37 protein-coding genes (1 of these 37 only partly in view) are annotated in these 41,005 nt (G+C 63.3%); 12 read left to right on the top strand and 25 right to left on the bottom strand.

Annotated features, from left to right (window positions below):
- The 7 genes from HV770_RS17500 to HV770_RS17530 all read right to left on the bottom strand — a co-directional run.
- Nucleotides 1–860 carry the beginning of a VRR-NUC domain-containing protein gene (locus HV770_RS17500; protein ID WP_175161548.1) on the bottom strand. It extends 928 nt beyond the left edge of the window, so only the first 860 of its 1,788 coding nucleotides appear in the window; the start codon lies at nt 858–860; its stop codon lies beyond the left edge, outside the window.
- A gap of 176 nt (nt 861–1,036) precedes the next feature.
- On the bottom strand, nt 1,037–1,621 hold the full coding sequence (locus tag HV770_RS17505; RefSeq protein ID WP_175161550.1) for a LutC/YkgG family protein: 585 nt from the start codon (nt 1,619–1,621) through the stop codon (nt 1,037–1,039).
- A complete protein-coding gene (locus tag HV770_RS17510; protein WP_121322593.1) occupies nt 1,608–2,999 on the bottom strand; it encodes a lactate utilization protein B in 1,392 nt (463 codons plus the stop codon). Before HV770_RS17510 ends, HV770_RS17505 begins: the two co-directional genes overlap by 14 nt.
- The gene (locus HV770_RS17515) at nt 2,996–3,739 is read right to left on the bottom strand and encodes a (Fe-S)-binding protein (RefSeq protein ID WP_175161552.1); all 744 of its coding nucleotides are present in this window, start codon (nt 3,737–3,739) and stop codon (nt 2,996–2,998) included. Before HV770_RS17515 ends, HV770_RS17510 begins: the two co-directional genes overlap by 4 nt.
- A gap of 251 nt (nt 3,740–3,990) precedes the next feature.
- Complete coding sequence (locus HV770_RS17520) at nt 3,991–4,737, bottom strand: FadR/GntR family transcriptional regulator (protein ID WP_175161553.1); 747 nt, start codon at nt 4,735–4,737, stop codon at nt 3,991–3,993.
- Between the two features lie 210 nt (nt 4,738–4,947).
- Nucleotides 4,948–6,126, bottom strand: a complete 1,179-nt coding sequence (locus HV770_RS17525) for a pyridoxal phosphate-dependent aminotransferase (protein WP_175161555.1) — start codon at nt 6,124–6,126, stop codon at nt 4,948–4,950.
- A gap of 141 nt (nt 6,127–6,267) precedes the next feature.
- The gene (locus tag HV770_RS17530; RefSeq protein WP_175161556.1) at nt 6,268–7,749 is read right to left on the bottom strand and encodes an RNA polymerase factor sigma-54; all 1,482 of its coding nucleotides are present in this window, start codon (nt 7,747–7,749) and stop codon (nt 6,268–6,270) included.
- Between the two features lie 493 nt (nt 7,750–8,242).
- Between HV770_RS17530 and HV770_RS17535 the strand changes: the two genes are divergently transcribed.
- A complete protein-coding gene (locus HV770_RS17535) occupies nt 8,243–8,581 on the top strand; it encodes a BON domain-containing protein (RefSeq protein ID WP_175161557.1) in 339 nt (112 codons plus the stop codon).
- A gap of 216 nt (nt 8,582–8,797) precedes the next feature.
- Here HV770_RS17535 and HV770_RS17540 read toward each other — a convergent pair whose 3' ends face one another.
- A complete protein-coding gene (locus HV770_RS17540; RefSeq protein ID WP_175161558.1) occupies nt 8,798–9,247 on the bottom strand; it encodes a PA2169 family four-helix-bundle protein in 450 nt (149 codons plus the stop codon).
- Between the two features lie 392 nt (nt 9,248–9,639).
- Between HV770_RS17540 and HV770_RS17545 the strand changes: the two genes are divergently transcribed.
- Nucleotides 9,640–9,888: a hypothetical protein gene (locus HV770_RS17545; RefSeq protein ID WP_121322607.1), complete on the top strand. Its 249-nt coding sequence runs from the start codon at nt 9,640–9,642 to the stop codon at nt 9,886–9,888.
- Between the two features lie 162 nt (nt 9,889–10,050).
- Here HV770_RS17545 and HV770_RS17550 read toward each other — a convergent pair whose 3' ends face one another.
- The 5 genes from HV770_RS17550 to HV770_RS17570 all read right to left on the bottom strand — a co-directional run bounded on the left by HV770_RS17550 (nt 10,051) and on the right by HV770_RS17570 (nt 12,751).
- Nucleotides 10,051–10,632, bottom strand: coding sequence for a phage tail tape measure protein (locus tag HV770_RS17550; protein ID WP_175161559.1), 582 nt, complete (start codon nt 10,630–10,632; stop codon nt 10,051–10,053).
- 47 nt (nt 10,633–10,679) lie between these two features.
- A complete protein-coding gene (locus HV770_RS17555) occupies nt 10,680–11,024 on the bottom strand; it encodes a DUF1488 family protein (RefSeq protein ID WP_175161560.1) in 345 nt (114 codons plus the stop codon).
- On the bottom strand, nt 11,021–11,587 hold the full coding sequence (locus HV770_RS17560) for a DUF4142 domain-containing protein (RefSeq protein WP_175161561.1): 567 nt from the start codon (nt 11,585–11,587) through the stop codon (nt 11,021–11,023). Before HV770_RS17560 ends, HV770_RS17555 begins: the two co-directional genes overlap by 4 nt.
- A 110-nt stretch (nt 11,588–11,697) precedes the next feature.
- Entirely contained in the window at nt 11,698–12,249 is a 552-nt protein-coding gene (locus HV770_RS17565) for a type 1 glutamine amidotransferase domain-containing protein (protein WP_175161562.1), read from the bottom strand.
- A gap of 160 nt (nt 12,250–12,409) precedes the next feature.
- Nucleotides 12,410–12,751, bottom strand: coding sequence for a chemotaxis protein (locus HV770_RS17570; RefSeq protein WP_175161617.1), 342 nt, complete (start codon nt 12,749–12,751; stop codon nt 12,410–12,412).
- A gap of 170 nt (nt 12,752–12,921) precedes the next feature.
- On the opposite strand from HV770_RS17570, the gene HV770_RS17575 reads away from it, so the two are divergent.
- From HV770_RS17575 to HV770_RS17595, 5 genes are all read left to right on the top strand, one after another.
- On the top strand, nt 12,922–14,226 hold the full coding sequence (locus tag HV770_RS17575; protein ID WP_175161563.1) for a DNA topoisomerase IB: 1,305 nt from the start codon (nt 12,922–12,924) through the stop codon (nt 14,224–14,226).
- A gap of 233 nt (nt 14,227–14,459) precedes the next feature.
- Nucleotides 14,460–14,966 (top strand): PRC-barrel domain-containing protein, encoded by a 507-nt coding sequence (locus HV770_RS17580; protein WP_175161564.1) that lies wholly within the window; start codon nt 14,460–14,462, stop codon nt 14,964–14,966.
- 199 nt (nt 14,967–15,165) lie between these two features.
- Complete coding sequence (locus HV770_RS17585) at nt 15,166–15,573, top strand: DUF3175 domain-containing protein (RefSeq protein ID WP_175161565.1); 408 nt, start codon at nt 15,166–15,168, stop codon at nt 15,571–15,573.
- Between the two features lie 109 nt (nt 15,574–15,682).
- Nucleotides 15,683–17,002: a cation:proton antiporter gene (locus tag HV770_RS17590; RefSeq protein WP_175161566.1), complete on the top strand. Its 1,320-nt coding sequence runs from the start codon at nt 15,683–15,685 to the stop codon at nt 17,000–17,002.
- Between the two features lie 103 nt (nt 17,003–17,105).
- The gene (locus HV770_RS17595; protein ID WP_175161567.1) at nt 17,106–17,678 is read left to right on the top strand and encodes an FUSC family protein; all 573 of its coding nucleotides are present in this window, start codon (nt 17,106–17,108) and stop codon (nt 17,676–17,678) included.
- Here HV770_RS17595 and HV770_RS17600 read toward each other — a convergent pair.
- The gene (locus HV770_RS17600) at nt 17,675–18,751 is read right to left on the bottom strand and encodes an AraC family transcriptional regulator (protein ID WP_175161568.1); all 1,077 of its coding nucleotides are present in this window, start codon (nt 18,749–18,751) and stop codon (nt 17,675–17,677) included. The genes HV770_RS17595 and HV770_RS17600 overlap by 4 nt on opposite strands.
- A 116-nt stretch (nt 18,752–18,867) precedes the next feature.
- Here HV770_RS17600 and HV770_RS17605 point away from each other — a divergent pair, with 116 nt between their 5' ends.
- Nucleotides 18,868–19,236: a carboxymuconolactone decarboxylase family protein gene (locus HV770_RS17605; protein WP_175161569.1), complete on the top strand. Its 369-nt coding sequence runs from the start codon at nt 18,868–18,870 to the stop codon at nt 19,234–19,236.
- Nucleotides 19,237–19,403: 167 nt separating this feature from the next.
- On the opposite strand, the gene HV770_RS17610 is transcribed toward HV770_RS17605, so the two are convergent.
- On the bottom strand, nt 19,404–20,453 hold the full coding sequence (locus HV770_RS17610; protein ID WP_175161570.1) for an aldo/keto reductase: 1,050 nt from the start codon (nt 20,451–20,453) through the stop codon (nt 19,404–19,406).
- A gap of 425 nt (nt 20,454–20,878) precedes the next feature.
- Here HV770_RS17610 and HV770_RS17615 point away from each other — a divergent pair, with 425 nt between their 5' ends.
- Nucleotides 20,879–25,528 (top strand): DEAD/DEAH box helicase, encoded by a 4,650-nt coding sequence (locus HV770_RS17615; protein WP_175161571.1) that lies wholly within the window; start codon nt 20,879–20,881, stop codon nt 25,526–25,528.
- Between the two features lie 243 nt (nt 25,529–25,771).
- Nucleotides 25,772–27,775 (top strand): cyclic di-GMP phosphodiesterase, encoded by a 2,004-nt coding sequence (gene pdeR / locus HV770_RS17620; RefSeq protein ID WP_175161573.1) that lies wholly within the window; start codon nt 25,772–25,774, stop codon nt 27,773–27,775.
- 14 nt (nt 27,776–27,789) lie between these two features.
- Here pdeR and HV770_RS17625 read toward each other — a convergent pair whose 3' ends face one another.
- The 3 genes from HV770_RS17625 to HV770_RS17635 form a co-directional block, all read right to left on the bottom strand.
- On the bottom strand, nt 27,790–28,677 hold the full coding sequence (locus tag HV770_RS17625) for a crotonase/enoyl-CoA hydratase family protein (RefSeq protein WP_175161575.1): 888 nt from the start codon (nt 28,675–28,677) through the stop codon (nt 27,790–27,792).
- Nucleotides 28,678–29,105: 428 nt separating this feature from the next.
- Nucleotides 29,106–30,209, bottom strand: a complete 1,104-nt coding sequence (locus tag HV770_RS17630) for a malate/lactate/ureidoglycolate dehydrogenase (RefSeq protein ID WP_175161577.1) — start codon at nt 30,207–30,209, stop codon at nt 29,106–29,108.
- A 97-nt stretch (nt 30,210–30,306) separates the two neighbouring features.
- Nucleotides 30,307–31,770 (bottom strand): M20 family metallopeptidase, encoded by a 1,464-nt coding sequence (locus HV770_RS17635; RefSeq protein ID WP_175161578.1) that lies wholly within the window; start codon nt 31,768–31,770, stop codon nt 30,307–30,309.
- A gap of 176 nt (nt 31,771–31,946) precedes the next feature.
- Between HV770_RS17635 and HV770_RS17640 the strand changes: the two genes are divergently transcribed.
- Complete coding sequence (locus tag HV770_RS17640) at nt 31,947–32,258, top strand: superinfection immunity protein (RefSeq protein ID WP_175161580.1); 312 nt, start codon at nt 31,947–31,949, stop codon at nt 32,256–32,258.
- An 80-nt stretch (nt 32,259–32,338) separates the two neighbouring features.
- Here the strand turns inward: HV770_RS17640 and HV770_RS17645 are convergent, their stop codons facing one another.
- From HV770_RS17645 to HV770_RS17665, 5 genes are all read right to left on the bottom strand, one after another.
- The gene (locus HV770_RS17645) at nt 32,339–32,611 is read right to left on the bottom strand and encodes a YodC family protein (protein ID WP_175161582.1); all 273 of its coding nucleotides are present in this window, start codon (nt 32,609–32,611) and stop codon (nt 32,339–32,341) included.
- Between the two features lie 471 nt (nt 32,612–33,082).
- Complete coding sequence (locus HV770_RS17650; RefSeq protein ID WP_175161584.1) at nt 33,083–34,669, bottom strand: MFS transporter; 1,587 nt, start codon at nt 34,667–34,669, stop codon at nt 33,083–33,085.
- Between the two features lie 30 nt (nt 34,670–34,699).
- Nucleotides 34,700–35,335 (bottom strand): TetR/AcrR family transcriptional regulator, encoded by a 636-nt coding sequence (locus HV770_RS17655; RefSeq protein WP_175161586.1) that lies wholly within the window; start codon nt 35,333–35,335, stop codon nt 34,700–34,702.
- A 956-nt stretch (nt 35,336–36,291) separates the two neighbouring features.
- Nucleotides 36,292–36,561 (bottom strand): hypothetical protein, encoded by a 270-nt coding sequence (locus HV770_RS17660; protein WP_175161588.1) that lies wholly within the window; start codon nt 36,559–36,561, stop codon nt 36,292–36,294.
- Nucleotides 36,562–36,978: 417 nt separating this feature from the next.
- Nucleotides 36,979–37,263 carry a hypothetical protein gene (locus HV770_RS17665; RefSeq protein ID WP_246290966.1) on the bottom strand — a complete coding sequence of 95 codons (285 nt, stop codon included), beginning with the start codon at nt 37,261–37,263 and terminating at the stop codon, nt 36,979–36,981.
- A 664-nt stretch (nt 37,264–37,927) separates the two neighbouring features.
- Between HV770_RS17665 and HV770_RS17670 the strand changes: the two genes are divergently transcribed.
- Nucleotides 37,928–39,784, top strand: a complete 1,857-nt coding sequence (locus tag HV770_RS17670) for a hybrid sensor histidine kinase/response regulator (RefSeq protein ID WP_175161590.1) — start codon at nt 37,928–37,930, stop codon at nt 39,782–39,784.
- Here HV770_RS17670 and HV770_RS17675 read toward each other — a convergent pair.
- Together HV770_RS17675 and HV770_RS38205 are read right to left on the bottom strand one after the other, a co-directional pair.
- On the bottom strand, nt 39,726–40,526 hold the full coding sequence (locus HV770_RS17675) for a response regulator (RefSeq protein WP_217468611.1): 801 nt from the start codon (nt 40,524–40,526) through the stop codon (nt 39,726–39,728). The genes HV770_RS17670 and HV770_RS17675 overlap by 59 nt on opposite strands.
- Nucleotides 40,527–40,716: 190 nt before the next feature.
- Nucleotides 40,717–41,005 (bottom strand): hypothetical protein (locus HV770_RS38205; protein WP_217468612.1); only part of this gene is annotated, 289 nt, incomplete at its 5' end.

The following is a 41,005-nucleotide window of genomic DNA, read 5'->3' on the forward strand; positions in this document are numbered from 1 at the left end:
CAGTTCTGCCGCCGCTCGCACTCGTAGCCGATACGGAACAGCAGTTTCGCGCGACGCATGTCGAGCCACGGGTTTCCCGTTTCGATCGAGACGACCGTAGCAACGAGTTCGTCGATCGCGCTCGCGCCATCGACGATGGGCAGCCACTCCAGCGCTTCACGGCATGCATGCAGCGCCAGATAAACATCGACGTCCGCACGTTGCCGGAATGCACGCGATGAGGGGGCGAACGCCACCTTTTCGTACTGGAACACGCCGAGATCGGCCAGCACGAACTCTGACCAGTCCTGCTGCAAATTGCCGAAGAACATCAGACGCAGCCGCTCGCAGAGCGGCGCAATCGCGACGTGAAAAACGCGGTCCGTGGCGCCGCTGTGCCACGCGGCAAGCGGGCGACGTGCGGGATTGTCCGCGTCGCTGCCGGTTTCATGAAACGGCCGCAGCGTGGCCAGCAGATCGGATTTGCGCAAGCTCTTCGCGCCGGGAATCAGGGCGATGGCTTCGGCGAATACCTGCAGCAACTGAGGGCGCGTGCTGAGCGCGAACAGATCGTCGAGTGAAAGGTGTGGTTCGGTGTCGACCCAGCCGAGCGCCGCCATCGGCGCGGCAGCCTGCAGCGGGCAGCCAATCTCGTCATACGCCAGACGGCTCGCGCGAAACAGCGCGCCTTTGCGCATCAGCATACGCACCAGCAGCGCGCGCGACGCTTGCGGCAAACCGGCGAAAGCGTCGAGGAACGCGAGTTCGTGCGCGTCCATCAGATCGTCGTAACGCGTGGCGAGCCACGCCAGCGCGCGCTCGAAGTTCAGCAGGTAGTAAGGGACGTCAGAGCGGAGTTCTGATCGAGCATCGGTTGCCACGGCTTTTTGCATAACCTGTATGTTTATACAGTGATGATAGCAAAGTCCGTGGCGGCTTCGGCGCGCAGGCGCGCCTGATCAATGAAACACGCGCGCCGCCCCGCTTGGGGCTGCACGTCGCTTGGCCAACGAGTATTCGACGCAGCCGATTCGATCGCGTCGAGTGAATCACCGCGTCATGGCGCGACCCACACCACCGTCAGCGAGCGCACGCCCTGCGCGCCGCGAATCAGTACGCCTTCGATATCGGCCGTCGCCGACGGTCCCGTGACGAGTGCCGCATAACGCGCGGCACGGAAGTCGTCGCGCCGGTAGACGTCCTGCAGACCGTCGATCAATTGCGCCGGATCGAGCAGCACGACCAGATGCTGGACGATATAGCCCAGCGCGTTGACGACATACTCGCGTTCGCTGAACCACACCGAGCCGGTTTCGGCGACCCCGAAGCGTGCCCGCACCACACCGACGTCGATGTCCTGCAACGAAGCGGGCTCCGTGTCCGCCGTGAGCACGCGCGTACCCGGCACTTCGGGCGTTGCCGATGCAATCGACGCCTCGGCGCCGAAGCGCTCGCGAATCAGCATGCTCACGTCGCTGGCAGCTGCCGCGTCGACACAGGTGCCGCCCATCATCTGCAACGCCGCCGTAAAACGCGCGCGCAGATCGCCGCCCGCTGCGTCGAACAGCGGCACGTCGGGACGAGGCCGCGCCGCTGGTTGCGCCTGCCGCACCTTCGCCAGAAAAGCCTCACGGGTTGCCATCGCCGCCTCCACGATTCTTTTTGTACCAGGCATGGAAGGTCAGCTTCGGCGCCTCCGGCAACTCACGCTGCTTGCCCCAGATATTGAGCGGGTTGTACAGCATGAAATTCGGCAGATGCCGCAATGCGCCGCCCATCGACGACACCGTCGCGCGATACAGAGTCGGACTCGCGAGCAGACGCCCTGCCATCTTCAATACTTCCTGCTTCACGAACGGCACTTCATGACGCTCGGCGATCACCGTGCGCCATTTGTAAATCTGCTCGTGAATGTTGATCTTCACGGGACACACGTTCGTGCAACTGCCGTTGAGCGTCGACGCGAACGGCAGCGCGCTGTAGCGCTTCAGATCGAACGTCGGATTGATGATCGCGCCGATCGGCCCGGAATAGGTGCCGCCATACGACAGCCCCCCACTGCGCCGATATACCGGACAGGTGTTCATGCAAGCGCCGCAGCGGATGCATTTGAGCGAATACCAGAAGTCCTCCATCGCGAGGCGCTCGGAGCGGCCGTGATCGACGAGGATGTAATGCATCTCGGTACCCGGTCGCGGTGCACGGAAATGCGACGTGTATTGCGTGATCGGCGAACCGAGCGCACTGCGCGACAGCATGCGCACAAACACGCCGAGGTCCGATACCCTGGGAATAATCTTCTCGATACCGATCGACGCGATGTGCAGCGGCGGCACATTCGCCGACAGATCCGCATTGCCTTCGTTAGTACACACGACGACCGTGCCTGTCTCCGCCACCGCGAAATTGCAGCCGGTCATGCCGGCGGTTTTCTCGCGCACGAAGTAAGGTCGCGTATTCATCCGCTGGCTTTCCGCGAGGTAGTGAATGTCGCTGTTCTGCGGATCGGTGCCGATGGTACGGCCGAACAGTTCGGCGACGTCGGCGCGCAATTTGTGAACCGCGGGCACCACCATATGACTCGGGTCCTGATGATCGAGCTGCTGGATGCGTTCGCCGAGATCCGTCTCCATCACCGTGATGCCGCGCGGTTCGAGATACTCGCGCATCTTGCATTCGTCGGTGAGCATCGACTTGCTTTTGACGAGCGTGGTCATGCCGCGCTCCGACATGATCTTGTGCACCAGCGCGTTGTGCTCTTCGGCAGTGGCGGCCCAATGCACCACCACGCCATTGGCCTCGGCCGCCGCCGCAAACTGTTCGAGATAGTCGGACAGATGCGACAACGTGTGTTCCTTGATGCCCGATGCCAGTTCGCGCAACGTCTCCCACTCGGCGATGCCGTGCGCCTGCGCGTCGCGCTTCTCACGTAAATCCCACAGACGCTTGTCATGAAACGCGACGTGCTCGGTCTTCTTGATGAAGGCACCTGCCGCTTTCGCGTGATCGATCCTGCTCATGCGCGTGCTCCATTAAGAACCTGCGCGATATGGATGAAGCGCGCATCGGCTTTCATGCGTTCCGCGCAGCCTTGCTGGTGCATCAGACACGACATGTCGCCGGACACGATGTATTCGGCGCCCGCCTGCAGATGGTCGCGCACCTTGTCCTGCCCCATGCGCACCGACACCGGCTCCTCGGTAACGGAGAACGTGCCGCCGAACCCGCAACATTCGTCGGGCCTTGCCGGCTTGACGAACTCGATGCCCTTCACGCGTTCGAGCAACGCGCGCGGCTTTGAAAACGGCGCGGCAGCGATTTCCGACACCGACGCTTCCTTGAGATGGCGCAGCGCGCTGCAACTGTTGTGCAAGCCGACGCGATGCGGAAACTCGGCCCACGGAAATTCGCGCGCGCCGACCACGTCATGCAGAAACTCCACAAGTTCATACGCATTCGCGCGGACCTTCTTCACGTCGCCGGTCTGCTCGATCGCGCTCAGATGCTCGCGCACATGATGAATGCAGCTCGCCGACGGCCCGACGATGTACTCGTAGCCCGCGAAGTTGCGCGCGAACACACGCTCGGCGCCGGCTGCCTCGGCGTGCGCGCCGCTGTTGGCCATCGGCTGGCCACAGCAGGTTTGCTCCTGCGGATAGTCGACCTCGATGCCGAAGCGTTCGAGCAGTTCGAGCGTGGCGATCCCCACTTCGGGATAGAACGCGTCGATAAAGCACGGGATAAACAGGGCGACTTTCATAAGCTCTTTGGAATGACGAAGCGACGGCGGTGACTCGCCTACTCTACTGCGGAATCGGGCTGGGAAGCCATGGCGGCCCGGTTTGCGTCCGGCGGAGCGGTATTGGGGTGATTTGTAAGACTGGTCATGTTGGTCTGACCAAGAATATAAGGAAGACGCCGAAGGGTGTCAATCGGGGATAAGCGGGGAACAGGACCGGGAAAAGCGGGAGTGAGCCGACTGCGCATGCCGCGCGCTCACTGAACCGGCACTCACGAGATCGCGCTGGCCGAAGGTTTCGCCGCATCGTCCTTATACATCTCGCGCACGTATGTGAGGTGACGTTCGGCCGCCTTGCGCGCCTTCTGCGCGTCGCGCGCCATCACGGCGTCGTAGATAGCCTGATGCTGATTCATCAACTGCTTTTCCATCGCGTCATCGTAGTCGATCAACCGATGATACTGACGCATCCCCTCACGAATCAGCGTATGGATGCCGTGCATCACGTGCGCGAGCGCGACGTTGTGCGTGGAGTCGGCAATCGCGAGGTGAAACGCAGCGTCCAGTTCAGCGAGATTCACGCGATCTCCTGACAAGGAGCCCGCTTTCAATGCGTCGAACGCTGCGCTGATCTTCTTGATGTCCGCGGCGGTGGCGCGTTGCGCGGCATACACCGTCGAAATCGATTCGAGTCCCTGGCGCAACTCGAGAATATCGGCACTGGTGCGCGGATTTTGCAGCAACAGCTCGGCGAGCGGCCTGGAGATGATCGGCGCGGTGACGTCGACCACGGTAAAACCGCCGCGCCCCGAGGTTTCGATATACCCGTCCGCTTCGAGCCGAATCAGCGCTTCCCGCAGCGACGGGCGCGACACGCCGAGCTGCGTTGCCAGATCACGCTCGGCCGGCAGCCGGTCGCCCGGCATCAAGGTGCCCTCGGAGATCAGTTGCTTGATCTGGTCGGACACCACGTCGGAGAGTCGTTTGCGCGTGAAAGACTGGATCGGGAGGAATGGCATGGGCAGCGATGAAGGAAGCCGGTTCGAAAGACAGCCTGGCAGGCAGCAGACCCACAACGTTCTACACAACGTCGAACCGCCGCCTCGCGGTGTGTGAATTATACCGTTCAACGGTTTGCGCCGAATGTGCGCGGCGAGTACGCCGCGCGGCACTGCGGGCCGCGAGCGTTAGTCTCCCCGCGCGGCACATGTGGCGACCTCAACGCACTCTCACCGCGCCCGCAACCCGTCCACGAACGCGGCGATCCGCTCGCACGCATCGGTCAGCCGCGCTTCGTCCACCACGAAACCGAGGCGCACGAACCCGTTCGCGGTCTCCCCGAAAGCGCTCGCGTCGAGCACGGACACGCCCTTCGCGCGAAACAGCTGCCAGGTGAAATTCACCGTGTCGAGCCCCGTGCCACTGACGTCGACCATCATGAACATGCCCGCCTCGGGCAACAGGCAGCGCAAGCCCGGCACGCGATGTAGCCGCTCGAATACGACGTTGCGGCGGCGCCGGTAGATTTCGCGCATTTCGGCGACGATCGCCGCTTTGTTCTGCACGGCCGTCAACGCAGCCTGCTGGATGAAACCCGGCAGACCGTAGAGCATCGCCAGCGCGAGGCGCCCCATATGCTCGATCAGCTCCGTAGGCCCGACCGCCCAGCCGACGCGCCAACCCGCCATCGCATGCGACTTCGACAGACTGCCGAGCGTCACCGTGCGCTCCGCCATGCCGGGCAGCGACACGATGCTCACGTGCTCGCGCTCGAATGTGAGCTCCGCATAGACCTCGTCGGACACCACCCACAAATCGTGCTGACAGGCGAGCCGCGCAATGCGCTCGAGATCGGCACGCGGCATCACCACGCCGGTCGGATTGCATGGCGTGGCGAAGAAAATCGCCTTGGTGCGCGGCGTGAGCGCCGCTTCGAGCGCATCGCAGTCGACGTGAAACGCCCGCGCCGGATCGACCGGCACCGGCACGAGCGTGGCGCCCGCCGCACGCACGCAAGCCTCATAGGTGAGATACATTGGCTCGGGGACGATCACTTCGTCGCCCGCTTCGAGCAGACACAACGACACGGCAAATACGCCGTTTTGCGCGCCTGCTGTCAGAATCACGTTGGCGGCGCTCGCGGCGCTTCCGGTCGTACGCGCATGTTCGACGGCAATCGCCTCGCGCAGCGGCTCGCGGCCCGACACCGCGCTGTAGTGCGTATCGCCGCCGCGCAATGCGTCGATCGCGCGCTCGACGATCGGCGCGGGTGTCGCGAAGTCCGGGTCGCCCACGCTCAGCACGATGACGTCTTCGCCCGCGGCGGCGGCCAGTTGCGCGACACGATGGATTTCCCACGCCGACGTGCGTCTGCCTTGCAGGCGCCCGACCAGATTAGAGTACTTCATTGCGCTCACCCATTTCGATTCGACCCGCCAATGTAATGGCGCGCGCACGAAACGTCCAGATACGAAAAGGGCCACGCGCGCGGACAGCCTCGCGTGGCCCTCGTGCGCAGCCCTGTTCGACAGAAGCGGTGCGCTTAATGCCTAAATCTGGCGGCGCAATTCCGCCGGCGGCACCTTCATCAGGTGCCGGTACTTCGCGACGGTGCGCCGCGCCACGAGCACGCCCTGATCCGCGAGCATCTTCGCGAGCGTCACGTCGGAGAGCGGATCACGCGTGTTTTCGGCGGCGATCATTTCCTTGAGCAGCGCGCGCACCGCCGCGGCCGAACACGTGCCGCCGCTTTCAGTGCCAAGCTCGCGCGGGAAGAAGTGTTTGAACTCGAAGATGCCGCGCGGCGTCGCCATATATTTGTTGCCGGTCGCGCGCGAGATCGTCGATTCATGCAGGCCGAGTTCTTCGGCCACATCGCGCAGCACCATCGGCTTCAGTGCGATTTCGCCGTACTGGAAGAACGCCTTCTGATGCGCGACGATGCACTCGGCGACGCGTTGAATCGTGTCGAAGCGTTGTTGCGCGTTGCGGATCAGCCAGCGCGCTTCCTGCAACTGCTGGGCGAGCGGCGAACGGCTCGCGCCGGCCGACTGCGCGAACAGCTCCGCGTACATGCGATGAATCCGCGCGCGCGGCTGCACCGCCGGATTGATCGACACCGTCCACTTGTTGCGCACCTGACGCACGATCACGTCCGGCACGACGTAGTTGTCTTCCGTTCGGCCGTAGGAATTGCCCGGCTTCGGATCGAGCTTGCGCACGAGCGCGCAGGCGACGCGCAGTTCCTCGGCGCTGCAGCCGATCTGCTTTTGCAATTCGGCCTGCTCGCGGCGCGCGAGACGTTCCAGATGATGTTCGACGATCTGCTGAGCGACGTCGCGCCCCGGCGTATCGGCGGGCAGCGCATGCACCTGCAGCGACAGACATTCCGACAACGACCGCGCACCGAGCCCCGGACGATCGAGCGACTGCACGAGGCGCAACGCCACCAGCAGTTCTTCTTCGGTCAGTTCCGGTTCGAGATCGACACTATCCGCGAGATCGCAGAGTTCCTGGCGCAGATAGCCGTCGTCGTCGAGTGCCTCGATGATGAAGCGGGCCACCGCGCGGTCGCGATCGTCGAGACGATAAAGGCGCAGCGAGTCGTGCAACTGCTCGCGCAAGGTCGGTTGCGAACGGGCCCATTCGGCGGGATCGCTGCTGTCGGAGTCTCCGTTCTGGCGCGCCGAACTGCGGGTGCTGTAGTCGCCCGAAAAGTCGCCGGGCATATCGTCCTGGCCCGCGCTTTCCAGCGTGTCGTTGCCGGCGGTTTCCGACTGCAGCGCCTCGGGCTCGGTGGCGGCGACCGTGTCCGTCGCGGCCGGGGCGCCGGGTTCCTCGCCAGTCGATGCGGTTGCGAGTGCGACATCTTCCGTTTCCGACGAGTCATATTCGAGGAAGGGATTGGTGTCGAGCGCGGTGCGCAACTCCTGTTGAAACTCCAGAGACGACAACTGCAACAGACGCACCGATTGCTGCAGACGCGGCGTGAGTGCAAGAGACTGCCTTGTGCGTAGTTCAATTGAAGGCATTGTAGAGAGGTCCCGTAATTGAGCTGGAAAATGACTGTGGCCTGAACAGAGCAACTGCCGTACCAGTTCGCCCAACACCCTGTTTCTTATACGCTTTGTATTTTCAGGCCCGCGAATTGCGCACTCGTGGCGCGCCCTTTTTACAAATACTCGGCAAATTCCGGTTCCCCCCGCTGGCCCCGCCAAAGCACGGACTACGCCTGTCATCTTCCCTATTCGTCAGCCTAAACGCATGTGCGGCAACGACCGTCCCGCTCGGGGCGCCGTGTGCATCGCGCACCGGGCACAGCACTTGCGTAGCAGCGTGTGTGGACGGACGTTGGCTCTTGCATGCAATCACATCTCGCAACGCATGCATGGACCTTCGCCCGGTGTCGATAACGGGCCCTGACGGAACCGTAGCGGCGACCCCACGCGAGTCATCGGCGGTTCCGGCCGCGATCGACCGCAGGCAACAAGACCGCAATTTTCATCAACACCCGAAGGAGAAACCATGAAGACCATCCAATTTCTGAAGACCGCCGGCAGCATCGCTTGTGTTGCATTCGCACTGAACGCTACCGCGCAAACTGCCGCACCGGCACCGGCTGCGGCGTCCGAATCCATGGGCCAGCACATGGACGATACGGCCATCACCACCAAGGCCAAGGCGGACCTGCTGGCCGCGAAAAACGTCAAGTCGACCCATATCCATGTGAAGACCCGCAAGGGCGTGGTGTCGCTGACGGGTTCGGTGCCTTCCGCCGACGACAAGGCCGCCGCCGAAGAAGTCGTGCAAGCCGTGAAGGGCGTGTCGAGCGTGAAGAACCACCTGAAGGTCACTGCCGAATAAGATCGGTCGCGGGACGAGGAGCATGCCGGTTGCGGCCGGCATCTCTTTACAGGACTCCAGCACGCAGCATGAAAAAAAGCCGTCCGCGATCTGAATCGCGGACGGCTTAATTATTGGCCGGCTCCGGCTGCCCTGGTTCGCCAGCTTTTTGCACTGCTACCTCGGGCACGAAAACAGTGACCGGCACCCTCGCAGGCGCCGGCCAACTACTGGCTTTTAACGACGGGCCGCATACTGATCGCGCAAATCGCGCACGCGATCATGGTTCTGCAACACGCCTTGATACTGTCGTTCGACGATCGCGCGCACGTCCACCGGCAAATCCTTTTCGAGCGCGTCGTGATAACGCTTCTTCGCAACGTCCTCGCCCTTTTCGCATTCGGCCAGGATTTCGTAATCGCTGCGATGAGTGACTGCCGATTTGACATCGACCCAGCCGCGATGCAGCGCACCGCTCATGCTGCCCCCCGTCTCGGGCTTGCCGCCCAGGCTTTGCACCGCGTCCTGCAACTCGCGCGCGCCGCGCGCGCAGTCGTCGGCACGCGCCAGGAACATCGTCTTCAGTTGCGCCTCGTGCGCATCCTCGGCTGCCTTGCGAAAGCCCTTCTCGCCATCCTTCGACGTTTCGACCAGATCGTTCAGCACGGAAACAACGTTCGTAGCCATTCAATACCTCCGGGTTTCGTTAAACGCAGAATCCGCTGCCGGCCTTCCATGTGGCGCTTGTGCCATGCATCGATCACACACGGCGACACAGAAGCCCCTAGCAACGGCGTTCATCCCTCCGGTCGCATGCGCCGTGCCCGGTCGTCCGTGCACGCGACGCATGGCGCGATGCATGAACACACGCCACCAAACTTGCTAGGCGCGCGTAAATGTTGCGCGGCACACTGTCCTCGCGCGAGCCTGAAAGTCCCATACGACAGGGCTTTGCTCGATGGCATAACGGTTGCTTATTCAGGGCTGCGCCTGCGTCGCGCAATGCACGTCGACGCCGGGCTAGACTTGCCAAAGGCATTGAAAACAAGGGGCAGGCAGTAACGACAGGGAGCATCACCATGAAGAAGATCAGAAGCGCGCGATTTTTCGCGGCCGTCGCGATCGTCTCGTCGGCCACCGTCTTGCAGATTCGCGAAGGTTTGCACGCGCACGCAACGTCGCCAACGAATGCGCAGGCGACGCTGTCCTTATGCGGAGCAACGCGTGATGGCCTCATGCCCGCACGATGTGAATCGACGCGTGGGGAGCGCAAGCTGGAACGCGACATTCAACCGCAACACGATGCGCAGCGGCAACTCTGGGTTTGACGGCAACTGGCTTTAAAAGCTTCACGCCGGGCACCCCTTCTCGCATAAACCGTACGGCCGAATTCCCGAGGTTTCCACCAAAGCGCAACGGCCCGGCAAATGCCGGGCCGTTCCGTTTCCAGGCTTCGCCGCATCACAAACTACGCGGCGAATTCAGCCAACTCACGCATGCTTCTCGCTGTATTCGTTCAGCGGCTCCGGCGTCTTCAACGGATCGAAGTCAGCCCAGCGCCCTTGCTGCCAGCGCCCGCTCGCGCGCTCGATCGCCACGCCTCCCGCTTCACGCAACACCCGCGCGGCGTCGAGCTGATTGTCGGGCGACACGTGAACGGCAACCAGCACGCCTGAGTCGCGCGCCTCCTCATGAAATGCCAGATGATGGCCCGATTTGCCGGTCTCGCGCGTGCGCGCCATCGCACCGGCCAGCGATCCGACATACGCACCGACGCCGGCCGCGATCAGCGACACGATGAGCGGCGCGGAGAACGCCGCAAAAATCGCCACGCCCACCACCGCCCCGAGCACCGCGCCGATCGTGACACCCATGCCCGCGCCTTTGGGTGCGCCTTTCGCGCCGGGATCGGTGGCAGTGTCGCCGCCAATCGGATAGCGCGCATGCTGGCCGCGCGGATTGACGAAAAACAGGGTGACGTCTTCTTCGACGAAACCTGCGTTGAAAAGCTTCTGCGCCGCGTTTTCAGCGGTGGGGAAAGTCGTAAAACGCGCTGCGACGATGAGTGACATGAGGCCTCCTTGCATCGTTGAAATGGCGTTCGCGGCCTATGCCGGCACTATGCCGTGGCGCCGCGATCGGGTTCCATGCCTTCGACTCTGAACAGTCCGCTATGCAACACTACGCCTTCACCGTGGTTCTGGTCGAGCGCTTCCGCGCAGACCGAACGGATGCGATGAAGACCTTTGTCGAATGCCGTCATCAAGGTGGCTTCCAACGCCGAATCGGCGCCGAAATGATCTTCCAGTGCTTCGGCGGTGATCGCGCATACCACCGGCTCGCCGTCCACCTGCGCCATGAAGCGCACTGTCAGATTTGCGCCGTCGAAAGCCGGTTTGTCGTCCGGAAAAATGATCTGCATAAGGGAGTCCTCATAGGCCGGTCGCGGCAGGATCGCATTCATGACTGACCCTTCATTTCGCCGGCGAGTTGCTGCGCCATCGCGAGGTGATGTTTGATGATCGGCAACGCCTTCGCGGCGGCGGCTTTCAACTGAGCGTCGGTGCCGCTCTGGCTTTGCCGTTCGAACAGATCGACAGCCCGCTGATGCGCTTCCACACCGACCTGCTCGACGTAGGCCTGATCGAACGCCTTGCCCTTGAGCGACTGCAGTTTGCCGACCAGCGCGGAATCCGCGGACGGCGGCGTGTTGAAGCCCTTCTTCGACACCAGTGCGGCCATGGCGTGCGAGAGCTTCGTATGGTCGGCAATCATCTGCTGCGCGAACTTGCGCACATGCGGATCGTTCGAGTTCTTCAACGCGATCTTGCTTGCAGCAATTTCGGTGGCGTCGGCCGTCGAGGCGTCCTGCACGAACTGCGTGTCCGCTGGCGACAGCTTCGTGCCGCCGCCGACCGGCGCCTCGCTCGCCGGCGCGTCGCTAGCCTGGGCGTGAACCGCGCCGATGGACGCCACGTTCAAACCCAGCGCGACGGTCATCACTTGTACGGAATACCGGAATTTCATGCATTTTCTCCCTGTGCGCCGCGACATCGGAGCGCATTGGATCGATTAGGACTTCGCATTACGCGTCCATCCTTTCACGCGAGGCTTCGCTCCCACGCTTCACTTCCTCTTTAGGCAGCTTTGCGCTTGGAGAGTTGCGCGATCAGCGTCCTGTTGAACGCGGGAAGGTCGTCGGGTTTGCGGCTGGAAATCAGATTGCCGTCCTCGACCACTTCCTGGTCAATCCATGTACCGCCTGCATTGCGAATGTCGTCCTGCAGGCTCGGCCAGCTGGTCACCGTGCGTCCTTTGATGATCCCCGCCGACACCGGCAGCCACGTGCCATGACAAATCACCGCGATGGGCTTTCCGGCGTTGTCGGCCGCTTTGACGAATGCCTGTGCCTGAGGCAGCAGACGGATCGCATCGCCGTTCACCACGCCGCCGGGTAGCACCACCGCGTCGTAGTCGTCGGCGCGCGCCTGATCGAAAGTCGTATCGACCTCGACTGCGTCGCCCTTGTCAACGTGCTTGAAACCCTGAATCTTGCCGGGTTTCGCCGAGATGACATGCACCGTTGCGCCCGCTTGCGCGAGCGCGCGTTTCGGCTCGGCCAGTTCTGCCTGTTCGAAGCCGTCCACTGCGAGTACTGCCACCTTGCAACCATTCAGCGTGCTAGCCATACGTTTTCTCCTTCATTCGAATGCCGAGCCAGGGGCGTCGTACGACGGGGTCCTGGCACCCGCTGTTTCTGTTTCGTTAATCGTCAGCAAAAGACGTGCCCATGCGTTAGGCCCGGACGGACCACCGCGCAAACGCTCGCCGCTCGCCCGCTAGAAGCGCTTACGGCCCATTGGGATCCTCGTCGAGGCCGTCGTCGTCCACGTCCAACGGATCGATAATGCGATCGGGTTCGATGTCGCTATCCGCGTTTAGCCTCGAATCGCCATCGGCTGCGGCGCGCTCGCCAGTGCCGGCGCGATCCGTGTCGCTGCCGAGTTCGGCGTCGCCCGTTTCGAGCGCGTGATTGTCGAGTTCCGAGTCGACGTCGAACACATGACGCTTCGCACCGGCGACATCGCTGCCGCTATCGGACGAATCGCTCGGACCGAGCGCTCCGGTCGTGCCCGAGGTTTCCTTCACCACCTGTTGCGGCTCTTCATCAGGGTTCAGCGTGCTGCTCATGGCGCTCTCCTTGGTCAGGTTCGTCACGAGGATCATTCCGCAAGGACCGTTCCGCACGCCCTTCGCGCCGCGCACAGCAACGAACATCGGCTCTGCCTTGGGCATCGCCTTTGCTTGTGGCAGACCATCGGCGCCCCGCGCGCCCTCGCTTGAAACTTCTACCTGCAACGATGGCCACTCCAACCAATTCAGCCGTACGCCGTCCGGAAGCGATAAAGCCTGTGCGGGGGAGCGCGAAGCCGCCCGCCACCGCGAGCATGCCGCCGGGGCTGCGCTATGCCGACGACGCCAAACCCGGCTACACGCGCAAGCGCGAGAAAGACGGCTTCGTCTACTTCGACGCAAACGGCAAGCGCATCGACGACGAAGACGACATCAAGCGCATCAACGCCCTGGCCATCCCGCCTGCCTATGAAGACGTGTGGATCTGCCCCGATCCGCGCGGCCATATTCAGGCGACCGGACGCGACGCGCGCGGCCGCAAGCAGTACCGCTATCACCCGCGCTGGCGCGAAACGCGCGACGCCGACAAGTACGAGCGGATGGCGGAGTTCGGCCGGGCGCTGCCGAAGATTCGCGCGCGCGTCGCACGTGATCTCAAACTGCCGGGCATGCCGTGCGACAAAGTCATCGCGGCGGTCGTGCAGTTGCTCGATACGACGTTGATCCGCATCGGCAGCGTCGAATACGCGCGCGACAATCAGTCGTACGGATTGACGACGCTGCGCAAGAAGCACGTGAAGATCGAAGCCGGTCAGCTGCGGTTCAAATTTCGTGGCAAGAGCGGCATCGAACACGACGTGACGGTCGACAACCCGCGCATCAAGCGCATCGTGCGGCGCTGCGCCGAACTGCCCGGCCACGACCTGTTCCAGTATCTCGACGAGGACGGCACGCGCCGCACCGTCGGCTCGGCGGACATCAACGACTATCTGCGACGCGCGAGCGGTGCGGACTTCACCGCGAAGGACTATCGAACGTGGGCTGGCAGCGTCTACGCGCTCGCCGCGTTGCGGCGGCTGATCTGCAGTAGCGCGGCAGAAGCGCGCCGTCATCTGGTCGCGACGGTCAAGGAGGTGGCGGTGTTGCTTCGCAACACGCCGGCCGTGTGCCGGCGTTGCTACATTCACCCGAGCATCATCAGCGCGTTCGAGGCGGATGAATTGCAGAGCCTGCCGCCTGGACGCTCGCGGCGCGGATTGAAAGTAGACGAAGTGGCGTTCGCGGCGTTGCTCGCTCACGCCGAAAAACGTGCGGGCAAGCTGGCGCGTCAGGCCGGAGCGAAGGGCCGCAAGCTGCGTGAATCGGCGGTGGCCGACAGCATCGATGGCTCGCTCACGAGTCTGTTGAAAAAGTCGCGCGTGGTGCGCAAGGAAGCAGCTGAGAAGGTGAAGGCGAAGTCCGGGGCAGCGCGTCGGACTGCGAGCATGCAGCGTGCGGACGATGCGCGCGAAGCGAAGCGGGCGGCTCGCTGAGGATCGTGCGTTTTGATGCGCCACCCGTCGAAAGAGAGGCACAAGGACAGCGCGAACTGGCAGCCGCCCGATACATTCCTGCTTTTCTCTTCCGGTCTATCCACCGTCGAAATAATTTCAACGGCGCACGCAACCTTTACGTGCGGGCTGCACGCACCCGTATCGATCTTGCGCGAATCGAAGGAACGCGCGTTGCTCATCCTCAATGCATCCACCATTAGAGGAGTCATATCATGCAAAACCAAACCCAAACCCAAGGCGCCGGCATCGTCGGCAAGGGCCGCGCAAGCGCAGAAGGTCCCGGCCCGGACGTGATGGCAGCGGCCACGCTCGACGGCAACAAGGTGATCAGCAGCGACGGCGAGGATATCGGCAAGATCAAGGACATCATGCTCGACGTCGGTTCGGGGCGCGTCGCTTATGCAGTGCTCTCCAGCGGCGGCTTCCTCGGCATCGGCGACAAGCTGCTGGCCATTCCGTGGCGGGCATTGACGCTCGACACCGACCAGAAATGCTTCGTGCTGAGCATGACCGCCGAAGGCGTGCGAAACGCCCCGGGCTTCGACAAGGATCACTGGCCGTCGATGGCGGATCAGACCTGGGCCACGTCCGTGCATCAGTACTACGGCAGCGAGCCGTACTGGAGCCGCGATCGTTACGAGCTTGGCGACGATCTAGGCGCCGGCGAGATTCCTCCGGCTTCGTCGGACGCGCCCGAAGCCGGCGGCGTGAAGCTGTAAGCGCGGGCGTGCGGCGCGCGGGCAATCGGGTGCCATCCGCCCGGCGTTGCACGCGCCCGCCTCGTCTCACCGCGCCGGCATGCCGCGAACCTCGCTGCCGGCGCGATTGACTGCACACGCCCCGGATCGGGCGAAGGCGCGCACGCGTACGCCGCGCCGCGATCCAGGTACTCAAACCGTCCCCACAGAGGCAAAGCTCATGGCCGCCCGCAAAGCCACCAGTAAGACGAAACGCCCGGTCACACGCGGCAGGTCGGGACGCCCGCCCCGTCAGCGACACGCCCAGGCGCATGCCGCGCATCGCGCGAAGGCTGCGAAGTCAGGCGCACACAGTTCGCGCAAGTGGTCGCATCATGTGATGGAGACCAGCGACGCGATGGATATCGAACACGACATTTTCAAAAGCGGCAGCGCCGAGTCGATCGCGCAGTCGCTCAAGCGTTCGTCGACGCACAGCCGGCGGCGCAAGGGCACGCCATATCAATCGGCGATGTCGATGCTCAACTTCTACATCAATCGCGCCGGCAAGAATCTGCCGAAAACACGCCGCGCGACTTTAGAGCAGGCCAAGCGCAAACTGCGCGAAGCATTCGGCCGCGCGCCTTGACATAGCGCCTTGACATAGCGCATCCGCACGCACGCACGCCTCTTTCAACCGGCCGGCAGCCTGCCTCCGACATCGCGCGGAACACGCATGCCGGCGCTCACGGAAGCTCATGCGCGAAACTTCGTGGTTTCTCATCGTCGGCGCCGTACTCGTGTTCATGGGCCTGGCGGCAACGACCCTGCGGCGCCTGCCTGTCAGCGCCGCGATGTTCTACCTCGCGATCGGCTACGTGCTCGGGCTGCCCGGCATCGCGCTATTGCGCCTCGATATGGCCGCCGACGCGCATCTGCTGCGCACCGTCACCGAAGTCGCCCTGCTGGTCTCGCTGTTCGCGATCGGCTTGCGTCTGCGCCTCGGCGTACTGGAAAGGCTGTGGACCGTGCCGCTGCGCCTCGGCTTCCTTGCGATGCTGGCGACCATTCCCCTGCTCACGCTGTTCGGCGTGTACCTTCTGCGTCTCGACTGGGGCCCCGCGCTGCTGCTCGCGTCGATTCTCGCGCCCACCGATCCGGTGCTCGCGCACGACGTGCAGGTCCACAATCCCGGCGATCATGACCTTCTGCGCTTTGCGCTGTCCGGCGAAGGCGGTCTGAACGACGGCATCGCGCTGCCCTTCGCGATGCTCGGCCTCGCGCTCTGCGCGGCGCCCGCCGGTCAGGGCGCCGAGCTGCTGAACCTGAAGCTCGCGGCCGGCATGGTGTGGGGCGTAGCGGGCGCGATCGGGATCGGCGGCGCACTCGGCTGGGCGACCACGCACGCGGTGGCCTGGCTGCGCATGCGTCATGCACAGGCGCTCGGTCTCGAAGGCTTTTTCGCGCTCGGTCTGATCGAGCTGTCGTTCGGCGCCGCGCAACTCGCGCACACCTACGGCTTTCTCGCGGTATTCGCCGCGGGCGTCGCGATGCGCCGTGTCGAACATCGCGCGAGCGGTGGTCAGTCGCCGCGTCAAAGGCTCGGCACGGTCGATGCCGAAGACGTCGACGCGACCGCGGCCAATCCGAGCAAAGCGCACGCATATATGACGGAGTCGGTGCTCGGCTTCACGATCGAACTCGAAAGCATCGCCGAGGTGGCTGCGATGGCGATGGTCGGCAATGTGCTCGCCACTCTGCAGCCGGCGCTGTTCACCTGGCATACTGCGGCGTTGTGCGTCGCGCTGTTCCTGATCGTGCGGCCGGTGTCGGTGGAGCTGTCCTTGCTCGGCTCGAGCGCGACGCCCGCGCAGCGGCGTCTGATGAGCTGGTTCGGCATACGCGGCATCGGTTCGTTCTACTATCTTGCGTTCGCGCTCGAACACGGCTCGGCCGACGACGTCATGCCGCTGATGCCGCTCACGCTCGCGGTGATCACGGCGTCGGTGGTGATCCACGGCGTGTCGGCGACGCCGTTGATGAACTGGTATCGCCGGTTGCGCAGCGGCGAGAAGTGATCATGGAAGCGATGAGTTTGATGGCGCGGCGCGATCCACTCGCCGTGAAACTGGAGTCGCTAGAATACGGGACCTTCATGCCACGGCGAGACGCTCCCCTTCGATGACTCCACCCGACGACTCACGACGCACCGCACGGGCAAGCGCGGCCAACTCGCTGTTCGCTTTCCTCAAGACGCTGCCGCTCGGCGACCGGCTGATCGAAGGCGGCTTCATGGCCGTGCAGGCTGTCGCGGGCGCAAGCCTCGCTTTCGGGATTGGCCGCGCGCTGCATACCGAACAGGCGTTCTGGGCCGCGATTACCGCAATCGCGGTGAGCCAGCATAGTTATATCGACACCCGCAAGCTGTCGCGCGATCAATTTATTGGCGCGATGGTCGGCGGCATCTGCGGTCTCGCCGGCGCATTGCTCGGGCAGGGACACTTCGCGGCGTATGCAGCCACGGTGGCGGCGGCGATCGTAATCTGCTGGATCGTGAATGTAGGCAGCGCGGCGCGGCTGGGCGGCATCACCGCGACCATCATGCTGCTGGTGCCGGGCATGGGGTCCGCGTGGGACACCGCGTTGCTGCGGCTCGGCGAAGTAACGATCGGCACGATCTGCGCGCTGCTGGTCGCCTGGCTGATGGCCCGCATCGAGCAGCGCTGGCTCGGCAATCCCGACGCGCCGCGCTAGCCTTCCTGCCCGACGCCCTGCGGCTCGTGCGGCTGACGCCGGTAACGGCCCGGCGTCACGCCGACACTCTGCGCAAACGCCTTGCCGAACGCGGCCTCCGACTGATAGCCGACCGCTTCGCCGATCTCCGCCGCGCTGCGTTGGGTGCGCCGCAGCAAATCGCACGCGATGGTCATGCGAATCTGCGTGAGGAAGTCCATCACGGTCGCGCCCGCGCGCTCGTTGAAGCGGCGCGCGAAGGTCGCGCGGGACATCGCCGCGAGTTCGCCGAGTTCGGCGATCGTCCATGCCCGTTCGGGCGCGCAAAACATGCCCTGTACGGATGCCCCAAGGCGCGCGTCGGCAAGCAGCGCCAGCACGCCGGCGTTCGCTGCGTTGCGCTCGCCATACACGCGCAGCGCCATTGCGAACAGCGCCTGGCTCAGGGCGGTCACGATCGCGAGCGCGCCCGGCTGACGACGCGACGCTTCATCGCGCATCACGCCGATCACGGCCTGCAATGCACCAAGGGTCGGCGCGCCGCCCAGCGACACATGAAACGGGTCGGGCAGCGCGTTCAGCAGCAACGCGGATGAACCGGGCGCATAGACGAAGCGGCCGCAGAGCAGATCGACGCCGGGGGTTTCAATGGGCTGGTCCGCGCTGGTTCGGCGATCTTGGCGGCTGGCGTCCGGTTCGCTGACGGGGGGCTTGTTGCCATCGCGCGTCTGCCGGTCTTTATCAGGCTCGCTGCTGTTTTCGCTATCACCCGCAGTACCGCGGCCGTCGTTGCGGCGCAAAGGCAGCATGCCGTCATGACCCGTCGTCAGCGGCGCGCCGCCGTCCGAGCGCTGCATATCGCGCACGCGATGCGCGCCGCCGCGCGGGAACAGCATGAAATCACCGGCCTGCAATGGCACCTGCATGCCCTCGGCGGTTTCGATCAGACATGCGCCGCCAAGCACCAGATGAAACGGCGCGATGCCCGCTTCCATCGGCGCATGATCGACGTCGAACGCGCCCGAGAGCAGGCAGCGCAGATCGAGGCTGGCTTGCGGCCTCGCAAGGTCGATCAGTCGGCTGAGCGTGTCCATGAGACGTGCGCGCTAAAAGTTGAGCCCAGCGAGTATTCAGGATATCGCGGCGCAGCGCAATACTGTGTCCCACGACGCCGGCGCCCGCCGACGCCAGCACACAAAGGAGCACTGCCATGTTGAACTGGATCGATTACCGCAAAGCACTGTCCGGCCGCATCGGCGAGATTGCGAAACTGTCGCCGGATACCGTGAGAGCCTATCAGACGATGTCGAGCGCCGGTCAGAAAGCCGACCTGCTCGGCGCCAAAACGCGCGAGCTGATTTCGCTCGCGGTAGCGGTCAGCCTGCGTTGTGACGGTTGTATTACCGTGCACACGGCTGAAGCGTTGAAGCACGGTGCGACCCGCGAGGAAATCGCCGAAGCGCTCGGCGTGGCGGTCGCAATGAACGCGGGCGCGACGATGGTGTATTCGGCTCGGACGATGGACGCCGTGGCTGCATATACGGCTGACGCCAATAAGGGAAACGAAGCGGCGGGTTGATGAGCGGCGGTACGTGTCGCGACCCGCGCCGCGCTGGCCGCAGGGTGTTGCGGTCAGCGCGGCGCGCGTCGTGTCGCGGCGCGTCGAGGCAGGCTATGCTCGCGCGACGTCTGGCGGCGCACGGCGCGACAACAGATTCGGCGCGCGCCTTGACATTGGCGCCGCAATCACCCTGCCTGGCGCGTCTGCGCCAACTGCGTACGACGCCCTTCCCCCTGACGCGCCAGCATCCACCCCGGATACTCCGCGGGCAGCACGCTGACCTGATCGAGCTTCGCCAGTTCTTCTGCGCTGAGCGTCACCTTCGTGGCCGCGATGTTGTCATCGAGTTGCTCGACCCGCTTCGCGCCGACGATCACCGAACTCACCACGCGCTGGTGCAGCAGCCACGCGAGCGCGATCTGCGCCACCGACACCCGCTTCGCCGTCGCGATCTCGCGCATCGCGTCGATACAGTCATACGCCCGCTCGCGATTGACCGGCGGAAAATCGAAACTCGTGCGCCGGCTGCCCGCCTCGCCCTGCTGCTCGCGTCCATATTTGCCGCTCAGCAGTCCGCCCGCAAGCGGACTCCATACCATCAGCCCAAGGCCCTCGCTCTGGAGCATCGGCACGAGTTCGCGCTCGAGGTCCCGGCCCGCGAGCGTGTAATACGCCTGCAGCGTTTCGAAGCGGGCCAGCCCGAGGCGTTCCGCGATGCCGAGCGCTTTCACGATCTGCCACGCGGCCCAGTTCGACACGCCCACATACCGCACGTGACCGTGCTGCACCAGCGTATCGAGCGCGCGCACGGTCTCTTCGATCGGCGTGGCCGGGTCGAAGCCGTGGATCTGATAGAGATCCACGTGATCGAGTTGCAAACGCTTCAAGCTCGCCTTCACGCCGTCGATGATGTGGTAACGCGATGCGCCCCGCGCGTTCGGAAACTCGCCGGTCGGGCCGAAGACTTTGGTCGCCACCACGACCTTGTCGCGCGGCACCTTGAGGTTCTTCAACGCCTGGCCAGTGATCTGTTCGGACAGGCCGTCCGCGTAGACGTCGGCCGTGTCGATGAAATTGATGCCCGCGTCGAGCGCCCGTCCGACCAGCCGTTGCGCGTCGCCCTGCTGCAGATCGCCGATCTGTTTCCAGATGCCGTCGCCCCCGCCGAAGGTCATCGTGCCCAGACACAGTTCTGAAACAAACACACCGGTACGGCCTAGCTGGTTGTATCGCATCGTCGAAACTCCATCGTTGTGTTCGTGAAGGGGAGGCGTAGAGAGTACTGCAATTGACGCGATCGAGCAGAGCGCGCGGCGGACGTTTATGGGCCACACGTAGGCCTCTTTTTTCAAACGGCTTACGATTCGCACGGGGTGATGGAGAAGTGATCCCATGAGCTTCACGCATCGATGATGCGTTAAACATGACGCGCCTGAGCCTCCGCTGGGCTCGTGTCTTGCAACCGGCCCAAACGGCAAACACGCGACAACCGCGCAGCAGAATTGCCGGTACGCACGCTGGCTGACTCCGGCCCGGCTATCAGCACCCATTCCCCGGCAAAGCCCGTCAAAACCTGCGAGACTGACGACTGCGCTTCGCAACCGGTCGCCGTTTTCGACGTCCTCTGGATATGGCACGCCACGCCCCCATCTACGCAAGCATGACTTCGGCCACGACTTCCGCCGCGCTGGACGCGGCTTCCGGTTCCACGGCGGTGCATTGCGCCGCGGATCAGGCTTCGCCTCCCTCGACGCACCGCGCGCTGGACGACTTCCACCCGGCAGTCGCCGCATGGTTCCTCAAGACCTTCCCCGCCCCGACCGACGCGCAAGCCGCCGCATGGCCGCAGATTCGCCGGGGCCGCTCGACGCTCGTGGCCGCGCCGACCGGCTCGGGCAAAACGCTCACCGCGTTCCTCTCCGCACTCGACGATCTGGTCCAGCAAGGCCTCGCCAACGGCGGCGCATTGCCCGATGAAACGCTGGTGGTCTACGTATCGCCGCTGAAGGCGCTCTCCAACGACATCCGCCTGAACCTGCAGTTGCCGCTGCAAGGCATCGCCGCCGAACTCGACGCGCGCGGGCTGCCGCCCCTCGATATCCGCACGGCCGTGCGTACCGGCGACACCACGCAGCAGGAACGCAACGCGCTGAAAAAGCGCGCGCCGCATATTCTCGTGACCACGCCGGAATCGCTGTACGTGCTGCTCGGTTCGGACTCGGGCCGGCGCATGCTCGCGACGGTGCGCACGGTGATCGTCGACGAGATCCATGCACTCGCCGGCAGCAAGCGCGGCAGCCACCTCGCGCTCAGCCTCGAACGCCTGGACGCGCTGTGCCAGCGGAATTTGCCTCGCATCGGCCTGTCGGCGACGCAAAAGCCGGTGAGCGCGGTCGCGCGTTTTCTCGTGGGCGGCGCGAGCATCGATAGCGGCATCCCCGCCGACTGCGCGATCGTCGACGTGGGCCACGTTCGCGCGCGCGATCTCGCGCTCGACATTCCACCGATACCGCTCGAAGCGGTGATGCCCAACGAAGTATGGGAACGCGTCTACGACCGCCTCGCCGAACTCGTCGCGATGCACCGAACCACGCTGGTATTCGTCAACACGCGGCGCATGGCCGAGCGCGTCGCGCGTCATCTGACCGAGCGGCTCGACAAGGAAATCGTCGCCGCGCATCACGGCAGCCTCGCGAAGGAACATCGCTTCGACGCCGAGCAACGCCTGAAACGCGGTGAGTTGCGCGTGCTGATCGCCACCGCTTCGCTGGAACTCGGCATCGATATCGGCGACGTCGATCTCGTCTGCCAGATGGGTTCACCACGGGCAATCGCGCCGTTCCTGCAACGCGTCGGACGCTCGGGGCATCACGTGGGCGGCATGCCCAAAGGGCGGCTCTTTCCCACCTCGCGCGACGATCTGATCGAATGCGCGGCGCTCCTTGACTGCGTGCGGCGCGGCGAACTGGACGCGCTGCGCATTCCGCGCGCGCCGCTCGATGTGCTCGCGCAGCAGATCGTCGCCGAAGTGTCGAGCGCCGAGTGGAGCGAGGACGCGCTGTTCGCGATGCTGCGGCGCGCGGCGCCGTACGCGGACCTCGAACGTGACCAGTACGACGCGGTGCTGCGCATGCTCGCCGAGGGCTACACGAGCCGCAATGGTCCGCGCGGCGCCTACGTGCATCGCGACGTGGTGAGCGGCACGCTGCGCGGCCGGCGCGGCGGCAAGCTGGTCGCGCTCACGTCGGGCGGCACGATTCCCGAGAACGCGGACTACGCGGTGGTGCTCGAACCACAGGCAATCAACATCGGCACTGTCAACGAGGATTTCGCGGTCGAGAGTCTCGCGGGCGACGTGTTCCAGCTTGGCAATGCGTCGTACCGGATTCTGCGCATCGAGAGCGGGCGCGTGCGGGTCGAGGACGCGCACGGGCAGCCGCCGAATATTCCGTTCTGGCTCGGCGAGGCGCCGGGGCGCAGCGATGAGCTGTCGTTCGCGGTCGCGCGCTTGCGCGCGGAGATCGCGCGTCGGCTCGAGGGGGAGGATCTTGACGCGGCGGCAAGCGCAAAAGTGCGCGCGGTGCAAGCGAGCACCGGCGCGGCGACGCGAGCCAAAGCCAAAGCGAAAAGCACAGCCGAAGCACATGCAGAAGGCAACGCAGAAGCAGCCCGCGGGCGCAGCACCCTAACCGAGCGCGCGACGACAACCGCGCCTACACGCCTCGCCCCGCAAAACCCCGCGCCGAGCGCCGAGTCCATCTCCGCCCGCATCGACCACGCCATCGACTGGCTAATCGACACGCTGGATCTCGACGAACCCGCCGCGCGCCAGATCGTCGATTACCTCGCGCGAGCCCGCGCGGCGCTCGGTGTGCTGCCCACGCAGAATACGCTGGTGATGGAGCGCTTTTTCGACGAATCCGGCGGCACGCAGCTCGTCATCCACGCGCCCTTCGGCAGCCGCGTGAACCGCGCGTGGGGGCTCGCGTTGCGCAAGCGCTTCTGCCGCACCTTCAATTTCGAACTGCAAGCGGCCGCCACCGAAGATGCGATCGTGCTGTCATTGACTGGCAGCCACTCGTTCGTACTGGACGACGTCTGGCGCTATCTGCATTCGAACAACGCCGAGCATCTGCTGATCCAGGCGCTGCTCGACGCGCCGCTGTTCGGTGTCCGCTGGCGCTGGAACGCGACCACCGCGCTCGGCCTGCCGCGCTATACCGGCGGGCGCAAAACCGCGCCGCAACTGCAGCGCATGCGCAGCGAAGACCTGCTTGCGAGCGTGTTTCCCGAGCAGGCCGCGTGTCTGGAGAACGTGGTCGGCGAACGTGAGCTGCCGCGTCATCCGTTAGTCGACCAAACCGTCGACGACTGTTTGCACGACGCGATGGACAGCGAACGCTGGCTCGCGCTGCTGCGCCGGATCGAACAGGGCGAAGTGCGGCTGGTCGCGCGCGATCTGCCCGCGCCCTCGCCGCTTGCCGCCGAAATCCTCAACGCGAAGCCCTATGCCTACCTCGACGACGCGCCGATCGAGGAACGCCGCACCCAAGCCGTGCTGAATCGCCGCTGGACCGACCCGGCCAGCACGGACGATCTCGGCGCGCTCGACGCCGACGCGATCGACAGCGTGCGCGACGAAGCGTGGCCGCAGGCGCGCAACGCCGACGAGATGCACGAAGCGCTGACCGGTCTCTCCTGCATCACCGACGCCGAGGCGCGCGCCCACGACGGCTGGGCGGCATGGCTCGCATCGCTGGCCGAGTCCGGCCGCGCCACCCGCCTGCAAATCGCCGACGATGCCGCCGTGTGGCTGCCCGCCGAGCGCCTCACCGCTTTTCAGGCGCTCTACCCCGACCTGCCGCGCACGCGCTATACGCCGCCACTCACAGCGCCCAAAGGCTATACGGATAGTTGGAGTGCCGACGACGCGCTGCTCGATGTATTGCGCGCGCGCCTGACCGGCTTCGGCCCGCTGCCGGTCAGCGCGATTGCACGGCCGCTGAGCTTGCCGGCGGCGACGGTCGAACAGGCCTTGACGCGTCTCGAAGCGCAAGGCTATCTGATGCGTGGCCGCTTCACGCCGCAGACCGCCGAGGAAGAATGGTGCGAGCGCCATCTGCTCGCGCGGATTCATCGCTACACGGTGAAACGCCTGCGCCGCGAGATCGAGCCGGTGGAACGGCACGACTTCATGCGTTTTCTGTTCGAGTGGCAGCATTTGACGCCGGACACGCGCAGCGAAGGCCGCGACGCTCTGGCCGGCGTGCTCGACCAGCTCGAAGGCTTCCAGGCCGCGGCGGGTGCATGGGAGGAAGACATCCTGCCCGCACGCGTGAGAGCCTACGCGAATACTTCGCTCGACGAACTATGCCGCGCCGGCAAGATCGTCTGGACCCGGCTCACCGAACGTGCGCGCGGTGCGGCCGGCCCGATCCGCAGCACGCCGATCGTGCTGCTGCCGCGCGCCCGCGTGCGCACGTGGAGCGCGTTGCTCGATCCGGCAAGGCAAGTGGAGCTATCCGCGCTCGCACAGAGTGTCTACGACACGCTCGCGCAGCATGGCGCCATGTTCTTCGACGAGTTGCTCGCCGACGTCCGCGTGCTACGGATGGAATTGGAAAACGCGCTCGGCGAGCTGGTCGCCGCCGGCCTCGCGAACTCCGACAGCTTTGCGGGGCTGCGCGCCCTCCTCAAGCCGATCGCCAAACGCAATGCGTTTTCCAGCAACCGGCGCGCGCGCGCCAGCGCGTTGATCGGCGGGATGGACGACGCGGGGCGCTGGGCGCTGGTGAGCCCCCGCCCGCTTGCCACGGACACGGAGGCGCCCGGCCGCCGCCAGTTGCCACCCGAGGTGCTGGAACACGTCGCGATGACCTTGCTGCGCCGCTATGGCGTGGTGTTCTGGCGCCTGCTCGAACGCGAGGCCGAATGGCTGCCGCCGTGGCGCGATCTGCTGCGCGTGTTTCAACGGCTCGAAGCGCGCGGCGTGATTCGCGGCGGGCGCTTCGTCAATGGTCTCGCCGGCGAGCAGTTTGCGTTGCCCGAAGCGATTCCCGTGCTGCGCGAAGTTCGACGCCATGCGAACGACGGTGCTTTTGTGTGCGTCGCCGGCACCGATCCGTTGAATCTCGCCGGGACCCTGCTCACCGGCGAGCGCGTGCCCGCGGTGGCGGGTAATCGGCTGTTGTACCGCGACGGCGTGATAGTGGCCACACTGGTTGCCGGGAAATTCTGGTTTGACGCCTCGCTGGAAGCGCATCCCGCAGGCCGGGAGCAGGCCCGCGGACTGCTCGCGCGCCGGTTCTAGCAGGCTCGAACGGGCGTGACTGCGGGCGGGTGCGTGTAGCGGTCGTCATTCAACACAAATATCTCCACCAACACCGGCCATGACGCCAAAGCGACCCTAAAGCTCTCGACCACCCGACCGTTAATGTTTATAAGCCCGAATTCCGCCGCTTCGCTACAATGTGGCCAGTCTTCAGCACGTTAAAGACTGTCTGCCGCCTCGCGCCTTGACGGGGACCACCGGCAGACATCGCCCGGGGATCTCATGAACGACGACCAACACGACCAGGTGCTTTATGCCCAGTTCGGCACGAGCAGCCCTTGCTGGCGTCTGTCGGCCGACAGCAACGCTCTCGAACTCACGCCCGTCAACGGCGATGCGCCTGCGAACGTCGCCATTCCACTGAATCCTCAACAGGCGTCGCAAATCCGCTGCCTCACCGGCGCGACCTCACACATCGTCGTCGACGTGCGCATGTTCGGCGAACCGTTGCGTCTGCATCTCGTCGGCAAAAAACTCAGCAGCAACACGTGGGCCGGCACCGCCTCGGCCTACGACGACACCGAATCCGTCGCCCGCGACCTGGTTCACGGCCTCTCGTTCGCCGAAAAGGTGGTCTCCGAAGTCAATTCGGTCGTGGTCATCGTCGACCGGCATGGCCGGATACAGCGCTTTAACCGCCTCGCCGAAGAGCTTACCGGGGTCAAGGAAGAGAACATCATCGGCCGTAACGTGTGGGCGCTGTTCATGTCATCCGAAGACGGCGTGGCGTCCAGTCAGAACATCGCGGGCTTTTTCAATCGCGGCGTGTCGTACGAAGTCGAGCGGCGCATTAAAACGGTGCATGGCGAACGGCTCTTCCTGTTCCGCAATAAATTCGTCCAGAGCGGCAGCGGCGTCGAAGAACAGTTCCTGATCTGTTCGGGCACGGATATCACCGAGCAACGACTCGCGCAGGACCGGCTCACCGAACTCGCCAATACCGACTCGCTCACCGGGCTCGCCAATCGCAACGCAATTCAGGACAAGATCCGCGCGGCCATCGAAGAAGCCGGCCCGAACGAAGCGGTCGGCGTGCTGTTCCTCGATCTCGACAACTTCAAGAAGGTCAACGATCACTACGGCCATGTGTTCGGTGACCGCCTGATCACCGACGTATCGGCGGCCATCAGCACCTGCCTGAACGAAGGCGACGCGCTCGCGCGCCTGGGCGGCGACGAATTCATCGTGCTCGCCGCCAAAGGCACCGCGCACGGGCTCGAAGCCACCGCGCAACGCATTCTCGAACGCATGCGCACGCCCTTCGCGGTCGGGCTCGTCGAGGTGTACACCGGCTGCTCGATCGGCATCGCGCGCTATCCGGAACACGGCGACAGTCTCGAGTCGCTGATCCGTTCGGCCGACACCGCGATGTACGCCGCCAAGGACGAAGGCAAGCGCACCCATCGCGTGTTCTCGGCGGACATGAACCGCCGGGTCGCCGAGTACATGTGGCTCGACACCAACCTGCGGCGTGGACTCGACGAAGGCCAGCTGACGCTGCATTACCAGCCCAAGCTGTCGCTCGCCACCGGCACCGTGCAGGGCGCCGAGGCACTGGTGCGCTGGAATTCGCCGGAGCGCGGGCAAATCATGCCGGCCGAATTCATCCGTTATGCTGAAGAGTCCGGGTTGATCGGCGTGCTGGGCCGCTGGGTCATGGAAACCGCCGCGAAACAGGCCGCCCGCTGGAAAGCGGCTGGCTATAACCTGCGCATCGCGATCAACGTGTCGGCACGGCAACTGGTCGACACGGCCGTGGTGCGGCATTTCACCGAGGCGTTGCAGCATGCGAACCTCGACCCCTGCCTGATCGACCTCGAACTTACCGAGAGCTGCCTGATCGAGGACGAGGCGGCCGCGATCGATCTGATCAAGCAGTTCCGCCAGCTCGGCGCGCAGGTGCATCTGGACGACTTCGGCACCGGCTATTCGTCGTTGTCGCAACTGGGCCGCATTCCGCTCGACGTCATCAAGCTCGACCGCAGCTTCGTGCGCTCGATCAACGCCGACACCAAAGCACAGGCGCTGGTGCGCTCGATGGTGGCGGTCGCGCAGGAGCTGGACTTCAAGGTGGTCGCCGAAGGCATCGAGACCGAATCGGAAGAAATGTTCATGAAGGGACTCGGTGTCGATTACGTCCAGGGCTTCCTGTATGGCCAGGCCATGCCCGCCGCCGAATTCGAGCGCTGGTTGCAGGACAGGCAGAAGCTCAGACTGATCGCCTGAGCTTCCGCGTCGGCTCAAGCGAAATTGGCCGCGCTCGGCGCCGCCTGATGGAGATTCGACGTACGGCGGTTCTGCAGCATCACCAGCCGCTCCATGAAGGCGAGATCCTTCTCGTCGATCGTGAAGGCGGCGTCGACCCAATCCTCGGTAATTTCCATCAGCTCGGCACGCGAGAGTTGCAGCACGCGCTGACGCGCCCGCAGCATCGCGCGGATGCCGTTCATCTTCGGCTTCAAGGTGTCGATGAAGGTGCGCGTGGCCAGATAGGCCTCGCCCGGCTCGAATAAGTGGTCGACGAGACCCTTGCCGAAGTGCCATTCCGCCGTATGCGATTCGCCGACGCCGATCAGTTCCTCGGCGAGACGCATGCCTGCCTTGCGCGCGACCAGCGAATAACCGCCCATGCCCGGAAACAGATTGAACGCGATCTCCGGAAAGCCCATGCGCGCGTCTTTCTGCGCGAGCAGGAAATGATGCGCGAGCGCGGCCTCGAAGCCCCCGCCGAGCGCCGTGCCCTCCACCATCGCAATCGAAATCGCCCCGGTATCGAACCCTCTCGCCGCCGCGTGCACGCAATCGACGCAGGATCGCGCATAGGCCATCAGCGCCTGGCGCTTGCCGGCGCGGATTGTCTCGGCGAAGAAGTCGAGATCGCCACCGACGTTGTACATGGTCGGAATCAACGAACCGGTGACCCAGAAATCGATCGGCAAACCGGAGTCCCGCGCCGCCTGCGCGAGCCCCAGAATATCGTGCACCAGATCGAGATTGAAACAGGGTCGCGGTTGGGCGCGCAGCATCATCCACATGATGTTGCGGCCTTCTTCGTAGTAAGCGGAGATTTGCGAAAGATTGCCCGCTTCGAGGAACGGACGGCAGGCGTGGTGGTTATGAAGATTCATTTTGATCGGTCCTTTTAAGGTTAGACACTCGCATTGCAATGCGAGCCTAAAACAGACCGGAATCGGATGGGAGCGGGGTAACGAACAGATGAACGCAAACCGGCCTGGAGGCCACGCCGGCAAGCACTCGACGATGGGAGAGCGAGGTTGTGGAATACATACAGGCGCAAACGCTTGCGCACCGCAAATGGGCAAAAAAGCGCGAAGATCCGCGCGCTGGGCCTGTTAATTAGCGAGCGAACAAATCGGCATTTTTTGCTGAATCCGGCCAATAAAAAGAAATGCCGGCCAATTTGAAAATGTATTCGAAATTAGAATTCTGCAATGTTGCTTATTTTTGCATATTGGTTTTATAGCCAATACGCATATTCAAACCGGAATTGCAGATATCGACGGCCAGTGCCGGGTCGGCACATGCCGCTTCCCTTTTACCGCAGGTGCGCAGACCACCGCCGCGTCTCTTCTTCGCTCATACCGACCGCCAGCGCCGCCTCATGAATCTGCGTCCACGTGGCGGGGTCGACGGGGATGCCTTCGGCTTCGCGTTGTGCACGTGTCACGCGCTCGGGCTCGCCGGGTTCGTAGATACGATCGGTGCCCGCCGCGAGCGGCGAGGCCTTCACCCACTCGATGAACGCATCGGCTTCGGCTTGCGCGTCGGGGGCGTCGAAGGCAGCGGGATCGATGATCACCGACAGCATGCAGTTGATGATCGCGTTGGTCGTGCCAAGGGTCTGCGTGTGCGTCGTGAAGCCGCCCGACAGCGCGCCGCCGAAAATCTCGCACATCGCCGCGAGCCCAAAGCCCTTGTGACCGCCGAACGGCGTCAGCGAACCGAACGGTTCTTCGTGCATGACCTTCGGTTCGAGCGTGGGAAACCCTGCGTGATCGATCAACGCGCCGGGCGGCACGTGCTTGCCCTGGTTGTACGCGACGCGCGTCTTGCCGTAGGCAATCGTGCTCGTCGCGAAGTCGAGCACGAGCGGCGGCTTGCCGGGCCGAGGATAAGCCGCGCAGAACGGATTCGTGCCGATGCGCCGGTCCGCGCCGCCGAACGGTGCGACAAGCGGATCGCCCGCGACGTTGACGAAGTGGAACGACACGAGTCCGGCGCGCGCGCACTGTTCCGCCCAATGACCGATGCGGCCGATGTGATGCGCGCCGCGCAAGCCGACCGCGCAGATGCCGAGACGCCTGGCGCGCTCGATGCCTCGCTCCATCGCTTCGAACGCGACGACCTGGCCGAAACCCTTGCCGCCTTCGATGGTCAGCACCGCGCCCGCATCCTTTACCACATCAGCATGCAGATTCAGTTGCAGTTGCGCGTCGGCGAGCGACGCGACATAGCGCGGGATCATGCCGACGCCATGCGAGTCGTGTCCGGTCAGATTCGCCGCCACCAGATGATCCGCGACGAGCGCCGCTTCGCGCGGCGTGCTGCCCGCCTGCACCCAGATCGCGGTTACATACGCATGCAGTTGATCGGCCGGAATCCGGAGGGTGGCGGGACGGGCAGTCTGGTTATCGGTCATTCAACGAGCCGGTTCAGGAAAATCACAAGCGCTGGAGTGCCGCTCGCTCTCTTTCGACGAGCGGAGCAAGCGGCCGGACTGAGCAGTGCGACCGCGCTCAGGGCGCAGCGGCAATCACTTCCGCCACCGCGGCCGTGAGCTTCTTGCCGTACGGCACGTGCAGGAACTCGTTCGGGCCGTGCGCGTTCGACTTCGGCCCAAGCACGCCGCACACCATGAACTGCGACTTGGGGAAACCCGCCTTCAGCACGTTCATCAGCGGGATGGTGCCGCCCTGCCCCATGTAGGCGACGTCCGCGCCGTAGTGGCGGCGCGACGCGTCGTTGAGCGCCGTGGCGAGCCACGGCGCGAGGTCCGGCGCGTTCCAGCCGCTCGCCGCGCCGGCGTCGGGCTTGAATGTCACTTTCGCGTTGTACGGCGGGTCGAGTTCGAGCAGCGCCTTCAATTCGGTGACGGCCTTTTCCGCTTCGATCAGCGGCGGCAGACGCAGCGACAGTTTGAACGCGGTGCGCGGACGCAGCACATTGCCCGCGTCGGCGAGCGCGGGCAACCCGGCCGCGCCCGTCACCGACAGAGAGGGACGCCACGTCGAATTGAGCAAGGCCTCTTGCGGATCGGTGGTGGTGGGCAGCACGTGGCGGCCGTCCTGGCCGCACGCCCATGGCAATTTCTTCCAGACGTCGTCGCCGAGAATCTGCGCGGTAGCTTCCGCTTCATGCAGACGGTCCGCGGGGATCGGGCTATGGAAACCCTTCGGCAGCAGCGTGCCATTGGCGGCATCTTCTAGCCGGTCGAACAGTTGCCGCATGATGCGAAAGCTCGACGGCGCGATGCCGCCGTAACCGCCCGAGTGAATGCCTTCGTCGAGCACCTGCACTTCGAGGTCGCCGGCAACGAGGCCTCGCAGCGACGTGGTGAGCCACAGTTGATCGTAGTTGCCCGCGCCCGAGTCCAGACACACGACGAGACCGACCTTGCCGAGCCGCTCACGCAGCGCGTCGACGTACGGCAGCAGATCGTAGCTGCCCGACTCCTCGCAGGTTTCGATCAGACCGACGCAACGCGGACGCTCGATGCCTTGCGCGTCGAGGGCGGCGAGCGCCGTGATGCTTGCGTAGATCGCGTAGCCGTCGTCGGCACCGCCGCGGCCGTAGAGCTTGCCGTTCTCGAGCTTCGGCGTCCAGGGGCCGAGGTCGTTGCGCCAGCCATCGAACTCGGGCTGCTTGTCGAGGTGGCCGTACAGCACGATGGTTTCTTCGCTGCCGGAGCGGGTCGCGGCGGATTCGAAGAAGATCACCGGCGTGCGGCCGGGCAAGCGGATCACCTCGAGCTTCAGACCGCGCACCGGTTGCTGCTCGGCCCATTGCGCGGCGTCGGTGATCACGCGCTCCAGATAACCGTGTTCGGCCCAATCAGGATCGAAGGCCGGGCTCTTGGCCGGCACCGCGATGTAGTCCGTCAACGCGGGGACGATCTCGTCGTTCCACTTGCGGTCCACGAATTCGCGAAGCGTGTCGGGATTGATGCGTTGAGCCTGCTGGGTCGTATCGTCGGAGATCATGATGGCGGTCCTGGCGGTTCGGTTCGGTCGAGACGACCATGATAATCCCGATGCACGACCGGCTGAACCCCTTGGCGAACTCACGGCGTCCCCCGCAGCACTTGCCGCATCACCCGGCTGCGCAAACGAAACATTCGCGCGACAATCGCTGCATGCATCGCGCATCGGAGTTGCTCATGGCTGGCAACATGCTCGTCCAGATCATCGCCGCAGTGTTCGCGCTGGCGTTGTATTTTCTGCCGGCGGTTCTAGCGGACCGGCGCAAGCGTCATGACGCGCTGACGCTGGCGCTATTCAACGCCTGTCTCGGCTGGACCGTGCTGGGCTGGGTGCTTGCGCTTTACTGGTCGTTGCAACCGAATCCGCCGAAAAACCTCGCGGGCGAAGTGATGCAGACGCGCAAAATCACGCGGATGCGAGCGTTCTCGTCAGCGCTGATGCTGCGCGTGCACAACCGCGCCTCGGTGCGAGACGATGCAAAGAAGTGATTTGTTGGACGTGCCCAGCCGCCAGAGTGAATAGCCGACCGCAGCCGGATGACGGCCGCCGCCTGCTCATTCAGTTGGATTCAAGCCGCGCGGCTAATCTGTTGCCAGCGCACGGAGCCGGCCGGAATCGAGCGAGGTTCGGCACGGACGTTCGCGGGCGCGAACATTTCGCGACGCAGTTCGCCGTATTCGTCGAACCACTCGCAGATGAGCCAGTCGCCGGGATTCAGCGCGACCGGACCCGAATAAGTCACGGTCATGCGTGGACCCCCGTCCTTCAACGTCACGACGTCGCCAACGCTGAAACTCGCGGTGGGCGATGTCTGGAGTGCGTCAATGGTAGCGGTTAGCATTTTGTTTCCCCTACGGAGCGGATGAGCGTGATTAAGTCATTGCGCCGGGTTTCTCGACATTAGACCTACTGAGGGAAGTCTCTAAAGAGCGCCAAGATTAACAATCGAAATTAACTGCGGCAAGTTATTTTTAGAAATACCGTTTCCAGCGTCCCTGGAATGTCCCTGCCATCCTGACCTGCACGATTTGAAACCAGGAAAATCCCTGAACATCGCCGCAAAGCCAGGCCCATACGGCAGTGCACGATGGCACCATTTACTGAGAGCGAAACCGGACAAAGTAAAAGATGCCTGATGCATTCTTCATACCTGAATCACTGCAGAACATCGCACTGGTTTCAATTAAAATAAAAGTTACCTGTGAACAGGACACTCACCGGTAAATAGCGCGCTTCATATTTATGTTTTTGTTTAAACGTGCATAATAATGCCGGCAAATCACCCGCTGAAAACGATTACGGCAGCGGACTTTCAAACCGGCTGCACGGAACGGCGCAGCGCCAGTTGCTGATGGCGCACCAAAAGCACGCTTAAACCGATGCAGACAAACATCAGCAGCGCATTGATCGCGAGGCTGATCTGAAATCCGTGGGCGTATGCCGCGGGCGCCACGCGGCCGCCGACCGCGCCGAAGAACGCGCCGCTGATGGCCGCCGTGCCGAACGCCGAACCGATCTGCAGCGTCGACGACACCACGCCTGAGGCCAGCCCTGCCTTCTCCGGCACGACTTCGAGCAGGACGATGCGCATGATGGACGGCAACAGCAACCCGTGACCGACGCCAGCGCACATTAGCCCGCAGTAGAACAGCAGATCCGGCGTGGCAGATTGAGTGGCCGACCAGCCGGTGACCGTGAAACCGATCGTCATCATCGAAAAACCGAGCGTCAGCACATGGCCGCCGATGCGCTTGACCACGGCAGGCGATGTCAGCGGCCCGACCACGAAGCCGAGCGCGAACGGCATGATCGCCATGCCGGAGGCGAGCGGCGTCCAGTGCAAACCCGTTTGCAGGAAAATGCCGTAGGTGAGGAAGAACGCGCTATTGCAGTAAAACAGGAACGCGAGCACCAGACCCAGCGCGAATGCCCGATTGCGGAACAGTTGCAGATCCACCAGCGGATGGCCGCCGCCGCGCTCCACGCGGCGCTCGGTCGCCACGAACAGCGCGAACGCGGGGACCGCGAGCGCGAACATCGCGAACGTCCACGCGGGCCAACCGGCTTCTCGGCCATGGGTCATCGGGTAGATGACCAGCAGCAGCACCGCGGACAACAGCGCGACACCTTTCACGTCGATGCCGGTGCGCGTGGCCGGCTGGTTCTCCGGCACGAACTTCCACGTGCCGAGAAACGCCGCGATGCCGATCGGAATATTGATCAGGAAGATGATGCGCCAGTCCAGCCCGAACGGGTGATACGTGATCAGCGCCCCACCGCCCAGTTGCCCGACGATCGACGACAGCCCGAATACGAAGCCATACAGACTCATCACCTTGGTCTGCTGATGCAGCGGCACGACCGCGCGGATGGTTGCAAGCACTTGCGGCGCCATGACGGCTGCCGCGATGCCCTGCACGATCCGCGCGATCACCAGCATATGGCCGCTGGTCGCAAAGCCGCACAGCGCCGAAGCGACCACGAAGGCCGCCATGCCCGTCATGAACATGCGGCGGCGCCCGTACAGATCGCCGAGGCGGCCGCCGGTGATCAGCAGCACCGCGTACGCGGAGGCGTAGGCGGACACCACCAGCTGCAATTGCGCGTCGCTGGCGTTCAGGCCTGTGTGAATCGACGGCAACGCGAGGTTGACAATGAAATAGTCGAGTGGCGCAAGGAAAGCGCCGACGAACAGCACGGCCAGCGCGAGGCCCTGGCGCTCGAAGCGCGGCGCGGCTTTTTCCGCGGCCGACGCCGGCGCCGATACCGATGCAGCGGGCGCCGCCGCCGACGTCGCGATGCCGGCCGCCACGGCGCCGGGGCATGTCACGACGCCCGCACCGCCGCTCGCGCATCCAGCGAGTGCCGCCGGAGCGGACTCGATCGCATCTCTATTCATGACTGATCGTTCAAAAATTAAGCAAAAAAATTAGACGAGCGCGCGCATCGCGACGTCCACTATTCCGATGAGCGCATCTTCCTTGTGCGCGACGCGCCCTAACACGCGCAGACCTTGCATCACGCAGAGCAGAAAATCGCCGACGGCTTTTTCATCGAGCGTCGAATTGAATGCGCCGCTCGCCTGGCCGCGAATCACGGACGCCGCCAGCAGCGTCGCCATGCGGCGCTGGATCGCCGCGACGCGGATGCGCAGCTCCTCGTCGCCCGGCTGCATTTCCAAGGTGGTGTTGGTGATGAAGCAGCTGCGCTCGCCCGTCAGCGCGCACGCGACCCGCGCGTAGTGGAGCAACGCGCTGCGCAGCGCCTCTTCAGCCGGCACCGGCGCATTCAGCCGCTCGGCGAGCCGTGCGACTGACCCTTCCGCGTAGTGATCCAGCGCGGCGAGCATGATGCCGTGCTTGTCGCCGAACACGCCGTACAGACTGCCGCGCAACAGGCCCGTGGCTTTACAGAGGTCGTCGATCGACGTCGCGTGGTAGCCGTGGTTCCAGAATACCTGGCTCGCGCTCTTCAGCACGGTGTCCGTGTCGAACTCGCGCGGCCGGCCGCGCGCACACACGTCGCCCTTTTTTGCGGATTGCTTGAGATGGCCCGATTGCTTCATGGCCTCGATATTATGACTAACTGTTCAACAAATCAAGGCCGGGTTTTCGTAAGAAACAGCAAGCGGCTGTTCCTGCACAATAGACTCAGAAAAATGAGCAATAGACTTGGAAACGCCGCTGGGTGGCCGTGCAATGGACCTTGAAAAATGAAAGCTGTTTTTAATATTTCAGGTATCGGCCGCTTTCGGGTAGGGCCGACCATGGAAATTCATCATTGCAATAATTCCAGAGATCTTTGGCCCTCCCACAGGCCGCGACCAAGGCTCGACCAGCGCCGGCTTCTTTGCTCCGCAATCCTCGCTGCTCTTGCACATCACAACTAACTCGCGATGCACGAGCGTGCGCGGGCGACAACGACTCTGCGTTAGATGAACCGCAGTGATATCGCCTTCACACTTTGCACACATTAGGTCTTGGAATCGCGGCGCCTCTTGTCCCATCACATTCGATCGTCGCGTACCCAAACACGATGACGAAAACAAACACTCGAGGCCGCAAGCAGCTCCAGCTTCGATCTCCGGAATCGAACAATCAAAATGGGTGCGTGCCAATCGACAAGAGATCTTGCAAGATTGAGACTTTAAACTTTCATGGCGTTGAAGACATTCGGACTCTTTGCCGCCTTCAGCGTGTAGAGCGGATCTCGGAGCGTACCCACTACGACCGGCGGCCTGCTCGCGTGTGCTCGTAGCGTGGTCGGCTAGAGGCAAATCCCGCCGGTGAACTGGCAAACCGATTGACTCGATATCGGACATAGCCGACGTGCGAGCGGGCTCGGTTCTTCGTCAGCTATGGGCGGCGGGTTGCTGCCAGTGGCGGCGTCGAGCAGTTGGACGGCAGCTTCCTCGATCGGTGCCCTCACGCCTCGCCCCCATTCAGCATCTGTTTTACCGATCGTATCGGTCGTCTCGGTCCTTTCAGATAGCGAGTGACCTATCGCGACACAGCCGCCAGGTTAACTACCCTGATAGATATCGCACGACAGGCCCGCCACGCACGGTTGACCGTCTCGGGTTTTGCCGTAACCATTTCGTCCGCCCGACTGGGCTCCATAGTCCCACGGACTGTCGCCGTCCATCGGCATCGCCCGCTGCGATGAATTTAGTGGTTGCTGACTGGGCGAATGGCTAGCGACGTCTGACGGTTGCATTTCCTGAGAGTCGGCAGCGCCGGCCGCGGTGAGCAGGAATAGCATGATGGCTACAGCCAAGGGTTGCACTTTCATTTCTTCACCTTTTCGTCATCAACGGGTTGCGTTAGCGACGCCGAACCTGCGACCGGGGAAAGAATTCCCACAAGTGCGCGGCCGAGACGTCGTTTTAAGTGAGCGGTCCCGCGAAGGCTGAATTGACGCGAAGAAGAGTTGGCCTTGGCCCGCACCAACGTTGACGTCCTGCCAGTTGCAACCGGCGCGGCGATTTCGAACTCAAGCTTCGCGACCGCCCAGATGCTCGTTATGACGCCCCTTCCGCTCGCTTCCGAAGCCGTCGCGCCTCTCGCGTGTCGTGGCGCCTTCCCTCTCAGGAGGCGCCACCTGAAAGAGTGACGGCGAATTCGGTAAGCCGGACCAAGAATTTCGTGCCCTTCGCGACACGGGCATCGGGTACTTTTCAGCCATGGCTCGCGCGCCGTCAGTTCTTTGTTAGCTCCCTCCGAAAAAAACGTTGCATTGAGGATCCATCCGGCACGGTCTGGCATGTTTTGCACCGGCTTGCACCTGTGTGTCGGGCGTACCGCCGTATGCTTCCATCCCCGCACTCGGGTCAGAAGCTTGTGTTGCGGCGTTTTCTTGCGGGGCGGGTTCAGAGGCTTGCGGTGTGCCTTGCGAATGCGCAACACCGGCCATGACAAACAGCACGACAGCGGATGCGACTATCAGTGGTGATTTCACGTTGGTTCCTTTATCTACGTTGAGTTTTCCATTCATGCGATTCGTTATTCTGGTGCCCCGAGCTCGAAATCCACGCGCATCGAGCGTGCCGCGCACGAGCCGCAATACCGGTGGCGACCGATTGATAAGATTTCGTGAGAGGGCTCGTTTGGAGTTAAAGCGATTAGCCTGTTCATTTCATGTCGACCTACAGCAGTCTTTCGCATGAGCCAAGGCCGGTGCAGCTCATCACGATGACCAACCGCTCCGGGTACACTCGACAAATGTCCCCTCAGCGTTGCTGTCCTATTCATTCTTGGTCAGGCGCAACGCCGTCGCAACGCACATGCGTAGGCGAGGGACCCGCAACGCCGACGAAAGATGTATGCACTCCCCTTAGCCGATCCCGGTGAAGTATCAGCAAGTCGCCTTCAATGACGGCTGAGCGCCTTGCTGAGCCTTCCTGTGCAGCCAGGAACACAGCCTATTTGTTGATACATTTGTGGCTGATGGTAGAAATGGCGACCTGTTATTCTGTTCATATATGTTTTCGCACGAAGGCGTTGCGCACCGATGACCACCAGCGCCGCTTTCACCGGCATGTGCCGTCGTACCCCTTAGCCACGTTCGGCGGGGGACCTGTCTAACCCGCGATGCGCCGATACAGCCTGCCGATGTCGCGCGCTCTCCGCGTACGGCGCCTTCCTGATCAAGCGGCCTTATGAGATTCTTAGGCTTCCTGGTACGCAAGTTTGGCTCGGCGGCTGTAGAGCACGCGTTCCGTACGGACTATGCGCGTCGCTACGCGAGCCAACGCAGGCTGGCTGGCGCCAGCCTCATACTGATATGGACTGCGGTTGCTATCCGTGATTGGTTGCTGCTGAACACGCTTGATTCCAGCATCCTCTTCTACATTGGCTGTGTGCGACTTGCAGGTGCCGTGGGGATGGCCCTGCCGGTCTGGTTGATGTGGGGAGCACGCGGCTTTGACGAACGCTGGGCCGTCAGATTACTTTGCATAGTGACGCTAAGCTGCTGGTTCGCCCTATTGGGGTTGGTCAACGTTTACCCGCCACTCCGCGTCGGACAGGAGATTTTCCCCGGCTTTTTTGTTGTCCTTTTCCTGCTATTCACGTTATTCCGACTTCGTACCATCACGGCAGCATGGTTAGTCAGACTATGCGTTGCAACCTACAATCTTATAGAACTGCTCCAATACATTTGGGGTATCCCCACACCGTGGTCTCACTGGTTTACCACCGGGGCTATGGTGTTCCTGATGTACTTCGTTGGTATTGGCGTCTGCATTCAGTTTGAACTCGCTGCCCGGCGCGAATTTGTGTTCCGGCAGACTTTGCGCGCAGCCAAGGCACGCGTCGACGCCGCTTCCCGGGTGATCAAGCAACAAAATGAACGCATGAGAGAAGTCGTCAGAGAAAAGGAGCGGTTCTTTTCATCGGCCTATCACGACATCCAGCAGCCTCTCGCCGCGATCAACCTCTTTATCCGTAGCGCGCGGATAAAACTCGAAGATCGACACGCCGCAAGCCATGATCTCGACGTTATCGAGGAAACGGCACGCGACATCCTCGACATGTTCAAGGACATCCAGGACTATAGCGAACTGGGCTCATACGTTCCGCACCTGGCGCCAGTCGATACGCAGACCGTGCTTATGGAGGTCTTCGAGCAATACCTCGAGCCGGCGAGATCGCGGGGCATCGACTTGAGGCTCACCCTGCGCCAGCGCTCCCCGCCGCCTATTGAAAGTGACCACGCCTTGTTCAAACGGGCACTGTCCAATTTCATATCGAATGCGATCAAATACACCTCCGTGGGGGGCATCGTTGTCGGCTGGGTGGAGATCGGGGAACGGCTTCGCATAGACGTGTGGGACACCGGCGTCGGCATCTCGCCCGCGCATCGGGATGCGATATTCGCCGAGTACTATCAGATTGACAATCCTGGCCGCGACCGGTCGAAAGGCCTTGGTCTTGGGTTGTCTATCGTCAACCGGATAGTCGGGATTCTGCCGAAGCACAGCATGCGTTTCTCGTCGGTCCAAGGCCGCGGGTCACGTTTTTCCCTGTACGCCCCGATATCGCAATCAGCACCCGTCATTGAGACTAAAGATCAAGCGAACCCCGCATGCACGTCCATCCTTAACGGCAGATACATCCTGCTTTGCGACGACGAACCGACCGTTCTTGAGGGCCTGCGCCGGCTGTTCCTCAGTGCTGGCGCACTGGTGGATTCTGCCGGGTCAATGAAGGGATTCCAAGCGATTCTCGCCGACGATGGCCGCGTACCCGACATCATCGTCACCGATATCCGGCTAGGGGACGGGCCGAACGGCATCGAGGTCGCCGAACGGATCAGGCAGCATTTCGCCTGGGCAGGCGTGCTTCCCGTCGCGTTCATCACCGGCGAACTGGTGTCTCGGCACACACTTCGCGATTTCGCCGAGCCGTTCGTACTATTACGGAAGTCTTCCACGCCGGAAAGCACGCTCGCTGAAGTCAGTCGGCTCGTTGCCGCCCAGCGGCCGACGGGCTTCGATCATGTGCGGGATCCGTGACTGGCGGGACGCCAAGTTTGATCCCTTTATCCGCCAGCATGACGATGAGTTCAGTACGGCGCCGCAGATTGAAATGCGCGAGTAAATGACTGACGTATTTTCGTACTGTAATGTCTTCGAGCCCCATTCTCAACGCAATCGCCTTGGACGGAAGCCCGCGCACCAGCCACGCCAACGTTTCGAACTCTCTCGGAGTGAGCCCCAGCCCGGATGCGCTGCTCATTTCCGAATTACCGCTCGGCTGTGCGTTCCCAGGCCCACTTACCGGAGCCTCGTCCGTGCCCATGTCACGCCTGAGCCTCGCGATGCTGGCGGCGGGCAGGAACACGCCTCCGGCAAGCACTGCGCTTATCGCTGCATGAAGTGCTTCAGGAGGTGACGACTTGGGTACGTATCCCATGGCGCGAAGTTCGATGCACCGACTGATGGTTTCCACGCTTTCATCGGCCGATACTACGATCACCGGTAACGAAGGGCGCGACTCCTTCAGTTTGGCAAGCGCGCCGCAACCGTGGCCATCGGGAAGATCGAGATCGAGAAATACGATGTTCAGGAGCTCGCCAAGCGCATGCTTCACGCCTTGGGACAACGTACTCGCGTGCAGCAACTCGATGTTGGGGCAGAACTCTCTCAGCAGAAGTGCCAATCCGGCTCTGAACAGATCGTGATCATCGACGATCAGTACGCGCATTTCATCGTCTCCCAGGACCGCTTTCAGGCGAGCTGCAATTACACAGCTCATGCTCTACGTCCGTAGCAGTCGTCCGCTGTGTTCAACACGAATAGTACACGCAGGTCCCCTGTGCCACGGACGGCGGCGGCTGAACCATGTGCCGTTGCCACGAAGTGGCGGTTTCCGCCCCCGGCACTCGACACCCGCCGCCTGACCCGATGGGCGAACGGCAGAAGGACGCCGTTACCTGACCGACATGTTATTCGCGCAGTTCGGCCATTGCCGACGCTCGGCGATAGCCGCCGGTGCGTCGGCTGCAGGTCACTTTGCTGCCAATCGCGAACCGGCGTCGGCGAATGGCACTTCTCACTGTCAATGAACGAGTCCTCCCGACCCCTAACCGCCATTCCGCGTTGGGCCCAACGTATGACCGCACCGAGAAGGATTGTGTTGAAAAAGTCTGTCGACGCGCGGATTGTTCGGTATCCTGGAAGACATCGATCGACGGGAGTGATTCGTCATGATGGGTCAACTGGGCAGCGGACAAG

Source organism: Paraburkholderia fynbosensis, from assembly GCF_902859935.1.
Lineage (GTDB): Bacteria > Pseudomonadota > Gammaproteobacteria > Burkholderiales > Burkholderiaceae > Paraburkholderia > Paraburkholderia fynbosensis.

Excerpts from the sequence above, each read along its gene's own strand:
- HV770_RS17505 (WP_175161550.1), bottom strand. The coding sequence starts at position 1,621 with ATGGCAACCCGTGAGGCTTTTCTGGCGAAGGTGCGGCAGGCGCAACCA.
- HV770_RS17510 (WP_121322593.1), bottom strand. The coding sequence starts at position 2,999 with ATGAGCAGGATCGATCACGCGAAAGCGGCAGGTGCCTTCATCAAGAAG.
- HV770_RS17515 (WP_175161552.1), bottom strand. The coding sequence starts at position 3,739 with ATGAAAGTCGCCCTGTTTATCCCGTGCTTTATCGACGCGTTCTATCCC.
- HV770_RS17520 (WP_175161553.1), bottom strand. The coding sequence starts at position 4,737 with ATGCCATTCCTCCCGATCCAGTCTTTCACGCGCAAACGACTCTCCGAC.
- HV770_RS17525 (WP_175161555.1), bottom strand. The coding sequence starts at position 6,126 with ATGAAGTACTCTAATCTGGTCGGGCGCCTGCAAGGCAGACGCACGTCG.
- HV770_RS17530 (WP_175161556.1), bottom strand. The coding sequence starts at position 7,749 with ATGCCTTCAATTGAACTACGCACAAGGCAGTCTCTTGCACTCACGCCG.
- HV770_RS17535 (WP_175161557.1), top strand. The coding sequence starts at position 8,243 with ATGAAGACCATCCAATTTCTGAAGACCGCCGGCAGCATCGCTTGTGTT.
- HV770_RS17540 (WP_175161558.1), bottom strand. The coding sequence starts at position 9,247 with ATGGCTACGAACGTTGTTTCCGTGCTGAACGATCTGGTCGAAACGTCG.
- HV770_RS17545 (WP_121322607.1), top strand. The coding sequence starts at position 9,640 with ATGAAGAAGATCAGAAGCGCGCGATTTTTCGCGGCCGTCGCGATCGTC.
- HV770_RS17550 (WP_175161559.1), bottom strand. The coding sequence starts at position 10,632 with ATGTCACTCATCGTCGCAGCGCGTTTTACGACTTTCCCCACCGCTGAA.
- HV770_RS17555 (WP_175161560.1), bottom strand. The coding sequence starts at position 11,024 with ATGAATGCGATCCTGCCGCGACCGGCCTATGAGGACTCCCTTATGCAG.
- HV770_RS17560 (WP_175161561.1), bottom strand. The coding sequence starts at position 11,587 with ATGAAATTCCGGTATTCCGTACAAGTGATGACCGTCGCGCTGGGTTTG.
- HV770_RS17565 (WP_175161562.1), bottom strand. The coding sequence starts at position 12,249 with ATGGCTAGCACGCTGAATGGTTGCAAGGTGGCAGTACTCGCAGTGGAC.
- HV770_RS17570 (WP_175161617.1), bottom strand. The coding sequence starts at position 12,751 with ATGAGCAGCACGCTGAACCCTGATGAAGAGCCGCAACAGGTGGTGAAG.
- HV770_RS17575 (WP_175161563.1), top strand. The coding sequence starts at position 12,922 with ATGGCCACTCCAACCAATTCAGCCGTACGCCGTCCGGAAGCGATAAAG.
- HV770_RS17580 (WP_175161564.1), top strand. The coding sequence starts at position 14,460 with ATGCAAAACCAAACCCAAACCCAAGGCGCCGGCATCGTCGGCAAGGGC.
- HV770_RS17585 (WP_175161565.1), top strand. The coding sequence starts at position 15,166 with ATGGCCGCCCGCAAAGCCACCAGTAAGACGAAACGCCCGGTCACACGC.
- HV770_RS17590 (WP_175161566.1), top strand. The coding sequence starts at position 15,683 with ATGCGCGAAACTTCGTGGTTTCTCATCGTCGGCGCCGTACTCGTGTTC.
- HV770_RS17595 (WP_175161567.1), top strand. The coding sequence starts at position 17,106 with ATGACTCCACCCGACGACTCACGACGCACCGCACGGGCAAGCGCGGCC.
- HV770_RS17600 (WP_175161568.1), bottom strand. The coding sequence starts at position 18,751 with ATGGACACGCTCAGCCGACTGATCGACCTTGCGAGGCCGCAAGCCAGC.
- HV770_RS17605 (WP_175161569.1), top strand. The coding sequence starts at position 18,868 with ATGTTGAACTGGATCGATTACCGCAAAGCACTGTCCGGCCGCATCGGC.
- HV770_RS17610 (WP_175161570.1), bottom strand. The coding sequence starts at position 20,453 with ATGCGATACAACCAGCTAGGCCGTACCGGTGTGTTTGTTTCAGAACTG.
- HV770_RS17615 (WP_175161571.1), top strand. The coding sequence starts at position 20,879 with ATGACTTCGGCCACGACTTCCGCCGCGCTGGACGCGGCTTCCGGTTCC.
- pdeR (WP_175161573.1), top strand. The coding sequence starts at position 25,772 with ATGAACGACGACCAACACGACCAGGTGCTTTATGCCCAGTTCGGCACG.
- HV770_RS17625 (WP_175161575.1), bottom strand. The coding sequence starts at position 28,677 with ATGAATCTTCATAACCACCACGCCTGCCGTCCGTTCCTCGAAGCGGGC.
- HV770_RS17630 (WP_175161577.1), bottom strand. The coding sequence starts at position 30,209 with ATGACCGATAACCAGACTGCCCGTCCCGCCACCCTCCGGATTCCGGCC.
- HV770_RS17635 (WP_175161578.1), bottom strand. The coding sequence starts at position 31,770 with ATGATCTCCGACGATACGACCCAGCAGGCTCAACGCATCAATCCCGAC.
- HV770_RS17640 (WP_175161580.1), top strand. The coding sequence starts at position 31,947 with ATGGCTGGCAACATGCTCGTCCAGATCATCGCCGCAGTGTTCGCGCTG.
- HV770_RS17645 (WP_175161582.1), bottom strand. The coding sequence starts at position 32,611 with ATGCTAACCGCTACCATTGACGCACTCCAGACATCGCCCACCGCGAGT.
- HV770_RS17650 (WP_175161584.1), bottom strand. The coding sequence starts at position 34,669 with ATGAATAGAGATGCGATCGAGTCCGCTCCGGCGGCACTCGCTGGATGC.
- HV770_RS17655 (WP_175161586.1), bottom strand. The coding sequence starts at position 35,335 with ATGAAGCAATCGGGCCATCTCAAGCAATCCGCAAAAAAGGGCGACGTG.
- HV770_RS17660 (WP_175161588.1), bottom strand. The coding sequence starts at position 36,561 with ATGAAAGTGCAACCCTTGGCTGTAGCCATCATGCTATTCCTGCTCACC.
- HV770_RS17665 (WP_246290966.1), bottom strand. The coding sequence starts at position 37,263 with ATGAATGGAAAACTCAACGTAGATAAAGGAACCAACGTGAAATCACCA.
- HV770_RS17670 (WP_175161590.1), top strand. The coding sequence starts at position 37,928 with ATGAGATTCTTAGGCTTCCTGGTACGCAAGTTTGGCTCGGCGGCTGTA.
- HV770_RS17675 (WP_217468611.1), bottom strand. The coding sequence starts at position 40,526 with ATGAGCTGTGTAATTGCAGCTCGCCTGAAAGCGGTCCTGGGAGACGAT.